We start from the raw sequence: 57003 nt of genomic DNA on the forward strand, positions 1-57003 counted from the left end.
AACGCGCTCGTCGCCTGCACGCTCTCCGAGATCATGCCGGACGGGGCCGTCGCCCGCATCAGCTATGGCGTGCTCAACCTGACCCATCGCGAGAGTCACGAGAAGCCGACGCCGCTCGAGCCCGGCAGGTTCTATTCGGTCGGCATCCAGCTCAACGAGCTGGGGCACCGTTTCGCCGCCGGCAACAAGCTGCGCCTCGCCATTTCGTCGTCCTACTGGATCACGGTCTGGCCGTCACCGGAGCCCGTCACCCTGAGCATCCGGACGGGCGCCAGCCGCATCGGCCTGCCCGTGCGTCCGAAGCGCGCCGAAGATGCCGCCCTGGCACCGTTCCCGCCCTCGGAAGGCTCGACCAAGCTGCGCAAGACGATCCTGGAGGAGGGCGCGCCCCATCGCACCATCAGCACCGACGTGGCGACGGGCCGCACGCTCTATCAGCGTGTCGACGATACCGGGCTGTTCCGCGTCGACGATATCGACCTGACGATCCGCATCGTGCGCGACCATAAATCCACGATCCTTCCCGACGATCCGACCTCGGCCAAGACCGTCACCCATTGGAAGCGCAGCTATGGAAGAGGGAAGTGGCAGGTGTCGGCCGAGAGCTGGATCACCCTCACCAGCGACCGCGAGAACTTCAAGGTCACCGCGACCCTGGATGCGTTCGAAGGCGACCGGCGCATCTTCTCGAAGAACTGGGACGAGACCATCAAGCGCGATCTCGTCTAGGCTTTTCGCATCCGCCCTCATGCGGTCGTCGCGTGGGGGTGGATGCAGTCGGCTCCGCGGGTACGAACGAGGGGGATATGGGCAAGACCGTTTCGACCTGGCTCAAGAATGGCCGCCTCTATGACGTGACGGCCGGCCGTTTCCAGGATGGCGATATCGAGATCCAGGGCGAGCGCATCGCCTCGGTCGGCGGCCGTGCGCCGAAGGACGCGGGCGCGATCGATCTCGAGGGCGCCTGGCTGCTGCCGGGATTCATCGATTGCCATGTCCATCTCTGCGTCAAGACCGAGACGGCCGATGTCAGCGGCCTCTGGAACAATTCCCTGCCGGGCGAGGTCGCGATCTATGCCGCCCGCGCCGCGCGGCGCACATTGATGGCGGGGATCACCACAGCGCGCGACGTGGGCGGCTGGGATTATCACGAGATCGCCGTGCGCGAGGCGATCGATGCCGGCTGGATCGAAGGGCCGAGGCTGTTCTGCTCCGGCCGCATTCTCACCATCACCTCGTCGAGCACGCCCTATTATCGCGGCATGTATGAGGAATGCGACGGGCCGGTCGCCGTCCAGCATGGCGCCCGGCTGCAGCTCGCCAAGGGTGCCAACTTCATCAAGCTGCTGGCGACCGGCGCCGTGACCTCGACGAAATATGAGCGCTCGGACGCCATCCAGTTCCGCCTCGAGGAGATCGAGGCCGCGGTCGCCATCGCCACGGACAACTTCACCTATGTGGCGGCCCATGCCCATGCCGACAGCGGCATCCGCAATTGCGTGCAAGCCGGCTGCCGCTCGATCGAGCATGGCAGCTTCGGCACACGCGAGACCTTCGAGCTGATGAAGGCCAAGGGCACCTGGCTGGTGCCAACCCTCTGCACCACGCCCGCCATGTTCCGTGACGAGAAGTTCGCGGCGAAGGTCCAGCCGCATATCCGCGCGCGTTACCAGGAGGTCAACGCGACGCGCGTCGCCAACATGAAGCTGGCGCGCGAGATCGGCGTGAACGTCGCTATGGGCACCGATTCCGGCACGCCCGGCAACCATGCCGGCGACAACATGCAGGAGGTCGAGGTGATGGTGCAGGCGGCGGGCTTCAGCCCCGCCGAGGCGATGCGCGCCGCGACCCTGGGCGCGGCCACCATGATGGGGCAGGAGGGACAGCTCGGCTCGCTCGAGACCGGTAAGCTCGCCGACATCATCGCATTGCGCGCCAACCCGCTCGAGGACATCTCGGCGCTGCGATCGGTCGATTTCGTGATGAAAGGCGGCCGGGTGTATAAGCAGGACGGGCAGCCGACGGTGTTTGTGTAGGGGGTCTCTTCTCTCTCGTGGCGTGTGAAAGAGGGTTGTGAAGAGTAGGCGAGGCGGAGAAGCCACTCCATTGTCATCCCGGCGAAGGCCGAGATCCATGAACACCCAACACGCATAGTGGGGCTCGGTCCGTGGTCATGGATTCCGGCCTTCGAGCGTGTGAAAGAATCCACGGCCCCTCCTGGCCGGCTTCGCCGGCATCATCAAAGCGAAGAGCGGGCAAGGCCCGCGGGCGGGAGGGGCGGCGAGCGTAGCGAGCGGGGAGGGGAATGCTTGGCGCAAGCAAAACACCGACCATGCTTGGTCGGTATCCGCGCGGCACCCCTCCCCCTACCCCCTCCCGCAAGGGGAGGGGGCTCGGAGTTTTTCACTCCCTTTGTCGAGCCGCTTGATTCTTTCGCAAGCTCGAAGGCCGGCATGACGAGGGATAGGTATCGCGATCGACATTTCGGTCGCCAATCCTTTTCCTGATTGACGCCCCAGGACCGTTTCCCTATCTTCCGCGCCCACTGCTCCATTGCCGATGAGGACGACTTTGCCGTCGCGCTGACCGATCTCAGTGACTCCCCGTTGCCCGGGTGAATCCGGCCGCAAGGCCTTTGGGATCCGTCCGGGCGCTGTCGTGCGGCAGGTGGGTGGGCTTGAGATCGGGAAGGCAGGATCCCCGGCTCCTTCGCCACCCGCCGAACGCCTCTCGCGATCGGCCTCTTCGGCGAAACCTCCCACCGGCCGTTTCATCTCCTCCACCGCCTGACCGTCGGTCCGCCATCACGCGGATCTATCTCCAGCATCCCGCCCTGCAGCACTTCCCGATCGGAAGGCTGTTATCGGTATGCAATCCCTCTTGCAGGTCCAGTGGCGGGTGACGCCGCTGAAGACTCCCCGCCCTTGGCTCCATTGTCCGCGCTGCGATGCCCGGACGCCCTTCGTCAGCAGCGACAAGTTCCGCGTCAACGCCCAGAAGAAGTGCCTCGATGCCTGGCTGGTTTATCGCTGCGCCCATTGCGAGCAGAGCTGGAACTTCCCGGTGCTGGAGCGATGCCCGGTCAACGGCATCGAGCCCGCGATCTTGCATGCGCTGACGGAGAACGACGCGGCGCTCGCGTGGCGCCACGCCTTCGACCTGACGCGGCTCGGCCGGCATAGCAGCCAGATCGAGAGCTTTGCGGAGTTATCGGTCGAGAAGCAGTTGCTGTCGCCGCGCGATGGCGTCGCAACGCATGCCGAGATCGCGATCGCCGCGCCCTACGATTGTGGAGTCCGGCTCGACAAGCTCCTCGCGAGCGAGTTGGGGCTGTCGCGAAGCGCGATCGAGCGCCTGGCTGATGGAAAAGCACTGAGCGTCTTGCCGGCGAACCGTCGCGCGCTGAAGCAGATGGTTCGCGACGGGCAGCGGATCACCATCGACGTGAGGGCGCTGCCTTTCGCCGATCCATCCCTGTTCACGAGGGTTTCGGCGGGCCCGGCGATACCGGAGGCGCCGCGGCCGTGACGTCCTCGTCCATCCAGGCCTGCAGCAGCGTGTAGCCGACGGCGAGCACTGTCGGCCCGATGAAGATCCCGATCAGGCCGAAGGCGATCAGGCCGCCGATCACGCCGGTGAGGACCAGCAGCAGCGGCAGGTCCGCGCCCATCTTGATGAGGATCGGGCGCAGCACATTGTCGAGGCTGATGGCGAGGACACTGAACACCAGCAGCACCGTGGCCCAGGTGTAGTCGCCCTCGACATACATCCAGATCACGGCGGGCGCCAGGACAAGGGTGGGGCCGATCTGCGCGATGCACATCATGAACATGAGCGCGGTCAGCACGGCGGCAAAGGGAACGCCGGCGATCGCCAGGCCGATGCCGCCGACGGCCGCCTGAACCAGTGCCGTCACCACCACGCCGAGGGCGACGCCCCGGATGGCCTGCGCGGCGAGCCTGACCGACTGGGCGCCGCGTTCTCCGGCCAGGCGATGCCCGAAGCGCAGGACCGCGGCCGCGGCGCGTTCGCCTTGCGCATACATGATCGCCGATATCGCGACCGTGAGCAGAAACTGGATCAGCACCATGCCGAAGCTGCCGACCGCGCCGATGAACCACTGCGTGACCATGGCGGCATAGGGCCTGACTCTTTGCAGCACGTCCTGAAGGCCGATGTCGGCGATCTTCTGCCAGGCGTCCACCGCCTTCGCGCCGATGAAGGGAAGATCGGCAAGCCAGGCCGGCGGCGGCGGCATGGTCATGGTCGCGATGGACTCCGCCCACTCGACGATGCGGTCGGAGTTTTTGACGATCGTGCCGATCGCGAGCCAGAAGGGCACGACGAAGACGAGCAACAGGGCGAGGGTCATGATGATCACGGCCAGGGCACGGCTGTTCCAGAGCCGGGCCTGGACCTGATGCATGATCGGCCAGGTGGCGATGACCAGCGTCGTTGCCCAGATCACCGCCGGCAGGAAGGGCCCGAGGATCCAGAGCGAAACGCCGATCAGGGCGGCAATGAAAAGAATGGCCAGCGTGATCCGAGTCAGATCATGCCTGACATCTGCCATCGTCGCTTCCCCCGCTCTTGCCGTCCCATAGGGACGGCGTTATCGCCGGGACGGATGATACCGAGGATTGGGGCGAAGCCTTAGAGGATTCGGTTTCCTTCCCTTGTGCCTCCCACAAAGGGAGGAGGTCGGAATGTCTTCCTGGGGATCGCGTTTACTCCAACCCCTTCTTGCCGATCTCTTCCTTCCGCCGGGCCATATAGGCCTGGAGCGCCTCGCGGCGGTCGGGGGCGAGCGGGGGTGGCTGGTAGCTCGCCAGCAGCGATTTCCAGATCTTGAGCGCTCGTTGCGTGGCGTCGAGGCTGCCGGCCTCGCGCCAGTTCTCGTAGCTGCGCCAGTCGGAGAGGAGCGGCTGATAGAAGGCCGTCTCGAACCGCTCCATCGTATGGGCGGCGCCGAAGAAATGGCCGCCGACGCCCACCTCGACCTGGGCCGAGAAGGCGATCTGGTCCTCGTCCACGACCACAGGCCGCAGGAACTCGCCCATCATCTGCAGCATCTCGGCGTCGAGCACCATCTTCTCGAAGGAGGCGCAGAGCCCGCCTTCCATCCAGCCGGCGGCGTGATGGATGAGATTGGCGCCGCCCATGATCGCCGACCAGATCGACATCTGGCTCTCATAGGCCGCTTGCGCATCGACGGTGTTGGAGGCGTTCACGTTCGAGGTGCGGTAGGGCAGGTTGTAGCGCCGCGCCATCTGGCCGCCGGCGAGGACCGCGCGCGCATATTCGGGCGTGCCGAAGGCGGGGGCGCCCGATTTCATGTCGACATTCGAGGTGAAGCCGCCATAGAGCGCGGGTGCGCCCGCCTGCACCATCTGGTGGAAGGCGATGCCGCCCAGGGCCTCAGCGTTCTGCTGCACCAGCGCGCCGGCGAAGGTGACCGGGCTCATGGCGCCCTGGAGGGTGAAGGGTGTCACGATCGCGGGCTGGCGCGAGCGGGCGAGTTGCATCAGCCCCGCCGCCATTTCCTTGTCCACCCGGCGTGGCGAGTTGATGTTCACGACCGACATGATGCCGGGTTCGGCCGCCAGCGCGTCGGGCTCGACGCCGCGCGCGATCGCCACCATCGCGATGGCATCGACCAGGCGCGTGCGCCCGATGGCGCGGCCGAAGAAGGGCCGGTCGGTCAGAGTCAGGAAAGCAAAGACCGTGTCGAGATGGCGTGAATCCGCCGGCAGATCCATCGCCTCGACTGGCGTGCCGCCGCAGCAATGGAGCACATTCAGGGACTGCTCGAGGCGGATCAGGTCGCACTGGTCCTGATAGGTGCCGGGACGCCGCCCCCGTTCCAGATCCGAACAGTTGGGCGGACCGCCGACGCCGCAGAAGATGATCTCGCCGTCGCCCACGCCGACGCGTCGCTCGGGATTCCAGCTATGGATCTCGGCCTTCGACGGGGCAAGGCCGATGAAATGCTCCACCACCTCGCGCGGGTAGCGGACCATGCCGCTGTCGAAATCGACCTTGGCGCCGTTGCGCGCCAGGATCTCGAGCGCCTCGCGGTTCTGGAACTCCATCCCGAGATCCCAGAGCAGCCGCAGGCTCGCCACATGGATCCGCTCGACCTGGTCTTCATCGAGGATCTCGACGGGGCGCATACGATTGACGATCCGCCGCCAGGAAAGCTGGTGCGGATGGCCCGTGCGCCGCTCGCGCATGCGCCGATCGCGTCCGGATTCGGTCACGAGGGGTTGTCCTTTCAGGCCTGCGCCGACGCGCTGGCGAACGCGTCGGCCTGGATCCAGCCCCGGTCCCGGCGCCAGTCCGGATCGAGATTGGCGAAACGATCGAGGCGGCAGGAGGTGAGGTCGGCGAAATCGCACTGGCCGCGCAGCACCAGCTCGGCGATGGCGCGGCCGCTCGCGGGCGAGAGTCCGAAGCCGATGCTCGACATGGTCGCGACCACCGTGTTGGGATAGGTCTTCAGGCGATCCAGGATCGGCCGCCCGTCGGGCGTGTTCTCGACGATGCCTGCCCAGCTGCGGATCATGCGCACATGCGCCGCCTTCGGAAAGAGCTCCAGCAGGCGCCCGGCCAGATTGCGCGTCAAGGGCGTCGTGGCGGCGCGGGCGCCCTGCGGCGCATCCTCGAGCCATTCATGCGGGCCGCCGCCGAAGACGAGATTGCCGCGCAAGGTCTGACGGCCATAGAGCGCGTTGCCGTCAGTACCGCCATACTTCATCAGCGGCAAGGGCTCGGTCACGATCATCTCGGCGCGGGCCGGTGCCACAGGAACCTCGGCCCCGAGCTGCGCGGCAATCGGCCCGAGTTGTGGTCCGGTCGCGATGACGAGGTTGTCGCAGCCGAACTCGCCGCGGTCGGTCGTGACGCCGGTGACGCGTCCGCTGCTGGTGAGAAATCCGGTCACGGCACAATGCTGCAGGATGCGGCCACCCAGATCCTGCAAGGCCCAGGCATAGGCCTGGACCGTGCGCTGCGGATTGGCATGGCCGCCATAGTGATAGAAGGCACCGCCGATGACATTGTCGCCGGCGAGCGGCACCAGCTCACGCACTTGGTCCGGCGTGAGCAGCTCGGCCTTGAAGCCCTGGCGCGCGGCGATTGCCATCTGGCGCTTGAACATCTCCATGTTCTCTTCGGTCAGGCCGATGCGCACGCGATAGGGCTGGAACTCGGTGGGATAGCCCAGGAGCTCGTCCATCTGCGGCCAAAGCCGCTGCTCCTCGAGGAAGAGTGGGCTGAAGGAATGGCTGGCGCCGCCGCCATTGCGGCCCGAGGCCTCCCAGCCGACGATGCCTTTCTCGAGCACCAGCACTTCAGCGCCCTGGCGTGCGAGCCACCAGCCAGCGCTCAAGCCCGTCACGCCGCCGCCGACGATCACCACCTGTGCGCCCTTCATGGCGGGCCTCACTTGATCGTCCAATAGGGATCGAACTGCCCCTCGATGCCGAACCACACATCCCAGCCCGAGCGCATCCCGGGATGCTCGTGGCCGTCCCGCAGCACCGAGAGCGGCAGCGGACGCAGCGGCGGGCGATAGCTCGGCAGCGGCACCGCTCCGGGCTCGATGCCCCCGGCGAGCGCCAGCAGCGCCGTCACCTGCTCGCGGCAGCGCCGGCCCTGGCAGGCTCCCATGCCGGCGCGGGTCAGGCGCTTGATCTGGTCCTGATTGACGGGGCCGTCCGCCAGCAGCGTCTGCAGGCTCCGCGCGCGAAGACCGGCGCCCTCGCGGTCGAGATAGCGCGGGGGCCTGACATCGAGCAGGTCGCGCCGCGTGACCTCCTCGCATTGGCAGACAGTCACATCGAGCCCGCCGGCGGCGAGAGCCGCCCGGGTCCAGCTTTGCAGCCGTCGCGAACCATCCTCCTCCGAGGCGATGCCGGCGCAATCGCCGATCGCGAAAATTCCTTCGAGCGATGTTTGCCCGTCCGCGCTGAGCAGCGGAACATGGCCGCCCTGATTCTCGCGATAGGTCAGTTTGCAGCCGAGCTGATCGAGCAGCTCGATATTGGGCACGGCACCCAGCGCGAGGCAGATCGTGTCGCAATCGATCATGCGCCCGCTGCCGGCGATGGGCGCGAGGGTGGCATCGAGAGCGACGATCTCCACACGCTCGACACCCGCGGCACTGCCCTCGGCGCGCGCGATCATCGAGGAAGCATGGAGCGCGATGCCGGCCGCCTTCACCGCTTCGATCACGTCGTTCGGCGCCGAGAAAACAGGAGCGGCCTCGACGATGGCGACGACGTCAATCCCGCTGTGCTTGGCATCCAATGCCGTTTCGAACCCGAGCCGACCGCCACCCAGCACGAGAATTCTTCGGCCGGCAAAGGCGCGGTAATGATGGGTGAGGGCGTGCAGGGCCGCCGCCCCCATGACGCCGGGCAGCTCCCAACCGGGGAAGGCGAAACCCAGATCGCGGCGGCCGGCCGCAACGATGAGCTTGTCGAAGCTCGTCAGCCAGGACCGGTTGACGTCGGCGAGCGCGACCACCGGTTTCGGCAGGCCATGCGCGGTCGGGCCATTGACGAACCCAGCCCAGGCGGTCACGCCGAGCCGCACATCGACACCGGCTTCAAAGGCCTCATCAAGGCGCGGGTGCGATTGAGCGATCTGGTCGAGCGCGCGGCCCTGGTTCTGCACCGAGCCGTCGGCGCGCTGGCCGAAATGGAACGGGACATCGAGGCCGAAGAGGGCGGAGTCGAGCGGATGCTCGTCGATCAGGACGGTTTGCGCGCCGGATCTCGCCGCCTCGATCGCGGCGGCCATGCCGGCCTCGCCGGCGCCGATCACCAGGACGGCGGCATGTTCCGCGATCTCGGGCGTCTTGCCGCCGATGGAAAAGGGATCGGTGAAGGCGCTCATGCGCGGCTCGAGACCGGGGCGAGGGGGCGACGAGGTTCCCGAAGGTCGTTCGTCGAAATCAGGCTATCGGCCACGGGCGCCTCGCGCAACGCATTCAAATTCCGAGTGTTTTCGGTGGATCCAACATTGGCCAGGCCGGCCCCGGCGCCACTTGTCCGGAGCCGACGATTTCGTGTCATGGTTCGTCAGATGAGCAGTTTTCGGCAGGCGCCATGAAGCCCTCCAGCGTTCGCCTCGATTATGGTCCGCTCGGTTCGGTCAAGGCCGGCCGGCAACAGCATCTTCTCAACAACATCTCGACGGTGGCCCAGGCCGGCGAGCATCTCTGGCTGGCCTCCGACGAAGGTTGCACAGTCGAGCGGCTCTCCTGGGACGGGCGAGGCTATGCCAGGGCCGTCTCCTACGACCTCTCGGCTTACTTCTCGCTGCCGAAGGGCGGCCCCGAGATCGATGTCGAGGCGCTCTCGATCGATCGCGATCGCCTCTGGATCGCGGGCTCCCACAGCCGGGTGCGGCAGGCGCCGCCCAGCCCCTCCGACAGCGAGTGTCGTCCGCGAAAATTCCTGGAGAGCCTGACGACGGTCAAACGGCGGCCACGCCGCTATCTGATCGGGCAACTCCATCTCTCGGCGCAGGGTGGCAAGATCGTCTCGGCCGCCGATGGAACCGCGCCCTGTGTCGCGTTCGATCGGACCGGAAACAGCCTGACGCGGGCGCTGCGTGAAGATCCGCACCTGGCCCCGTTTCTCGGCCTGCCCGACAAGGAGAACGGACTGGATATCGAAGGGCTCGGGGCGAAAGACTACAAAATTTTTCTCGGGCTCCGCGGGCCTGTCATCCGCGGCTATGCGGTGATCCTGCAGCTCTCGGTCGAAATCCAGGGATCGACGGTGAGGCTGGCCGGGATCGGCGCCGGCAGCCGGCGCTATCGGAAATTCTTCCTCGATCTCGGCGGGCTGGGCGTGCGCGACCTGACCGTCGTCGGCGAGGATCTCGTGATCGTCGCGGGGCCGACCATGGGTCTGGATGGACCCTGGTCGGTGCTGCGCTGGCGAAATGCCTTCGGTGCACGCCGCGAGGGATTGGTCGACAAGGATGCGCTGCGGCGCGAGCCCGGCTTGACGTTCGAAGGACCCGAGCGACCCGAAGGCATCACGCGGTTGTTGCATCCCGATGGGCGGCGCGGCTGGCTGGTCGTCTATGACCGGCCGGACCCCAAGCGTGTCACCAAGGACGGGAGCTACCGCGCCGATTTCTTTCGCTGAGCGGTCGGGTGCGATCCGCGGCCGAGCTTGGCTTTCAAATCTCCGGAATATTCTCGCGGAAGATGGCCTGGATCCGCACCGGCACGGCGCGCTGGCTGTGATCGTTGCGGGCGGCGCGGATCAGGCGGTCGACGGCCTCGCGCGCCTCGACGCGCGGATTCTGGTCGATCACCGCATCCATGATGCCGGAGAGGAGGAAGCGGCGGGTATATTCGGTCAGCTCATGGCCGATGAACACGACCTGACGCGCGCGGCCCGATTCCTCGAGTGCCTGGGCGATGCCGCGATTGCCGGCGCCGATATTGTAGATGCCGCCGAGATCGGCATAGGTCCGCAGCAGGGTCCGCGCCTCCTGATAGGCACGCTGGGAATCGTCGCGGATTTCGCGGAGCTCGACGATGGTGAGGGCGGGGAAGGCCTCGGCCAGCATATGGCGGAAGCCCATCTCGCGCTCTTCATGGCCGCGATAGCTGAGCGATCCGGCGAAGAGCGCGACCTTGCCGCGGCCCGCGCCCATGAAGCGCCCGAGCAGATGGCCGGCGAGGCGGCCCGCGGCGCGATTGTCGACGCCGACATAGCCGACGCGCGGCACGTTCGAGATGTCGGAGACCAGCGTCAGGACCGGCACGCCCTCGACCGAAAGATTGCGGATCGCTTCGCGCACGGTCGGATGATCGAGCGCGATCACGCCGACGCCCTGCGTCTGGCCGCGGATCGCGTGCAGACGCGCCGCCAGCGCATCGGGATTGAAGCCTTCGATCAAGTGGACACGGATATGCGCCTCCTTCTGGCGCAGCGCCGCCATCTCTTCGAGATGGCCGGCCAGCATCGTCATGAAGGTGTTGGAGCCGCCAGGCAGGACGAAATCGAGCTCGATCTCGCTCTGCTGGTCGGGCGCGACCGTGCCTTCCAGATAGCCCAGCCGCTCGGCGGCCGTGAGCACGCGGTCGCGGGTGCGGACTTTGACGCCTTCGCGCTTGTTCAGCACGCGATCCACCGTCGCCGTGGAGACGCCGGCTTCGCGTGCGATATCGGCAATCGTGGTTCGCATGAAGCTCTTTCGATCCTTCGGTTCGTTCAGCGCCGGCTGGCCGAGGCCGCGATGTCGCCCGGCAGACGGGGTCGATTCTTGAGGTAATCCATCATTTTCTGACCATCCGGGCGAAAGCACGACTCTATCTATGATGTAAAATGATGGTTTCTGTCAACAGCCTCGAAGGACGGAAGGCAAGAGCTTCATGAAGCAGGAGAAATACTCGGTCTCCCGCTGAACCCTTGGGGTGACCCGAAATAATCTCCGCTTTCTCAATCAATTAAGATCAATTTCCGGCGCCCAAAAATCAGGCAGTGCGTCTCGATTCCGATAGCAAAAGAACGCCCGCCTGCCAAGGTTTCCCGCGCGTGGCCCCATGAAATTGATGAAAGACTAGGCGCGTTGCATCTTTTTTGTTGACAGAGAATGCATCAAATAGCATCAATCTTTCCATCAAAACGGGGCGACCGAGACCCCAACACTGGGAGGACTGATCCATGGCCTTGAGTGCCAAGACACCCGGATTGCGTTCATCGATGAGCCGCCGCCGCGTTCTGAAGGCGGCGGGTTCGACGGCTGCCATTACGGCGGCGGTCGGTATTGCGCCTCGCTTTCTGTCGATCCGCTCGGCGCATGCCGATACCGGTCTGGCGAGCGGGATGACCGGCGGACCGACCGGATTTCCGGGTGCCGAGCGCTATCAATATGGCCCGGACTCACCTGAAGGCCGCGCGATCGACGCACTCAAGCAGATGGTCGGCGCGGGCAAGGCCCCGAAGAAGCTGGTCATGATGCTGTCGGACGGTTCGGTCGGCCAGCTGACCAAGGCGTTCCCGGAAGGCGCGCCGGCGGTGAAGGATCTGTTCGAGAAGGAAACGGGCATCGCGCTGGAGGTCGTCGGCGTGCCGACCGGCCAGGAATTCACCAAGACGATGCAGGACATCTCGACCAAGGGCGGGTCCTTCGACGTCTATGCGACGGAATGGAACCGGCTGGGCGATCTGGCCGAGACCAAGGGCCTCGTCCAGATGGATGAGTTTGTCGCGAAGTATAAGCCGCAGTGGGATGAGCCGGGCCGCGGCTATGTCGGCGGCAAGCAGGGCGTGGCGCTGCTCAACGAGTATCGCGGCCATACCTACGGCGTGTCGCTCGACGGCGACTTCCAGTGCTGGGTCTATCGCAAGGATCTGTTCGAGAGCGCCGACGAGCAGTCGGCGTTCAAGGCGAAATATGGCTACGACCTCGTCTTCCCGACCACCTGGAAGCAGATGGACGACGTGGCCACCTTCTTCCATCGCCCGGACAAGGGCCTGTTCGGCTGCACCGATCTGCGCAACCAGGGCTGGGGCTACACCAACTGGTATCAGCGCTTCTGCTCGACGGCTTCGCCCAACCAGTATCTCTTCAAGGATGACGGTACGCCGCTGATCAATTCCGAGCATGGCATCCTGGCGACGACGGAATATGTCGACAGCCTGAAATACCATTCGCCCGACGCCATCTCCTGGGGCTGGCCGGAGCAGTATGGCAACATGGCCGCCGGCGGCGCCGCGATGACCTGCGCCTTCTCCAACATGCCGAAGTTCCTCGACAACCCCGGCAATGACGGATCGAAGGTCACGGGCAAGCTCGCCTCCTCGAAGCCGCCGGGACGCGAGATCGACGGCAAAATCGTCAGCCGCTCGGTGCTGTGGCTCAACCTGACGGCCTCGATCTCGGCCCAGGGCAAGCATGCCGAAGTCTGCTACCTGCTGCTGCAATGGCTGGGCTCGAGCCGGATCTACAGCTGGATGACCGCCAATCCGGCCGGCTATTTCGATCCGTTCCAGCTCGCGAACTTCTCCGACCCGCTGGTGCAGGAGACCTATCACGCCTACCACGTGAAGACGATCCAGGAGACGATCGCCCGCGCGGTGCCGACCATCAACTATCCCGGTGCCACCGCCTACCACAATGCTCTCGACGAGAATCTCGTGGCTGCTCTCACCAAGGCGAAGACGCCGGAGCAGGCGATGAACGACACCGAGAAGGAGTGGAAGAAGATCACGCGGCGCATCGGCGAGGACAAGATCGTCGAGGCGATCAAGACCAACAAGGCCGCCTGGCCGACCATCCTGGACTGATTTGATCCGCGGGCCGGGCAGCGCTGGTCGCTGCCCGGCCCTTCTTTTTCTGGAACTTCGCGAAACCGGCCGGCTTCCCACCCATGAAGCGTTCCATTGTCTTCGAGCTCGTTCGCTACGCGCTGATCCTCGCCGCAGTCGCGATCACGCTCGTGCCGATCGTCTGGATGGCCACCATGGCCTTCAAGCCGATCCCCGAATGGACCGCGAGCGGCGCCAACCTGACCTGGTGGCCGCGCGAGCCCACCCTCGACAATTTCCGCTTCGTCTTCGGCGAGGAAACGTCGGAGCTGATCGTGGCGCTCGACAAAAGCGCGGTCCGGCCGATCGTCGCCTCCCTGCTGGCCGCGATCTTCGGCACGCTCATCGCCATGACCTGCGGTACGGCCGCGGCCTATGGCCTCTCACGCTTCAATGTCGGCGGCAACCTGCCGCTGGCCCTGATCCAGCTGCGGCTGTTCCCGCCGATGGCGGTGATGATTCCGATCATGATCATGTGGAGCTTCCTCGGCCTGGTCGATACCTGGTGGGGGCTGGCGCTGGTCTATGGCATCGTCACGCTGCCCTTCGCCTTCTGGCTGATGAAGACCTTCTTCGACGAGATGCCGCGCGAGATCGAGGAGGCGGCGCTGGTCGAAGGCTGTTCGCGCTTCCGCGTCTTCATGCGCATCACCCTGCCGGTGATGCGCGCACCGCTGGCGAGCTCGGCACTCTTCGTCTTCATCCTCAACTGGTCCGACTATCTGATCGGCCTGCTGCTCACCACCAAGGAGTGGGTGACGGTGCCGGTCTATATGGCCAGCTTGTCTTCCTCCATGACCGGTCAGCTCTATGGCGCCAAGGCGGCGCTGGGGTTGATCGCGGCCGTGCCGCCGGTGGTGCTGGGCATCGCGATTCAGAAATATCTGGTCCGCGGCCTGACCTTCGGCGCGCTCAAGCAATAGAGCCGGAGACCGACGTCCCGTGACCGCCACGACTTCAACCCCTGCGAACCTGCCGCGGCAACTGACCCTGGATGAGGAGGGCAAGCGCCTCGGCTTCCGCATGACGTTGCCGACGCAGATCCTGATCCTCTTCATCGCCGTCTTCCCGCTGCTGATGCAGATCTATATCAGCCTGACGGACTGGTCGCCGCTCGACGGGGTGAACTGGGTCTCGGCCTATGAAAGCTGGAACAATTTCGCCAATTTCGTCGACCTGATCCAGGACGACCGGCTCTGGGCAGCGCTGCGGCGCACCTTCCTGGTGATGGCGGTCTGCGTCCCGGCGCAGTTCTTCCTGGCGCTGGGACTGGCGGTGCTGTTCGTCGACAACTTCATCGGCAAGCGGCTGTTCTACTCGATCCTGCTGACGCCGATGATGGTGGTGCCCTCGGTCGCCGGCTACATGTTCTTCATGCTGTTCCAGTCGGGCGGGCCCATCAACGGGATCATCTCGGGCGTCACTGGCATGGACTTTGCGGTCGCCTGGCTCTCCGATCCGAAGCTGGCGCTGGTCGCGGTGATGATCGCCGATATCTGGCAATGGACGCCGCTCATGTTCCTGATCCTGCTGGCGGGCCTGATCGGCGTGCCGGAGGACCAGCTCCGTGCGGCGACCCTCCTGGGTGCCTCCTGGTGGCAGCGCTTCATCACCATCATGCTGCCGCGCATCAAGATCGTGATCGTGATCGCGCTGGCGATCCGGGTGGTCGAGATATTCAAGATCTTCGACACGCTCTATGTAATGACCGGCGGCGGACCCGGCGTCGCGACCGAGACGATCTCGGTCTATATCTACAAGATCACGACCCAGGACCTGACCTGGGCCTATGTCGCGGCCATCGCCCTCTTCATCCTGATCACGCTGTCGGTCGTGGCCAACATGGCGCTGCGCCGGATGGGGCGGAGGAGCTGACATGGCCGCCATCCATCTCGAGAACCTGGTCAAGCATTTCGGCGGCTTCTCGGCCATCAAGCAGATGGACCTGGAGATCCGCGACAAGGAATTCATGGCGCTGCTGGGCCCGTCGGGTTGCGGCAAATCAACCACCATGAACATCATCGCCGGCATGGAGAGCCCGAGCTCGGGCCGCGTGCTGTTCGACGGCGTCGATGTCTCGCAGACCCCGATGGGCAAGCGCGGCGTCGGTTTCGTGTTCCAGAACTACGCCATCTTCACCCATATGACCGTGCGCCAGAACCTGGCCTATGGCCTGAAGATGCGCCATCTGCCCAAGGCCGAGATCGACAAGGCCGTCGCCAAGGTCGCCGAGCTCCTGCAGCTCGAGCCCTATCTCGACCGGCCCGCGGCCAAGCTCTCGGTCAATATCCTGCAGCGCCTGGCGATCGGCCGCTCGGCCGCGGTCAATCCCTCGATCTTCCTGCTGGACGAGCCGTTGTCGAACGTCGATGCGGCCTTCCGCGCGGTGATGCGCACCGAGCTCAAGCATCTGCAGCGTGAGTTCGGCCAGACCATGGTCTATGTGACCCATGACCAGCTCGAAGCCATGACCATGGCCGACCGCATCGCCGTGATGGATCACGGACTCCTGCAGCAGGTCGGCAGCCCGCTCGATGTCTACAACAATCCTTGCAATACCTTCGTCGCCCGTTTCCTCGGCGCGCCCGGCATGAATCTCATCGCCGGCACGGTCATCGAAGAAAACGGACGGCTCTCGATCGACTGTGGACCCGCGGGACGCTCTGAAACGCTGGCAGCACCCCTGGCGGCCGGTGTTCGCAAGGCCGGTGCGAAGGACGTCCATTTTGGCATCCGCCCCGAGGATCTGGAATTCGCCGCGGAAGGCGGGGCTGGGATGGTCATGCAGGTCATCTTCGTCGAACGTATCGGGCCGCGCGCCATCCTGCATCTGGCGGCGGGCGACCGTGCCGCGAAGATCGTCACCGAGAACCTGGCCGCGGTGAAGACCGGCGAGCGCCTGCGCCTCACGCCGCGTGCGGGCCGGGTCCGGCTCTTCGAGGCCGGCAGCGGCCGCGCGATCCTGGAGGCGTGACCTCATGGCCGAGATCGAATTCGTCAATGTCTCGAAAAGCTTCGGCAAGACCGTCGCGGTCAAGGATCTGTCCTTCCGCGTCGCCGACAACGAGTTCTTCTGCTTCTTCGGGCCGCCCTCCTCGGGCAAGACCACGATCCTGCGGCTGATCCTGGGATTGGAGACGCCGGACCAGGGCGAAGTCCGGATCGGCGGCAAGAATGTGACGCTGCTGCCGCCGGCCGTGCGCAATGTCGCGATGGTGTTCCAGAATCTCGCGCTCTTCCCGCATATGACGGCACGCGACAATATCCGCTTCCCGCTGGTCGAGCGCAAAGTGGCGCCTTCCGTGGCCGAGACACGTCTCGCCGCGGTCGCCGAGAAGCTCCATATCGGCCATATCCTGCATAAGCTGCCGGCCCATCTCTCGGGTGGCGAGCGCCAGCGTGTGGCGATTGCCCGCGCGTTGGTGGTCGAGCCTAACGCCTATCTGATGGACGATCCGATTTCAGCACTCGATGCGCGGCTGCGCGAGGAGACCCGCGTCGAACTGAAGCGCATCCAGACCGAGCTGGGTCGCACCTTGGTTTATGTGACGCATGACCAGGAAGAGGCGATGTCGGTTGCCGATCGCATGGCCGTGCTCGAACATGGCGAGATCCGCCAGCTCGGCAGCCCGCGCGACATCTATATGACGCCCGCCAGCCGCTATGTCGCCCGGCTGGTGGGATCGCCGCCGATCAATCTCATTCCCGGCCGCATGGACCAGGCCCAGTCGCTGTTCCGCGCCGATGGCGGCGAGCTCAAGGTGCCGCTGGCCAACCGGTCGCAGGCGGGAGCGGGAGCGCTCGAGCTGGGCGTGCGACCGGAGGATGTCCGGATCGTCTCGCCCGACCGTGCCGATGCCGCCCCTGCCGAAGTCTATGAGCTGCAACCCTTGGGCGGTTACACGATCGTCGACGTGAAATATGGCGGGCTGATCCTGCGGGCCCTGGTCCAGGGCCAGACGGGCTTGAAGCTCGGCGAGCGCATCGGCCTGGCGCTCGATCCGGCGCGGATCCATCTGTTCTCGAGCGAGGACGGTCGCGCCTTCGCCCATGGATCCTCCGCCATCGCCGCCGCATAAGGAGAGAGGAAACCCGCCATGACGGACGCACTCGGTTTTTCTCCGGACCCTGAGGTCCGCTGCCGCGATTTCAAGATCGGCTGCATCGGCGCCGGCTTCATCATGGCGGACGTTCACCTGGCCTCCTATCACGAGGCGGGTTTCCCGGTGGTGGCGATCGCGTCGCGCACCAAGGCGAAGGCGACCGACGTCGCCAAGCGCTGGAATATCGGCACCGTCCACGACACGCCCGAGAAGCTGATCGAGGATCCGCGGGTCGAGATCCTCGACATCGCCTATCCGCCCCACCAGCAGCCGGACCTGATCCGGCACGCGCTGAAGCAGAAGCATATCAAGGCGATCCTGGCGCAGAAGCCGCTCGCCATGACCTTCGAGGAAGCCAAGCGCATCGCCGCCGAATGCAAGGCCGCGGGCAAGGTGCTCTCGGTCAACCAGAACATGCGCTTCGACCAGTCGATGCGCGTCCTGAAGCAGATCCTCGACAAGGGCTCGCTCGGCACGCCGGTGCTCGCCACGATCGAGATGCGGGCGATCCCGCATTGGCAGCCCTTCCTCCACGAATATGACCGCCTGACCCTGCTCAACATGTCGATCCATCATCTCGACGTGCTGCGCTTCCTGTTCGGCGATCCCAACGACATCTACACGGCCGTCCGGTCCGATCCGCGCACGACCTTTCCCCATCGCGACGGCATCACCGTCTCCACCATGACCTTCCCCTCGGGCCTCATGGCGGTGTCGATGGAAGATGTGTGGAGCGGTCCGCGCGAAGAGGGCTACGAGTCCGACATCTACATCAAATGGCGGGTCGAAGGCACCGAAGGCGTCGCCCAGGGCACCATCGGCTGGCCCGATTATCCGAAGGGGTCGCCCTCGACCCTGCGCTACTGCTCGAAGAAGGCGACTGGAGGCAAGTGGGTGCAGCCGACCTGGTCGACCATGTGGTTCCCCAATGCCTTCAAGGGCGTGATGGAGCAGCTGCAATATGCACTCAAGACCAACACCCGGCCGCTGCTCGAAGGCCAGGACAATGTGAAGACCATGGCCCTGATCGAAGCCGGCTATCGCTCGATGGCCGAGCGCCGCGCCGTGCGCCTCGACGAATTTCCCATCTGAACCGCACCATCATCGGAGGAGGATAACCCATGATCCAGGTCGGTATTTTCTCAGGATACTTCCCCTACACGTTGAAAGAGCAGGCCCAAAAGATCAGGGCGCACGGCTTCAACACGGTGCAGCTCGATCTGGCGTTCAAGGACATCGACTTCTCGACGCCCGAATCGATCACCAAGGAAAAGGCCAAGACCGTTCGCGAGACTTTCCGCGATCATGATCTGCCGGTCTGCTGCATTTCGGGTTACACCAACATCGTGCATCCCAATCCGGCCGAGCGGAAGAAGCGCCTCGACTATCTCAAGGCGATCATCCGCAATGCGCGCCATTTCGGCTCGCCCTATGTCATCTCCGAGACCGGTACCTTCAACACGGAATCCGACTGGGTCGCGCATCCGAAGAACAAGACCGAGGAAGGCTTCCAGGAATGCAAAGCCGTGGTCAAGGAGCTGTCGCAGATCGCCTATGACCATGGTGCGATGTTCCTGCTCGAGACCTATGTGAACAATGTGGTGGGCTCGGTCGAGGAGACGGTCCGCCTGTTCGCCGAGGTCGATCACCCGGGCCTTGGCTTGCTGATGGATCCGACCAACTACTTCGAGTCTCACAACATCGATAAGATGGACGGGGTCTTGAAGCAGATGTTCGACACGCTTGCCGACAAGATCCGCATCTCCCATGCCAAGGACGTGAAGCGCTCGGGCGGCGACAAGTCCGAGAAGCATGCCGACATCGACGCCTCGGAATCGCACACCTTCCGCGGCGTCGGCGAGATCGAGCTGCCGGCCCCGGGGCTAGGCTCGCTGAATTACGACTATTATCTCAAGCGCCTCAGCGAGAAGCATCCGAACATCCCGATCATCATCGAGCATCTCGACGAGACGGATGTGCCGCGGGCGAAGAAGTTCATCGACGGTCGCCTGCGCGCCAACGGCGTCTGATCGAGAGAAAGCGGCGGAGGCCGGCATCGCCGCGATGCCGGCCTCGCAGCCGTTTCGCGCGGCCAAAGACTGGAACAGGCTTTCGAGGTTTGATCATGGTGCAGCTTTTCGGCCGCTCCTATACCCGCCGCGAGGTGGCGGCCCATGCCGGTATGCTGTCGCAGTTCGCCGGCGTGCGGCTGATGACATTGGGCGACGGCGTCGAGCGCGGCATTCGCATGCTCGAGTTCCGCACCGGCTCGGGGCTGCGCTTCACCGTGCTGCTCGACCGCGCCTTCGACGTGGCCGATTGCGAATATAAGGGCCAGGCCATCGGCTGGAACTCGCCCAGCGGTTTTCGCCATCCGGGCCTCCATGAGTATGAAGGGGAGGGCGGGCTGGCCTGGCTGCGTTCCTTCTCGGGTCTGGTCGTGACCTGCGGGCTCGACCACATCCTCTTCATGCATGAGGACAAATCGGACCATTACCATTACGTCCATCGCAAGTCGGTCAGCAGCTCGATCCATGGCCGCATCTCGACCATTCCCGGCAAGCTGATCTCCTATGGCGAGCAATGGGACGGCGACGAATGCACCCTGTTCTGCGAGGGCGTGATCCAGCAATCGGCGGTGTTCGGCGAGGATCTCCATCTGATCCGCCGCATCGAGGCGAAGCTGGGCGCCAGCGAGTTCACGATCCAGGATCGGGTGGTCAATCACGGCTTCTACCGCACGCCGCATATGTTCTGCTACCACATCAATATCGGCCATCCGGTGCTGTCGGAGGGCTCGCGCTATCTGGCGCCGGTCGCCCATACGGTCTGGGCCGCCCATGCCGACGACTATAAGAAGCAGGAAGTCGGCTATCGCCGCTTGCCGGGACCGCGCGCCAATTTCCACGAGCAGGTCTGGCAGCATGCGATGGCGGCCGACGCCGCCGGTCAGATTCCGGTCGCCATCGTCAACGACGCGCTGGGGTTGGGCTTCCTGGTCGAGACCAACAAGAACGAGTTTCCCTGCCAGTTCCAATGGCAGAATTTCCAGGAAGGGCAATATGCGGTCGGCATCGAGCCCTCGACCAACCATGTCTATGGCAAGCCCTTCGCACAGGAGCGGGGCGAGCTGATCTGGCTCGAGCATGGCGAGGAGAAGCGCTACAGGACCCGCTTCGCCGTCCTCGACGGGGCACAGGCCATCGCAGCCACCGAGAAGCGCATCACGGCCATCGCCACGCAGCCCGACAGCGACTATCCGGCGCCGAGCAATCGCTGGGACCCGATCCCCGGTCGGGGCAAACCAGCGCGCCAGACGACGGGAGCCCGGGCATGACGCTCAAGGGCAAGACCGTTCTCTATACAGGAGCCGCGGGCGGCCTCGGCCACGACACCTCGCTCGCCATGGCGGCGGCGGGTGCCCGCGTCATTGCGATCGACAGCGATCCGGTCAAGGCCGAACGGCTTGCCAATTCGGCCAAGCATGTTAGCCCGGGCTCGATCGCCCTGGAAGCGATCGATCTCGGCGACCTCAAGGGCCTCGCGCGCCGGCTGGACGAGATCGCCAAGCGCGAGGGCGGCTTCGACGTCGTCATCAACAACGCCGCGATCTATCCCTCGAAGCCGTTCGAGGAGTTCACGGTCGAGGAGCATCAGGCGGTGCAGCGCGTCAATGTCGATGCCGGGATCGTCTGCGTGCAGGCGGCATTGCCCTACATGAAGCGCAAGGGCTGGGGCCGGATCGTCAATATCTCGAGCGTGACCTTCTATGGCGGCTGGGCGTTGCTCTCGCCCTATGTCGCCTCGAAGGCGGCGCTGGTGGGGCTGACCCGCGCCTGGGCGCGTGAGTTCGGGCCGCATGGCATCACCGTCAATGCGATCGCGCCCGGCGCCTTTCCGACCGACGCCGAGAAGATCCATCCCGACCCCGAGGGCTATACCCGCTTCGTGCTGGACCATCAGTCGCTCAAGCGCCGCGGTTCGGCGACCGACATCGCCAACGCGATCCTGTTCTTCATCTCCGACCAATCCAGCTTCGTCACCGGCCAGACGCTCAATGTCGATGGCGGCTGGGTGATGCACTAATCAAGCTCCACGAGGTTTCTTCGATCATGGGTATTCTGACCGGCTATCGCGTTCTCGACTGCTCGATCGCCATGGCGGGGCCGTTCGCGGCCCAGAGGCTGGGCGATCTGGGCGCCGATGTCGTGAAGGTCGAACCGGTGACGGGCGAATGGCAACGCCATGTCGCGGCGGGCGGCGCCAAGGGCAATCGCGTCAATGTCTCCTTCCTCTCGCTCAACCGCAACAAGCGCTCGATCGCGGTCGATCTGAAGTCCGAAGACGGCAAGGCCGTGCTGATGGATCTGGTGCGCACGGCCGACGTGTTCCTGCAGAATTATCGCCCGGGCGTCGCCAAGCGGCTGGGCGTCGATTACGAGAGCCTCTCCAAGATCAACCCGAAGCTCATCTATGTCTCGATGTCGGGCTATGGCGAGACCGGTCCCTATATCAACAAGCCGGGCCAGGATCTGGTGCTGCAGGGCATGTCGGGCGCGATGCTCTCGGCCGGCCGGGAAGGCGAGGCGCCGACACCAGCAGGCCAGTATCTGGTCGATGCCGTGACGGCCTACACAGCCTTCGAAGGTGCGCTGGCAGCGCTGCTGCATCGCGAGCGTACCGGCGAGGGGCAGTTGGTCACGGTCAACATGCTCGACGCCATCACGACCCTGCAGATGCAGGAGTTGTCGATCTTCACGGTAGCCGGCAAGCCGCAGTCGCGCTCGGCCGAGCCCCACGCCCATGTCTATATCCGGGCCCCCTATGGCGCCTTCGCCACCAAGGACGGGTCGATCATCGTCGCCTTTCCGAGCCTCAAGAAGCTCGGCGGGCTGATCGGCGAGGATTCCTTCCTGACGATGGAGGACGAGACCGATTCCTGGTCCCGCCGCGACGAGATCTTCGCCAAGACCCGCGAGCGGCTGAAGACCCGCACCAGCGCCGAATGGCTCGAGCTCTTCGCGGCCAACGATATCTGGGCGGGTCCGGTTTATGGCTATGAGGATCTGGTCAAGGATCCGCAGATCAAGCTCAACGGCACCTTCGTCGAATATGACCATCCGACCGAGGGCCATGTGAAGACGCCGGGCTTCCCGATCAAGTTCTCCAAGACGCCCTCGACGGTCGAGCGCGGGGCGCCGCTCGCGGGCGAGCATACGCGCGAGATCCTGAAGGCCGCCGGCTATGACGATGCGCGGATCGATGCGCTGATGAAGTCGGGCGCGCTCGCCGAAACCAAAATCTAGCCATGCCGGCCTATCGGGGACTGACCTGGGATCATCCGCGCGGCTACAAGGCGCTGCAGGCGGCGGCCGCGCGGTTGGACGAGGCGCGCGACGGGCTGACGATCCAGTGGGACCGCCAGCCGCTCGAGGGTTTCGAATCCCATCCGATCGACGATCTCTGCCGCCGCTACGACATCGTCGTGCTCGATCATCCCCATATCGGCGAGGCGGTCGCCAAGCGCTGCCTGCAGCCGCTGGAAGCCATCTTCGCGAGCGACGAGATCGCGGCTTGGGCGCGAGACACGATCGGGCCCTGTCTGACGAGCTATCGCTATGCCGGTTCGCATTGGGCGCTGCCGCTCGATGCGGCGACGCAGGTGATGGCGCTGCGCCCCGATCTCCTGGATCGCGATCCGCCGGCGAGCTGGGCCGAGGTGGCGGCGCTGCCGGCGAGCATTCCTCTCTGTCTCTCGCTGGCGGGACCGCATGCGATCCTGAGCCTCATGTCGATCGCAGTCTCGCTGGGCGAGGCCCCGGGTGCTCAAGATCCTCAGCGCTTCCTGTCGCCGCAGATGGTGGCAGCCGCGCTCGACATCCTGCGGCCCTTGAGCGCGCGCAGCCTGCCGGCCGCCCGCGATCTCAATCCGATCGGGATCCTGAACCGGATGGCCGCGGGCGACGACTTGGCGCTCTGCCCTCTGGTTTATGGCTATGTGAACTACGCGGCGCCGCGCGATCCCAAGGCCAAACGCGTCGCCTTTCACAACGCGCCTGCGGCCAAGCCCGCGGGCAGGCCCGGCTCGACCCTCGGCGGCACCGGAATCGCCATCAGCACGCGCTGCCAGGTTTTGCCGGTGCTGCTCGATCATCTCCGCTGGCTCATGGGCCCCGAGGCCCAGACCGGTTTCATCCCGGCCCACGAGGGACAACCCAGCCGGCGCGATTCCTGGCAGGATGCGGGCATCAACGCCGCCTGGGACGATTTCTACAAGAACTGTTTCCGGACGCTGGAACAGGCTTGGGTCCGGCCCCGCTTCGACGGCTATATCGCGTTCCAGACGCAGGCCTCGGCCCTCCTGCGGGAGGGCCTGAACGAACGGCAGCCTGCCGTCGGCATTGCCGGCAGGTTACAGAGTTGCTACGCCGCCTTGCGCCCGACAGGCGCCGAACTTTGAGGTTGGACGATGGACGAGAACATCCTCTGCACGGTCGAGAACCAGATCGCGACCATCACGCTGAACCGGCCGGCGAAGCTCAATGCCATGACGCCGGAGATGATCCAGTCGATCATCGAGGCGATCGAGCGCTGCAATCGCGACGACACTGTGCGCGTCGTGATCGTGACCGGAGCGGGGGAGAAATCCTTCTGCGCCGGATCCGACATCCGCGAGCTCGACACCTATCCGACGCCCTGGGCCTTCCGCTCGCGCCCCGATTATTGCGACGCCGTGCGCAAGCTGGTGAAGCCCTCGATCGCGGCGGTCAATGGCTATGCCTTTGGCGGCGGGCTCGAGACCGCGATGAGCTGCGACATCCGCATCTGCTCGCCCAATGCGCGGTTCGCGGCGCCCGAGATCAAGCTGGGCTGGATCGGCGGCGGCGGCATGGCGGTCAATCTCGCCCATGCGGTCGGGCCCTCGAACGCGGCCCTCATGATCATGACTGGCGATCCGATCGAGGCCGAGAAAGCGCTGGCCTGGGGCCTGGTGAGCGAGGTCGTGGCTTCGGACAAGCTGATGGACCGGGCGCGCGAGATCGCCGGCGCCATCGCGGCGCGGGCGCCGATCGCGGCCGAGACCGCCAAGCTCAATCTGCGCGCGGCCTTCTCGATGCCGCTCGACAAGGCGATCGAGTATGAGCGCGACCTCCAGACCGTCTGTTTCGCGACCGAGGACGCGATGGAAGGCCGCCAAGCCTTCAAGGAAAAGCGCGCGCCCGTCTTCAAGCGCCGCTGAGGACCGATCATGAGCCATCCCTTGCCCTTGGGCCTGTCGGTCGCGACCACCCTGCCGGAGGATGCCCAGTCGGCGACCCTGATCGGGCGCGTCTGGCGGCCCGAGCTCGAAGGGCCGTCGGTGGTGCGTCTCGAGGGCGAGGCGCTGGTCGATATCACCAAGGATTTCCCGACGGTCTCGCAGCTCTGCGAAGAGAATGATCCGGCCAAGGCCGCGAAGGCGGCCAAGGGCGAGGGGGTGGGAAGCCTCGCCGATATCCTGGCCAACACCCCGACCGACCGCCAGGACAAGAGCAAGCCCTCGCTGCTGGCGCCGATCGATCTACAGGCGGTCAAGGCCTCGGGTGTCACCTTCGTGACCTCGCTGATCGAGCGCGTGATCGAGGAACAGGCGCGGGGGGCGCCCGAGCGCGCGGCTTCGGTCCGGTCCGAGATCCTGGCCGCCATCGGCAGCGACCTTCGGTCCCTGAAGCCGGGATCGCCCGCCGCGGCGACGCTCAAGGCACTGCTCATCAAGAAGGGCATCTGGTCGCAATATCTGGAGGTCGGGATCGGGCCCGACGCCGAGATCTTCACCAAGGCCCAGCCGATGGCCTCGGTCGGCCATGGTGCCGAGATCGGCATCCATCCGGGCTCGACCTGGAACAATCCCGAGCCGGAAGTGGTGCTTGCGGTCTCCTCCGATGGCCGCATCGTCGGCGCCACGCTCGGCAACGACGTCAATCTGCGCGATTTCGAGGGGCGCTCGGCGCTGCTGCTGGGCAAGGCCAAGGACAACAACGCCTCCTCGGCGATCGGGCCGTTCCTGCGCCTGTTCGATGGCGGCTTCTCGCTCGACCATGTACGCAAGGCGCATATCGGGCTGCGGGTGGAAGGGCCCAACCAGTTCCGGCTCCAGGGCGGATCCTCGATCTCGGAGATCAGCCGCGATCCCGAGGAGCTCGTGGAGCAGTTGATCGGCGCCTATCACCAATATCCGGACGGCGTGGTGCTCTATCTCGGCACCATGTTCGCGCCGATCCAGGACCGGCGCGGGCCGGGGCAGGGCTTCACCCATGAGATCGGCGATATCGTCACGATCTCGACTCCGACCCTGGGCAGCCTGACCAATCGTGTCACCACCAGCGACAAGGCGCCGGCCTGGCGCTTCGGCACCACGCAGCTGATGCGCAACCTGGCGAAGCGCGGCCTGCTCTAAGCGGTCTCAGAGGATGCCGGAATTGAGGGTCAGCTGAGCCAGCCGGTCCAGGGCCTCCGTCAGGCGGGCCAGCAGGAGGGCATCGGGTGGCGCCAGCGGATCGATCCGGGCAAAGGCCTCGGCGGCGGTGCGGAAGCTGTCGATCATCGGGCCGAGCGCGACCCGATTGCACTCGTCCTGGAGCGCCATCATCGACGCCAGGGCGGTATTGAGCGCCTGCACGGCGCGGTCGCGTTGGGCGCAGAGCTGGTCGCGATAGAAACCCAGCAACCGGGTCCGACCGGCGTCCAAGGCCGGATGAGTGACGATGTTCGTCATGGCGACGATCCTGAGATGGCGATCCTGAGATGAAGGGCACGATGACAGTGCCGAGGGGCCGGAGCGGGTAGGGCCGGGGTTGTGCGGCCCAAGCCCGCTCCGTTTCCTTGGCGTCAGGCGGCGCGGATATTATCCAGGAACCTGCTGACCTCGCCGCGCAGCACTTCCGACTGCTTGGCAAGCTCGCCCGCCGTGGACAGAACCTGCGCCGAGGCGGCACCGGTCTGACCCGCGGCCTGGGTCACGCCGGTGATATTGGTCGAGACCTCGGAGGTTCCGGCCGCCGCCTGCTGCACATTGCGCGCGATCTCCTGGGTGGCGGCACCCTGTTCCTCGACGGCCGAGGCGATGGCCGTCGCGATCTCGCTGATCTTGGTGATGGTCGTGCCGATCCCTTCGATGGCGGTCACGGCCCCGTCGGTCGCTCCCTGCATCGCCTGGATCTGGCCGGCGATCTCCTCGGTCGCCTTCGAGGTCTGGGTGGCCAGCGATTTGACCTCGGAGGCCACCACCGCGAAGCCCTTGCCGGCTTCGCCGGCGCGGGCCGCCTCGATCGTGGCATTGAGCGCCAGGAGATTGGTCTGGCTGGCGATATCGTTGATGAGCTGCACGACATTGCCAATCTTCTGCGCGGCGTCGGCGAGGCCTTTCACGGCCCCGTTGGTGCGCGTCGCCTCGTCGACGGCGCGGCCGGCGATCTGGGTGGATTCCGAAACACGCCGCGTGATCTCGCTGATCGAGCTGGTCAACTCCTCGGCCGCGGCCGCCACCGTCTGGACATTGGTGGAAGCCTGTTCCGAGGCGGCCGCGACGGCGGTCGACTGGCGCGAGGTCTCTTCGGCGGTCGCCGACATGCTCTCGGCGGTCGAGCGCATCTCGGTCGCCGCGGAGGCGAGGATCCCGAGCAGGCCAGAGACCGATTCATCGAAGCTCTTGATGTAGCCTTCGATCGCCCGCTGGCGCGCTTCCTTGCGTTCCTGCTCCTTGGCCTGTTCGGTCGCGAGGCGATCCATCTCGATCGCGTTCTGCTTGAAGACCTCGACGGCATCGGCCATCTGGCCGATCTCGTCCTTGCGCCCCAGCGCCGGAACCGTGATCGCCTTGTCCCCGCCCGCGAGCTTGGTCATGGCGCCGGTCATGGCGACGATCGGGCGCGAGATCCCCCGGCCGATCAGCCAGGCGATAACGAGACCCAGCACCAGGCCGCCCACGCTGAGCAGCGTGGACAGGGTCTTGGTGCCCGCGATCACGCCGTCGGTGTCCGTGGCATCCTGTTCCTCGTCGGAGGCGGCATCCTTCTTGATCGCGTCGGCATCGCCCGTGATCGTCTTGACCTCGCCGGCAATGGTGACGGTGGTCAGCGATTCGAGGTTGTCGTCGAAGGTCTTGCTCTGCTGAAAGGCTTCCTCGTAGCTGGCGACCAGGGTCTTGATCTGGTCGACCTCGCTGCGAAGCGCGGGAGTCAGCGTCAGCTTGTCCAAATCCTCCAGGCTCTTCTTGACGCCCTGGAAGGCTTCCTCGGCCTGCTGGGCGTTGGACGATTCATGGCGGTCCAGCATCAGGTTCGCGTAGAGCCGGGCCTTCATCATCTCGAGCAACGCGTTGCTGGCGAGGATCGAGGCGGCGCCATTGCCGTCCTGGCTCGCCTGCCGGCCGACATCGACGAAATCCTCGGCCAGTTTCGGGCCGGTGACGTCGAGAACGTCGGTCGCGATGTGGGTCCGCTGCGTCTCGATATCGACGACCTTGTCGAAATCGGTCACCAGATCCTTGAGCGACGTGCCGATGCCCTGGATGTCCTGCTTCTGCGCGTCGTCGATCGCTTCGCTGCTGCCCGTCGCGATGTCGTCCTCGAGCTGCTTCTCGATCTCATGGGTGGCGTCGACGTCGGCGGCATCGCCGGTCTCGACGAACATCTCGACATGGCGGCGCAGATCGGTGAGGTTGCGCTCGATCGTCTGCGCGTCCGACGCGATGTTGACGACGTCGGTGTAGTTGGCGAACTCCGTCGCGACCTTGCTGAAGCCGAAGAATCCCACCAGCGCAATCGCGGCGAGGATCGCCAGCACGCAGAGAAACCCGAGGATCACCCGGGTGCGGATCTTCATGTTCGCAAGGAAATTGCCGCGGCCCTGATGGCTCGCAGCGGTGATGGCCGTCATTTTTCTTCTCCCTTGAGACCGCGGATGCGGCGGTCCTGTCGCCGTGATGAACTTCCATCGTTGCAGCGCGATTTGGGAACGACTACAACTTATGGATGAATTTCATAAAAATTGACTCGTATTGCGAGTCTCGGCGACAAAGATTGAGAAGTTGTGGATAAATCTTCTATCCTTTTGGATAGTTTTGCGGCCGTGATTTCGCGATGACCTAGATCGAAGGGTGTATTTTCGCTTAAAAGCTGCGGCTGCCAAGGCCCCTGACCGCCGGGGGAGGGTCAAGGGAAATTGTCCTGCTCCAGTTTTGCTCACTTATTGGGCAGCTTCCGACGGCCAGGATCGGCTGAGGGGCATAGGAATTTAAGCCGCCGAAGATCACGGCTTGGCTGCGATCGATGGCGCCCATGGTTCGGGAGGGCCGGCTGACCTCGTGCCGCGTTGGGCGGCTTCGGGAACTCCTCCCAGGCCGGTTTTGCGACCGGCAATAACCGCCAAAGTCCCAGCAATTTCAAGGCTCAAAAGCCTCTCGACTTTGACGGGTCGGCTGCACATGATGGGCGCCCATTGACTGGGCGGCCAGCGGGGCCGGTTGCAGGGAGGAATGAGGGATGCGGACAGTCGCCGCCGCGCGCGCGCAGGAGATCAACCCGGCTCGGCTGACGGGGCTCTACCGCAAGGAATTCCAGCTTTGCCAGGTAAAGGCCGGCGAAACCGTGGTGGTCCTGACCGATCTGGCGGCCCGGCGCGAATATGTCGAGGCCGCCTTCGCCGCGGCCGACGAACTGGGCGCCGATATCTATGAGATCTGCGTCAACGCCATTCCCTCCTGGACCAAGGTCGGGGTGCCGACGGTCGGCAAATGCAAGGGCACGCTCGACGCGATCCGCCAGGCCGACATCCTGGTCTGCCTCCATATCCCGCTCTTCACCGCCTGGCTCAAGGAAGTGATGAATGGCGGCACGCGGGTGCTGATGATCATCGATGCGCCGGACGACCTCGAGCAGCTCCTGGCGCCGAAGGGCCTCAAGGAAGCGGTCAAGCATGCCCATGGCCGCCTCGCCCAGGCGCGCGAGATGCGAATCCTCAGCGATGCCGGCACCGACCTCACGGTCAAATGCGGCGAATATCCGGTGATGAGCCAGTGGGGCTATGCCGACGAGCCCGGCCATTTCGATCATTGGGGCGGCGGCCATGTGCACACCTTCCCGAACGAAGGCACGGCCAACGGCACCGTCGTGGTGCAGCCGGGCGACATCATCGTGCTGCCCTATTGCCGCTATGTGCAGGACCCGATCCGGCTCGAGATCCGCGACGGCTTCATCCGCAAGATCGAAGGCGGGCTCGACGCCAAGCTGATGAATGACTGGCTCGACGACAACCGTGCGCATCCGGGCGACATGGACGGCCATGCCGTCTCGCATCTGGGCTGGGGCCTCAATCCGCAGGCGCGCTGGTACAACATCGCCCTCAATGGCGACGCGCCGGAACGCAGTCATGCCAGCGCCCGGACCTTCCCGGGAAACTTCCTGTTCTCGACCGGGCCCAACACGCAAGGCGGGGGCAAGCGCAAGACCAAGGGCCATTACGACGTGCCCATGCGCGACTGCACCGTGCTGCTCGACAATGCCACGGTCATCGAGCGCGGAAAGTTCGTCGATCCCGCCATGATCGTTCAGCGCGAAGCGCGCTGAACCGGGCTTCGCCGGGGTTGGGAGCGAGGCCGGCGACGGCGATCGAAGGGGTCGGGGTGGGCTAGCGTCATGAAGATCGAGGATGGGTTCACCGTGCGCGCGTCGCGCGAACGGGTCTGGGCCTTCATAACCGACCCCGAGCAGGTCGGCCCCTGCATTCCCGGCTGCACCGGCATCCAGGTGACGGGTCCGAACAGCTACAAGGCCGGCGTTCGCGTCGCCATCGGTCCGATCAAGGCCGAGTTCAAGCTCGACGTCCAGGTGGAGGAACAAGTTGCGCCGAACTATCTGCGCTCCCTGACGAAGGGCGAGGAGGGGAGCCGCGCCTCCATGCTCCAGGCCAAGACGCTGCTGGAGCTGCAGGAGCCGGAACCCGGCGTGACGGAAGTCCGCTACAGCACCGAGATTTCCATCGTGGGCAGGCTCGGCAAGTTCGGCCTGGGCGTGATGAAAAAGAAGGCCGAAGGCATCGGCGGCGATTTCGTGAAAACCATGCGTGAAAGGCTCGAGCCCGCCGCATGAGCGCTCCGCTGCTTCATATGCCGAACAGCCTGGAAGAGGCGGTCCGCCTGCTGGCGGAGGATCCCGAGGCGAAATGCCTCGCGGGCGGCGCCACCCTCGTCGCCATGATGAATGCCGGGCTGGTGCAGCCGAGCGCCCTTGTCAGCCTGCGCAAGATCGAGGGGCTGGCGGGCATCCAGCGTCATGCCGACGGCTCGGTTGGGGTCGGCGCCATGACGCGCCATCGCACCACGGCGAACTCGTCCGCGCTCGAAGCGGGCCAGACGGTCGTCAAACAGGCGGCGTCCGTGATCGCCAATCCGCCGGTGCGCAATATGGGCACGATGGGCGGTTCGATCGCCTTCGCAGATCCGGGCGCGGATTATCCGCCGGCCCTGGTCGCGGCCGATGCGGAGATCGAACTCATCGGCGGCGACGGCACACGCCGCCTCAAGGCCGTCGATTTCTTCACCGATTGGTATCAGACGGCGCTGGAGCCGGGCGAGCTGGTCGCGGCGATCCACCTGCCTGCGGGCGACGCGCGGGCCACCGGTCATTACGACAAGCTGGCACGGGTCGAGGGCGATTATGCGACGGCCTCGGTCGCCGTGGTCCTGACCCTGGCGGGCGACAGCTGCGCCGGGATCGCCATCGCGGTCGGCGCCTGCGGGCCCAAGCCGATACGGTTGGCCGAAGCCGAGCGCAAGCTGATCGGCGGCAAGCTCGACGATGCGTCGCTCGCCGCGGCAGGCGCGCTCCTGGCGGAGGCCGCCGATCCCGTGGACGATGTCCGCGCCAGCGCCGATTACCGGCGCCTGGTCATTCCGCGCCTGGTTCGCCGGGCAGTGCGCGCGGCGAGGGCCCAGGCCCGATGAGCGACATCGCCGTCACATTGAAGGTCAATGGCCGTGACCGGGCGCTGCATGTCCCATCGGACGAGACCCTGCTCGAAACCTTGCGCGTGCGGCTTGGGCTGACCGGCGCCAAGCGCGGCTGCAATCAGGGTGTCTGCGGCGCCTGCACCGTGCTGATCGAGGGCCAGCCCGTGCGCGGCTGCCTCTCGCTCTCGGCCAATTGCGACGGCAGTGCCGTCACCACCATCGAAGGTCTGGCCAAGGGCCAGGCCCTGGCGCCGATCCAGAAGGCCTTCGCCGAGGCTGGCGCCGTGCAATGCGGTTTCTGTTCCTCCGGCATGATGCTGGCCGCGACGGCGCTCGTCGCGGAGTGTCCCAACGCCACCGTCGACGAGATCAGGGCAGGGCTTGCCGGCAATCTCTGTCGCTGCTCGGGCTATCGCAAGACCGTCGAGGCGGTTCTGTCGGTCGTGACGGGAGGCACCCGGTGAGCGAGCCAGCCATGGCCGTAGGCTTGAGCCTGCCCAAGCTCGAGACGCTCGAGAAGGTGACGGGCCGCGCCCAATACATCGCCGACATGTCGCGGCCGAACATGCTGCATGGCGCCGTGCTGCAAAGCCCTTACCCTCATGCGCGAATTCTCCGTTACGACACCAGCGCGGCGCTGGCGCTGCCGGGTGTCCATGCGGTCGTGACCGGCGACGATTTCGGCGATCACCGCATGGGGGCCTTCGTCAAGGACGAGACTGCCATCGCCAAGGGCAAAGTCCGTTATGTCGGCGAGCCGGTCGCCGCCGTCGCAGCCGACGATGAGGCGACCGCGCGCCAGGCCTGCCAATTGATCGACGTCGAATATGAAGAGCTGCCCGCGATCCTCACGGTCGAGGAGGCGCTGGCGCCCGATGCGGCGATCATCCATGAGGGGCTCGCCGGCTATTTCAAGGTCTTCTCGGCCATCTCCAAGGGCAACTCGCTCTCCTATACCGAGATCAAGGAAGGCGATCTCGAGCAGGGCTGGCGCGAAAGCGATTTGATTTTCGAGAACACATTCGAGACGCCGGCCCAGGCCCATCTCGCGATCGAGCCCTGCGGCGCGCTGGCGGAGACCGACGCGCAAGGCCGCATCACCCTCTGGTCCGCGAACCAGTCGGTGTTCCGCGTCCAGGCCAATGTCTGCGAATCGCTGGGCCTGCCGATGTCGAAGCTCCGCTGCGTGACGCCGCGCATCGGCGGCGGCTTCGGCAACAAGATGGAAGCCCATATCCAGCCGATCGCGGTCAAACTCGCCATGGTCACCGGCCTGCCGGTCAAGATGATCCTCACGCGCGAGGAGGACTTCCAGATGGTGCGGGTGCGCCATCCGGCCAAGATCCGCGTCAAGACCGGCGTCAAGCGCGACGGCACGCTGGTTGCGCGCGAATGCGAGCTTTATCTCGATGGCGGTGCCTTCGGCGACGACAGCCCGGGCGTGCTGGGTTATGCCCTCCTCATGTCGCGCGGGCCCTATCGCATTCCGCATACGCGCTGCCATGGCCATGTCGTCTATACCAACAAGCTGCGCTCCGGCGCCTTCCGTGGCTTCGGCAATCCGCAAGTCTCGTTCGGCACCGAGACGCAGCTCGACGAGATCGCCGAAGCGCTGGGCATGGATCCGATCGAGCTGCGCCTCAAGAACATGATGCGGCCCGGCGACCACTGGCTGGGCGGGCAGCCGGTGGATTCCAATGGCCTCGCCGACTGCATCGAGGCCGTGCGCAAGGCCTCGGACTGGGACCAGCGCAAATCGCTGCCGACGCCGCCCGAGGGCAAGCGGCGCGGCTTCGGTTTCGCCGTGGCGGGCCATATCAGCGGACTTCTCGGCACCGGCGCCATCGTGCGCATGCTCGAGGACGGATCGGTCGTGCTCAATACCGGGGCCGTCGATATCGGCCAGGGTTCCGATACCGTGCTGACGCAGATGTGCGCCGAAGTGCTGAAGATCCCGATGGAGCAGGTCTCGACCGCGTCGCCCGACACCGATGGCTCACCCTATAACTGGGGCACGACCGCGAGCCGCGTCACCTACACCACGGGCCGGGCCGTGGTGGCGGCTTCGCGCGAGGTCGAGCGTCAGATCAAGGAACAGGCGGCCGACATCTTCGAATGCAGCGTGGATGATCTGGAGTTGCGTCCGGGCGGCCGCGTCGGCATCAAGGGCGTACAGGCCAAGGAGCTGCCCTTCCTGGTGGTCTCGGCGCGCGCCCATTGGCGCAAAGGCGGGCCCATCGTCGGCAGCAACACGCTGGTGTTCGAGACGCCGACCGTCGATCCCAAGCGGGCAATTGCCTTGGGGCTGCCCTTCCAGCAGATCGGCGTCTACAGCTTCGCCGCCCTCATCACCGAGGTGGAGATCGACGAGGCCACAGGCCAGACCGAGGTCAAGCGCCTCTGGACCGCGGTCGATGTCGGCAAGGCGATCAATCCGCGGCTGGTCGAAGGTCAGATCGAGGGCGGGGTGGTGCAGGGGATCGGCTTCGCGCTGATCGAGGAAGTGGTCTGGGACGGCGCGCGCCTCGCGAACCCCACGCTCATGGACTACAAGATCCCAGGCACGATGGACATTCCCTATGAGCTCCATTCGATCATCGTCGAGCATGCGCAGGCCGACGGACCGTTCGGCGCGAAGGGTGTCGGCGAGATCTCGCTGGTGCCGGTGCCCTGCGCCATCGCCAATGCGATCCACGACGCGGCGGGTGTGCGGTTGCGCCGCCTGCCGATGAATGCCGAGCGCGTGCTGCGCGCCTGCTTGGCAAAAGAAGACGGGGCGAAGGAGGGCGGCGTTGCGCATTGAGGATTACCCGCCGCAGGAGTCTTTCTCCGAGGTCGGCAAGCGCTACCATGACGAGGCCATGCGGCTGGGCGCCGGCGTCACCGGCGAGGATCATCGCTATGGCGACGATCCCTATCAGGGCGTCGCCCTCTACCGCCCGGCCAAGCCCAACGGCCGGGTGCTGGCCTTCCTCCATGGCGGCGGCTGGACCAACGGCTACAAGGAATGGATGGCGTTCATGGCGCCGGCCTTCACCTCGGCCGGCTATCTCTTCGCCTCGATCGGCTATCGTCTCGCGCCGCAGCATATCTTCCCCACCGGGGTCGAGGATGCCGCGGCGGGCCTCGCCTGGGTCTGGCGGGAAACCGGCCGGAAGCCGATCTTCATCGGCGGTCATTCCGCCGGCGGTCATTATACCAGCCTGCTGGCGGTGACCCGGGACTGGCAGGCTCGGGCCGGCATAGCGGGCGATGCGATCCGCGGCTGCCTGCCCATTTCGGGCGTCTACGATTTCGCGGCCGGGTCGGGCCTCTCCATGCGGCCCCGCTTCCTGGGGACCGGCGATACCGAACGGGCGGCCAGCCCGATCCACCGGATCGACGGGCGCCCGCGTCCCTTTTTCATGGCCCATGGCGAGCGCGACTTTCCGCATCTGATCCGGCAAGCTGAGGCCATGGAGGCCGCCTTGAAGGCAGCCGGGGGCGAGGTTTCGCGGATCGTGCTGCCGGGCCGTGACCATTTTACCGCCAGCTATGCGGGCGGCGAACCCGCCGGCCCGTGGGTGCCGGCGGCGATCGACTGGATGAACAAGCAAACATAAAGACAACAGGGGAGGCGAAGACGATGTTCAAGAAATGGATGGGAGCGGCCCTCGCGGTGGCGGGCCTCGCTCTCGCCGGTGCGGCGGCGGCCCAGGCGGCCGAGCCGGTCCGGATCGGATTCTCGATCGCGCAAACCGGATTGTTCGCGGCGGCAGCACCCTCGCAGCTCAATGCCTATGAGCTGTGGAAGGAACAGGTGAATGCGGCGGGCGGGCTCGATGTCGGCGGCACCAAGCGGCCGATCGAGTTCGTCATGTATGACGACCAGTCCAACCCCGACCAGACCGTGCGCATCTATGAGAAGCTGATCACCGAGGACAAGGTCGATCTGCTGCTGGCGCCCTGGGGTACGCCGATGCATTTCGCCATCGCGGGCGTGCTCGAGAAATACCAGTTCCCGGTCGTCGGCAACTCCGCCGCCTCCGTGCAGCTGCGCGACTTGAAGCCCGGCAATATCTGGTTCCCGACCTCGGCCATTCCGGATCGGATGGCGGAAGAGCTGGCCAAGATGCTGACGGCGAACGGTGCCAAGACGGCCGCTGTCATCACCAACCAGCTGCCCTTCTCGCTGGAGATCAAGCAGTTCCTGATCCCGGCGCTGGACAAGGCCGGCATCAAGGTCGCCGTCAATGACGAGTATCCGCCCGATGTGAAGGACATGACGGCGCTGCTCGGCAAGGTGAAAGCCGCCAATCCCGACGCCGTGCTGGCGCTCTCCTATCCGAACGATTCGATCCTCTATATGAACCAGGCCAAGGAAGTCGGCATCAAGGCGCCATTCCAGTTCGTGCTGGTGGGGCCCACCATCGACTTCTTCGGCAAGATGTTCGGCAAGGATCTCGACGGCATCGTCACCATCGGCCATTGGACTCCGGCCAAGGCCGCCTGGCCGAAGGCGAAGCCCTTCTTCGACGCCTATGTCGCGAAATTCAACGCCAATCCGGACTATCTCGATTCCGCGCTGGCCTACATGTCCTGTGAAATCCTGCAGCAGGCGGTGGCGACAGCCGGTCTCGACAAGGCCAAGATCCGCGAAGCGATCTCGACCATGACCTTCGACACGATCAATGGCCCGGTGAAGTTCGAGGGCGTCCAGAACGTCACCACGCCGACCTCGTTCCTGCAGTTCCAGGACGGCAAGGCGCAGCTGGTATGGCCGCCGGAAGCGGCGACCGCACCCTACAAGCCGCGCGGCTGATCGCCTGAGAGTCGAAGGGCGCGGGAGGAGCGGGCGACCGCCTCTCCCGCGCCGCTTCTTTTTCAACCCTCCACGCCGGCGAGATCTCGAGCCTTGGATCTGCTGCTTTCTCCCCAGCTTCTGGCAGCCGCACTGATCGCGGGTGCGCTCTATGCGCTGGTGGCGCTGGGGCTGAATCTGATCTACGGCACCATGCGGCTGCTGAACGTGGCCCATGGCGAGCTGGTGATGGTCGGAAGCTATGTCGCCTCCTGGTCCTTCAGTCTCCTGGGACTGGGCCCTTGGCCGGCGCTGATCCTTTCGCCGGTGGCGGCGGGGATCCTGGGTTATGGGCTCTATCGCGGTCTCTTCCGCCGGCTCCTCGCGAACCCTGCCTTGACCCAGCGCATCGAAGCCAACTCGCTGCTGCTGTTCTTCGGCATCTCGATCATCCTGCAGAACCTGGTGTCGCTGCTCTTCACCGCGACGCCGCGGGGCTATCAACCCTTCGGCGGCGCCGTGATCGATCTGGGCGTCGCCTCGGTCACCGGCGGGCGGCTGCTAGTGCTGATCGTCGCCGGCATCGTGACCGTCGCCGCCATGCTGTTGCTGCACTTCAACACGGTGGGTCTCGCGGTGAAGGCGCTGATCCAGAACCGCGAGGCGGCCAGCCTCGCCGGAATCGACACGGAGAAGCTCGAGCGCTGGAGCTTCATCGCGGGCTTCGCGGTCGCCGGCCTCGCCGGCGCTCTCGTCAGCATGGTGGAGCAGGTGTCGCCTTTCATGGGCTTCCCTTACATGATCGCGGCCTTCGTCATCATCATTCTGGGCGGACTCGGCAATCTCACCGGCAGCCTGATCGGCGGGCTGATCCTGGGGCTGCTCGAGACCTATGGCGTGGCTCTGACCTCGCCCAATTACCGCTCCATCCTGGTCTATGGCGTCTTCATCGCCGTGCTGCTGATCCGACCCCAAGGTCTCCTGGGCCGGGCGCGGATCGTGCGATGAAGCCGCTCTCCAACCTGCTGCCGATCATCTTCTTCGCAGCCATGACCGCCCTGCCGTTCCTGGGCGGCGATTATGATCTGGGCGTCGGCTTCCAGCTGATGATGTGGATCGCGCTCACCCAGAGCTGGGTGCTGCTCTCCGGTTTCACCGGCTATATCTCCCTCGGCCATGCCGTGTTCTATGGGCTGGGCGGCTATCTCACCGTGCTGACCTGGCACATCGTCCCGCTGCCGCTTGCGATCCCGCTCTCCGGTCTCGTGGCCGCGCTGTTCGCGGGCCTGATCGGCTATCCGGTCATGCGCGTGCGCGGGCCCTATTTCGTGATCCTGACCTTCGGCCTCGCGGAGCTGGTCAAATACATCGTCATCAATGTCGAGGCGGCGCTCGGCAAGTTCGGGCGGCTGATGATGGGCGCGCCGGGTCTGTCGACACTCTATTGGGCGATGCTGGCGTTGGCGGTCGCGGCGACGCTGCTGGTGGTGCTGGTCGGCCGCTCGCGCTTCGGTGCGGGCCTGCGGGCGATCCGCGAGGATGAGCCCGCCGCCGAGACCGTGGGCGTTCCGACCGCGCGCTACAAGCTCGCGGCTTATGCGCTTTCCGCCGCCATTCCCGGCATGGTGGGCGGGCTGGCGGCGCTGCGGACCAGCTATTTCGAGCCCCAGCAGATCTTCAGCCCGACGATTTCCTTTACCGTCGTGACCATGGCGATGATCGGCGGCAGCGATCGCGCGCGCGGACCCATCATGGGCGCCTTGTTCCTGGTGCTGCTGTCGGAGCTGCTCTGGGCCAATCTGGCCGAGCTCTACATGATCATCCTGGGGCTGCTGCTGATCGGCTTCGTGCTGTTCGCACCCTCGGGCATCGACGGGCTGTTGCGCCGGAGGTTCGGGCGATGAGCCTGCTCGAGCTTCAGGGCGTCGGAAAACGCTTCGGCGGCCTCAAGGCGCTCGACGATGTGAGCTTCTCGATCGAAAGCGGGGAGATGGTCGGTCTCATGGGCGCCAACGGTGCCGGCAAGACCACGCTCTTCAGTCTCGTCGCCGGCAATGAGCGGCCCAGCGCCGGCGATATCCGGCTCGATGGACTGTCTCTCGTCGGCCGCCGCGCCGATCAGGTGGCGGCCAGGGGTGTCGCGCGCACCTTCCAGATCGTGCGGCCCTTCCGCGGCCTGACCGTTCGCGAGAACGCCCGGATCGGCGCCCTGTTCGGCTCGGCCGAGCGGCGGCCGGACGCGGCGGCGGAATTCGCGCAATCGGTCCTGGCCGATGTCGGCCTGGCGGATCGTGCCGACGTGCTGGCGGGCAGTCTCACGCTGGCGGGCCAGAAGCGGCTCGAGATCGCCCGCGCGCTCGCGCAGCGTCCGCGTCTGCTGCTGCTGGACGAAGTGATGGCGGGCCTGACCCCGACCGAGATCGCCGATGCGATGGCCATGATCCGCCGCATCAAGGAGAAGCATGGGCTGACCGTGCTGGTGATCGAGCATGTGATGTCGGCCCTGATGGATCTCTGCCAGCGCATCATCGTGCTGCATCACGGGATGAAGATCGCCGAGGGCGCGCCGGCGGCGATCGCGCGCGATCCTCGCGTGCTCGATGCCTATCTCGGGGTGGAGGCGTGAGCGCCGTGGCCGAGAATCTCGTGGCGCCTGCGCCCTTGCTCGAGGCGCGCGACCTGGTCGCCGGTTATGGCGCGATCGAGGTGCTGCATGGTGTCTCGCTGTCGGTCCTGCCGGGATCGATCACCGTTCTCCTGGGCAGCAACGGCGCCGGCAAGACCAGCCTGATGCGCACGCTGGCAGGGCTGATGACGCCGCGGCGCGGTTCGATCCGGTTCGACGGCTCGAGCCTCGACCGTCTCGCCGCCCACGAGCGGGTCGGGCGGGGGATCGCCCTCGTGCCGGAAGGCCGGATGATCTTCCCGCATCTCACGGTCGAGGAGACGCTGCGGGTCGGCGCCTATGGCGCCTGGGCGCGGCCGCATTTTGCCGAAAGCCTGGCACGGGCCTATGCGTTGTTTCCGAAGCTTGCAGAACGCAAACGCCAATCGGCGGGGGCTCTCTCGGGCGGCGAGCAGCAGATGCTAGCGATCGCCCGCGCGCTCATGGCGCGGCCCCGCCTGATTCTGCTCGATGAGCCGACCTTGGGGCTGGCGCCCAAGATGGCGCGCTTCGTGTTCGATCTGACCCGGGAGCTCAGGGACGCCGGGTTGACGCTGCTCCTCGCGGAACAGGATGTCCGGATGAGCCTCGCCATTGCCGACCAGGGCTATGTGCTGGAGAACGGCCGGGTCGTCATGGCCGGGGCGGCTTCCGAACTCGCCGCCGATCCCCGGATCCGCACCAGCTATCTCGGTCTCTAGGCCGAAACCAGCCGCCGGGGCATCTGCAACACAAAAGAAAACGGCAGACCTCGACGAGGCCTGCCGCTTCTCAGCAGACGGAGTCTATCGGTGAAACGAAGCGGTCTTAGTGCTCGTTGACCGGCAGGCCCAAACTCTTGACAGCGCCCGTAATGGTCGCGATGCCTTCGTCATACTTGCCGTGGGCGCACTCGTCCTGGCCCTGGGCCAGAGACGCGCTGGCCGCATCCGCACCGGGGTTCCCCTTCATCAGCATGATGTCCCAGTCCAGATCCTGCGCATAAAGAGTGCAGCGGTTGTTCGGCGTCACGTTCGAGATCACGGCGGCCATCGCGCCCGTGGAGAGAGCCATGCCGAGAGCGGCGGACGCGATCAGGAATTTTATCTTCATTTTTGAACTCCTCTTTTTTTCTGGGCGCGGATCTCAAGATTGGATCCGTAACAAATCGGCAGGATGATAAGCTCTGCCGGCAGTCCCGTCTCGCCCGAGTCCGAACGATACACTGTTTTTCGTTCCGAGTCAGAGGCCTCTGCAACGAGGCCGGTATCCAGCTTTATCGTTAACCATTCTGGCCCCCGACCGGAAGGCCGAAAAGACGGGCCCCATAAAAGTCCCGGCCTCCCAAGGGACAGCCGGCTCGAAGGTTAACGGGCCGAGGCCGTCGACGGTTCCTGGATCGGTGCTCCTCGTTCCTTTCATCCCTCGCGCCCGCCGAGATCACGGCGCCTTGTCCTTAGGCGCCAGGGGTGGGCCCGAAGGCTTTAGGATCGGTGACCGAGGAAGCATGTAAATAATTGCTATATCATGATAATTTTCAGCCTGCTCAATTGCGGGCTGGGCGGCGGCGGCGAGACGCGTCATGCTGGATAGGATCGAGATCCGGGCCGGGATGGCTCAAGCCGTTCGCGGGGGATCTCGGGGGAGAAATCGGGAAGCCGGGCAGGGGGCAATTCGTTGCGGCCCGGCATTGCCGTTCGCGCAAATCGACAGGGAAATGGAGCCGCAAAATGGTGGCGTACGGACGATCGCTTCGAGTGCTTGCTGTCGCCTTGGGCCTGGCTTTCGCCGTTTCGACGGCGGCGGGGGCGGGAACGCTCGATGATCTGAAGAAGAACGGTACGATCAGACTGGGCGTCCGCGAAGACACCAAGCCCTTTTCCTATATCGACACCGACGGGACCGCGAAGGGTTACGTCGTCGATCTCTGTCTGGCGGTCGTGGAGAAGCTCAAGGCCGCCTATAGCCTCCCGGACCTCAAGACGGAATATGTGAAGGTGACGACCGAGACGCGCTTCGACGCCATCAGCCAGGGCAAAGTCGATCTGCTTTGCGGCCCCGACACCGTCACGCTGAAGCGCCGCGAGCAGGTAAGCTTCTCGGTCCCGGTCTTCATCACCGGTGCCGCGGTGCTTTATCGCACCGACGGTCCGAGCTCGCTCTACGATCTCAAGGACAAGAAGGTCGGCGTCAAATCGGGCACCACGACCGAGACGGTGTTGAACGGCGTCTTGAAGAAGCTGGATATCGCCGCGCAGGTCGTCACCTACGACAGCTATGAAGCCGGTGCCAAGGCGCTTGGCAACAACGAGATCTCGGTCTTCTTCGGCGATCGCGGCATCCTCGTGGATCTGTTGAAATCTTCGGGCAATGACCAGCTCAAGCTCGGCGATTTGATGCTGAGTGCCGAGACTTACGCCCTCGGCCTGCGACGTGATGACGAGGATTTCCGCCTTGCGGTGGACCGTGCCCTCAGTCAGATCTATGTCTCGAAGGACCTGACCCATATTCTGCGCACCAATTTCGGCGATCGCCCCCCGGGACCGATCCTCGAATCGCTGTTCCTCGCGAGTGCGCTGCCCGACTAGCGGTCGGCAGGTTTCACATCACGATGGCATGAGGTTCTGATGACGAAGATTGCGAACGCGGAAAGGGCCGGCGCCTCGCGGGTCCTTTCCCGTCGTCTCTTGCTGGGTTCGATGGTGGTGGCGGGAGCGGTGGCCGTCGGCCCCCGCTTCGCCGCGGCCGATGCGCAGATGGATGCCGACGCGATGGCGGCGCTCAAGAAGCTCTATGCCTCGAACGAAGGCGCCCGCGTGCTGGGCGAGAAAGCGAAGGGCATCCTGGTCTTCCCGACGATCGCGAAGGGAGGCTTCATGATTGGCGCCGCCTATGGCGAAGGCACCTTGCTGGTCAACGGCAAGGCGGCTGGCTATTACAGCTCAGCCGCGGCTTCCTATGGCCTCCAGATCGGCATTCAACGGTTCAGCTATGTGCTGTTCCTGATGACCGACAACGCGATTCAGTATCTCAACAAATCCGATGGCTGGGAGATCGGTGTCGGTCCGTCGATCGTCGTTGCCGACGAAGGGTTCGCGACGAAAGCGACGACCACGACGCTGCAGGCGGAAATCTATGCCTTCATTTTCGGTCAGCAAGGCCTCATGGCCGGTCTTGGGATCGAGGGGACGAAGGTCACGCGCATAAACCGCTGAACCAGGCAATCCCGGCAGGGCCATGGATATCAAGAAGATCGTCAAGCTTTCGCAAGGCTATTCGCGGGACTATCGCATCACCAAGGGCAAGAAGTTCCGGTTGAAGGACTTCGACCCCGACGATACGGGCGATCTGAAGGCGGAGGACAAGCCGAGGGCCAAGGAGGCGCTGCAGATCGGCGTCCAGGCCCTGTCGGAGTTCCAGGAGAAGCTCTATGCGCAGCAGCGCTGGGGCTTGTTGCTGATCTTCCAGGCGATGGATGCCGCCGGCAAGGATGGCGCGATCAAGCATGTCCTCTCCGGCATCAATCCGCAGGGTTGCTCGGTGTCGAGCTTCAAGGCGCCCTCGACCGAGGATCTCAACCACGATTTCCTGTGGCGCTGCCAGAAGCGGCTTCCCGAGCGCGGGATGTTCGGCATCTTCAATCGCTCCTACTACGAAGAGGTGCTGGTGGTCCGGGTCCATCCGGAATTCCTGCACCGCCAGAAGCTGCCGCCCAAACTCGTCACCAAGTCGATCTGGCAGGAGCGCTACAGGGACATCCGCAACTTCGAGAGCTTCCAGTCGCGCAACGGTTTCGTGATCCGCAAATTCTTTCTCTATGTCTCGAAGGATGAGCAGAAGCGGCGCTTCATGTCGCGCCTCGACGAACCCTCGAAGAACTGGAAGTTCTCCGCAGCCGATGCGACCGAGCGCGAGCATTGGGATGAATACATGTCGGCCTACCAGGACATGATTCGGGAGACCGCGACCGAGGAAGCACCCTGGTACGTCGTTCCGGCCGACAACAAATGGTACACCCACGTCATCGTCGCCGCCGCGATCATCGATGCGCTGGATTCGCTGGGCCTGGCCTATCCGGAAATCGACGCCGACATGCGCAAGCAGCTGCAGCAGGCGCGCACGGCCCTGGAATCCTCCTAGACGCCGTGCCGCCGCCCGTCCGGCTCAGGCCGCGGTGACGGATCCCGAATTGCTCTTGGCGATGTCGGCCAGCTCCGCGATCAGCTGGTCGGCGGTGCGCTGCCGGCAATAGCCCTTGATCGCGCGCTCGGAGAAATCCTGCCGTTCCTGGCTGTAGGTCGCGCAGCAATCGGTCACCAGCGTCACCAGGTAACCCAGGTCGCCGCCGACCCGGACCGTGTTCTCGACGCACTGGTCGCTGAGCACGCCGAACACGATGATCTGGTCGAAGCCCATATTGCGCAGCAGGTAGTCGAGGTTGGTGGTGCCGAACGGACCGGATGCGGTCTTGCGGACGATGATATCGTCCTCTTCCGGCGCCACCTCGTCGATCACCGCTGCGTCCCACGAGCCGCGCGGGTAATGCATCTGCGAGGCCTTGTGATCGATGCCGCGGTCGCGACCGTCCTTGGTCAGGCTCTCGATCACGATATAGATGTTCTCGATGCCCATCTTGCGGGTCGCGGCCTGGAGCCGCCGCTGGTTCGGGATGACCATCTTCTCCAGCCGGTCATAAAAATAGCGATAGCCATTGTTCTCCGGCGTGGGATCCAGCTTCCGGTGGCGGACCTTCGCCGCGCAATCGGCGTTCTGCATGTCGACGGTCAGGAGCGCGGTGCGGGCCGGAACGACGGCGCGCTCGCGATAGCGAGGACCCATGGCTTCAGGGCTGTCGGGGCGGATCACATAAGTCATCGGTTCGGTCCTTCGGTCCTTTCTCGGGCGCTGCTCGTCTCGGTGGCGCCAGGATTATAGGCGAGCTTCCGGCGTTGCGGGAGGCCCACCTGACGGATCGGTCAGGGCGGTGGCGGGATTCTGGACGATGGGCAGCGATGATCCGCCCGCGCTATGCTCGAAAGCGCGACCCCGTCATTTCGAGGGAAGGGACCGTCGATGAGCAGCCGGGATCTGGCGATCTTCCTGACCAACGATCTCGCGGGCATGACCCGGGGTCGCGGGTTTCCGGCGCGCGACCTGGGTCACCGCATGGATGCGGGCGTGGGCTGGGTCCCCGCCAATCTTGCCCTCACCCCGTTCGGCGATATCGGCGAGAATCCGTTCGGACCGCTGGGCGATCTGCGGCTCCAGCCCGAGCCGGAGAGCTCTGGGTTCAGGCTGACGGGGTTCGGCGAGGAGCATGGGCTGCTCGCCTTTCTGTGCGACATCGTCGAGACCGACGGGCGTCCCTGGGGCGGATGCCCCCGTCAATTCGCCAAGCAGGCGCTGGCGGATCTGGAACGCGAGACGGGTCTGACGTTGCGGGCCTCGTTCGAGCAGGAGTTCTTCCTGCTGGGGATCGATCTCGCCATCAACAGCGCCTTCACCTTGATCGATTTCCGCGGGGTCCAGGGCTTTCTCGGCGCGCTCACCGAGGCGTTGTCGGCAGCCGGGGTCGAGCCCGAGACGATCTTGCGGGAGTATGGACCGCAGCAGTTCGAGCTCACCATGAAGCCGTCGCGTGGGCTGGTGGCGGCCGACCGCGCCATCATGCTGCGCGAGATCACCCGCGACGTGGCCCGTCAGTTCGGCGGCCGCGCCTCATTCGCGCCGATCATCGACCCGGCTTCGGTCGGCAGCGGCGTCCATCTTCATTTCAGCCTGGAGACGATCGATGGGCGGGCGGCGACCCACGATCCCGCGGGCCCGGGCGGCATCAGCGCCAGGGCTGGCAGCTTCGTGGCGGGCGTGCTGCGCCACATGCCGGCCCTCTGCGCGCTGTCGGCGCCGAGCTTGATCTCCTATCTGCGGCTGACGCCGCATCGCTGGAGCGCCGCCTTCAACTGCTTCGCCTATCGCAACCGCGAGGCCGGCGTCAGGATCGCGCCGGTCGACGACACCCCCGGTCGCGAGATCGCGCGCCAGACGCATCTCGAATTCCGTGCCGGCGACGCAACGGCCAGCCCCTATATGCAGCTGGGTGCGCTGGTTCGTGCCGGGCTCGAGGGCCTGCGCGAGAAGCTGCCGGCGCCACCGCTGGTCGAAGGCGACCCCGCCGATCTTTCTGCCGCGCAGTTGAAGAAGCTGGGGATCCGCCGCCTCCCCGAGAGCCTGCCCGCGGCGCTCGCCGAACTGGAGAAGGACGCGACCGTCATGGGCTGGCTGCCCGACCCGATGCAGAAATCCTTCTTCGCGATGAAGCGGACCGAGATGGCCAAGCTCAAGGACCTCGATCCCGCGGCCCAATGCGCCCGTTACGCTGCGGTCTATTGAGCGCAATCCGCGCTTGGGCTAAAGCGTCGCTCCCGATCTTCTGGAAATCGAATCGATGGGACGGCCGGTCACGATCAGGGGCGATGGGCTGGGCAGGCTTTGCCTGGCGCAAGGGATTCAACTGGCGGCCAGGGCCATTGCCCCCAGCCTGGGTCCCAAGGGACGCACCGTTCTGCTGCATCGGCCGCCGGCGCCGCCTGTCCTGCTGACTCACGGCTACGATATTGCTCGCGAAGTGGCGGCGAGCTGTCATGGGCCGGAAGCCCATGGTGCTCGTATTTTGAAAGAGACGCTGTTCGAGGTCGATCGCGACTTTGGCGACGGCACCTCCGCAGTCGCGCTCATGATGGCCTCGATCGTCTCGGCCGCAGTGCCCTTGGCTCAGGCCGGCCTCGATATGGGCGATGTCGCCGATGCATTGCTGGAACTGGCGCCTGATCTGCAAAATAAGATCCAATCCTATCGGATCGATGCGCGTTTGGACGAGATCGCTCTGGCCGTTGCCAGGACCGCCGCCCGTGACGAGGAGATCGCCAATCGCATTGGTGCATTGTTTCTGGAACTCGGCGGCGAGACGGTGATTCAGGTTCAGGAAGGCGAGGGCAGGGATATCGAAAGCGACATCCGGCCGGGCACGACGATCGAAGCAGCCCTGGTGTCGCGCCACCTCTCGGATGATTCCGACCGGATCCAGGTCCGGCTCAAGGATCCCTATATCCTGATCGCCGACGAAGAGATCAGCGATTTCGGCAGCCTGCTGCCTGTTCTCGAAGGGTTTGCCACGAAGCAGAAATCCCTGCTCATCGTCGCCCGCGATATGACGGGCGTCGCGTTGCAGGCGCTCGTCCGCAACAAGACCGAGGCGGGATTGCGGGTTGCGGCGCTCAAGATCGGGAGCGTCGCCGAACGCGGCTATGACGCGCTCGAGGATCTGGCGATCGCGACCGGGGCGGAGCTGCTGTCGGATCGGTTCGGGACGGATCTGCGAAAGATGCGCCCGCAGATGCTGGGCCGGGCCGAGGAGGTGAAGGTCGAGCAGAATTTCACGACGGTGCTCGGAGGTGCCGCACGAGGCAACGCCCTGGAAACCAGACGCAAGGAGATCCGGCAGCGGATCGCCGGCGAACGCTATCTGAGCTATGACCGCGAGCAGCTCGAATTGCGCTTGGCGCGTCTCAGCCGGGGCTTTGCCCGGCTCCATATCGGCGGCATCACATCGGCAGACCGGTCCATCCGCTTGATGGCTGCGCGAAAGGCGGTCGCCGGTCTGCAGGCGGCGCAGGGCGGCGTGGTGCCCGGTGGCGGGACCGTTTTCCTGCATCTCGCGGCCAGCCTTGCATCGGGACCAAGCGATGACGGCGCCCGCCAGGCCGCACGGCGTTTGGCGCGCAATGCCCTGCGGCAGATCCCTGCCACGATGATCGGCAATGCCGGTGAGGACCCTCCCGTCTGGCTCGGCCGTCTCGAGGGCGCGAAGAAGCCAGCCGACGGCCTCGATCTGGAGACCATGATCTTCGGCGATCTGCGGCGGGCCGGCATCCTCGATCCCGCATCCGTGCTCGGCGTCACCATCGAGCGGGCCTTCTCGGCCGCCGCCACGGTGCTCCGCGCCGACCTCCTCATCACCAGCTGAACCGGTCTTCATCCCCGGATTCGCTCGACAAATTGAGAGTCGCCACGTTGATGTTATATGATATATCGTGTGTCAGGAGACGATGATCGAAACCGAGGGCCGATGCGGGTTTCACGCTACTCTCTCATGACGTTTCGCGGAGCCGGCGGGCGGGTTCGCCGGCTGTTTCCGGCCGGGGAATCGTGGTGAAGGAAACCCAGACGGGCGCGATCGCGCGGCCGCCGCGTGCCCGTCCGCGGCCCGGGCGCGAGGGGGCTGTCGCCGAGGCCGGTGACAGCCGTCCGATGCTGGAAGTGGTCGGGGCCACCCATGCCTATGGACCGGTGGTGGCGCTCGATAACGTCTCGCTGACAGCGGAGCGCGGCGAGTTCCTGACCATCCTCGGCGCCAGCGGTTCCGGCAAGACGACCATGCTTCGGGTCATCTCGGGCCTGGAGCGCCCGAGCCGGATCGAGCGCCTGGCGATCGATGGCCAGGATGTCTCCGACAAGCCGGCATCGATGCGCAACTGCACGACCGTCTTCCAGAACTACGCGCTCTTCCCCCACATGTCGGTCGGCGAGAATGTCGGCTATGGGCTGAAGGTTCGCGGCGTTCCCAAATCGGAGATCCTGTCGCGAGCGCTCGATGCGTTGCGGCTGGTCCAGCTGGCGGACAAAGCCGATCGCCGCATTCACCAACTGAGCGGCGGCGAGCGCCAGCGCGTGGCCCTGGCGCGCGCTCTGGTGACGCGGCCGGCGATCCTGCTGCTCGACGAACCGCTGGGCGCGCTCGACGAGAAGCTGCGCCAGGAGATGCAGTCGGAGCTGGTCGAGCTGCATCGCACGCTGGGCATGACCTTCGTCTATATCACCCATAGTCAGGAAGAAGCCCTGACCATGAGCGACCGTGTCATCCTCATGCGCAAGGGTCGGATCGAGCAGAGCGGCTCGCCCGAGGCGCTGTTCGACCGGCCGGTCAGCCGCTTCGCAGCCGAGTTCATGGGATTCGAGAACATCATTCCGGCCGTGGTGCGCGAGATCAGCTCGGGCCGTGTGATCGTCGAGATCGGGACCCATGTCATCAGCGGCATCTGGACCGCGCCGGCCGAGCCGCGCCAAGGGGACCGCGTTCTGATCGCCGTCCGGGCCGAGCGGCTCATGCCGGTGCGCCAGGGTCAGTCCGGCGCCAAGGAAAATCTGATCGAGGCTGCCCCAGGTCCGCGGACCTATCGCGGGAAGTATGTGGATCAGGCGGCTACCACGTCGATCGGAACGATACGCCTGCGCGTCTGGGATCGCTCGACCCCGGTCGAGGATTTCGACGCCGTGACCTGGAGCATGACGGACTGCGTGATCATACCGGCATAGGGCAAACCGGATCCAAAACAAAGCCCATGGACAGGAGGAGACCATGAGTAAGACCAAGGGGACGTTCACCCAGCTTGAATTGCTGCGACGCGATTTCCTGAAGGCGATGGCGGCGGCCGGCGTCGGCGCCGTTGCGACGCGTGTCGCAGCGCCCGGCGAGGCCATGGCGGCCAACCCGGTGGTCCATGGCTATGGCGTCACGACCGCCCAGCTCAAGGACTGGTCGATCATGTCCAAGTCGATCGGCATCGATATGGATTTCACCGGCACGAACAACTCGGTCGGCGTCTATCTGCGCGATGTCGTCGCCTCGCAGCTCGGCGACAAAGTCGACATCTTCATCTTCGAATCCGGCACCGAGGACATCCTCGGGCCCCAGGGCATCTATCTCGTGATCGACGAGAAGAACCCCGAGCTGACCCTCTGGGACCGCACGCCGGACGAATGGAAACACTCCGAAGTCGTGATGGGGAAGGACGGGAAGCAATATGGCGTGCCAGTCATCGGCAATGCCGACAGCTTCGGCTATTTCCCCGACAAGATCGGCGCCGAGGCGAGCGGCGAGCAGGACATCTCCTGGGAGATGTTCTTCGAGAGCGACAAGACCCGTGGCCGCGTCGCCTACGACCAGACCTGGACCTACTCCATGCCAGAAGCGGCCCTCTATCTGCAGCAGTCGGGCAAGACGCAGATCAAGGACGTGGCCGACATGACGAAGGAGGAGGCGAGGGCCGTCGTCGATTATCTCGTGGCGCGGAAGAAGGCGGGTCAGTTCCGCACGCTTCATTCCGCCTTCGAGGAGCAGGTTCAGCTTCTGACCAACCGCGAAGTGGACATGATCAATTGCTGGGAGCCGGCGACGCGCGAGGCCAACAACAAGCTGGGTGCCGGCACGGTGCGCTACGCCTACACCAAGGAAGGCTACTTCAAGTGGGGGCACGGCGCCTATGTCGCCAAGCAGGTCGCCGATCGCGGCAACATCAACGACGTCTATAAGGTTCTGAACTACTTCCTCGGCGGCGAGTACCGCGCGCTTCAGGCCCGGGATCGCGGCTATGCCGGCCCGAACATGGATCTGGGCGTCGAGTACGCGCAGAAGCAGGGATGGGCGCAGGACCAGATCGACGCCCTGAAGGCGACCGAGGCCAAGGTCAAGCGCAAGTTCCAGAAGCCCTTCGTCAGCACCACGACGCCGACGAACGCGGATGCGATGGAAGAGGAGTGGCAGCGCTTCCTCAATGCCTGAGAAGGGCTGAGGCAAAGCGGGATCGGGTTTCCCTGTTTCCCGATCCCGCATCTGTTTCACATGAGGGACTTAGAGAACCGCATGAGCCTTGCGTTACCTGGGCAACATTCCTTCGCTCAGCGCTATTCGGCGTTGTCTGGCGCCCGAATCGTGACGGCCTTGTTCCTTGTGGTCTGGATCGGCCTGGTCATTCTTCCGCTGCTGGTGTTGTTCGCTTATAGCTTCTTCGAGACCAGGACCTTCGTCACCGTCTATGACCCGTCGCTCAAGACCTGGATGACCCTCTTCGAATCCGGGCGGTGGGAAGTGGCCATTCGCACCGTGCGCATTGCATTGACGGTGACCCTGATCGAACTGGTCTGCGGCTTTCCCTTCGCGCTCTGGCTTGCCAAGGGGTGCCGCTACAAATCGGTGCAGGCGGCGGTTCTGACGCTGCTCACCATTCCCTTCTTCCTCGACATGTCGTCGCGGACCATCGTCTGGCGCGCCATTCTGGGCCGTGAAGGCTTGATCAACAGCCTGCTGATGGGGTTGGGGATCACCGATCAGCCGATGGAATGGATGCTCTATAGCGAGTTCTCGGTCCATTTCGGCATGATCGCGCCCTACTTCCCGACCATGGTACTGCCGATCTATCTCGCCATGACCTTCATCGACGACGATCTGATCAAGGCGAGCAACGATCTGGGCGGCAGCCCCTTACAGACGCTGCTGAACGTCATCATCCCGCTGTCCCTGCCGGGAATCATCGCCGGTGTCGTCTTCACGCTGGGACCGGCGCTGGCGGCCTGGGTGGAGCCGGGGATGCTGGGCGGTGGCTTCGTCAATCTCCTCAGCAATTCGGTCGAGAGCGCCTATACCGCGCTCAAATATCCCGTGGTCGCCGCGCTTTCGACCTTCGTGATCCTGATCCTGGCGGTTCTGTTGGGGCTTCTCCTTCTGCTCTCGCGCCGGGTGGCCGATCTCGGCGCTTCCTTCAAAGTGATGCGGAGCTGACGCGATGGCGGCGGATGTCGGCATGGCCTTGACCTTCCCGGCGGCGCCTGTCGTGCAGCGGGGCCCCAGCTACTGGCGCGGCTGGCCGAAGCTTGCCAAATGGGGCGGCTATGCCGTTCTCACCCTGACTTACTTTCCGTTGATCTGGCTCGCCCTGATGTCGATCAGCGAACGGCCGCTCTCCGGCATTCCCTTTCCGCTGTCCCTGGAAAACTATGCCGCCTTGTTCGAGGACCGGCGCTGGGCCGAACCCTTCGGTGTCAGCCTCCTGCTGGCGCTCGCTGTCGGGCTGATCTGCATGATCGTGGCGACCGCAGTAGGGCGGGCGATTCCCCAGCTCCGGCGGCCAGGCGGCGTGGTGCTGCTGGCAGTCCTGCCGCTTTTCGTGCCGGGCATGACGATGGGGGCGGCGCTCTTCATCTTCCTGCGCTCGTTCCTGGGGCTGAAGCTGGGATTCTGGGCGATCTTCCTGGGCCATATCGTCTGGGCCCTCCCGTTCTCGCTCCTGACGGTGCTGGTGCTGGCGACGAAGTTCGATCACCGCCTGCTGGAGGCGGCCGAGGACCTCGGCGCTTCGAAATGGGAGCGATTCTGGGATATCGAGTTCCCGATCCTGCGGCCGGGGATCGTCGGGGCCGGCCTGTTCGGCTTTCTGCTGTCGTTCAACGAAGTGCTGCGCTCGGTCTTCCTGCGCGGCACCGATACCACCATGCCGATCTGGAACTGGCTGATGGCGGCGTCGCAGCAGTCCCAGGTGCCGATCATCTTCGCGCTGTCGAGCCTTGTCCTGACGGTGACCTTGCCGCTGCTGGCCGGTTTTTTCTGGGTACTGTTTGTGAAGCTGGACCGTTCTTGAGTGCCGCCTCTGCCTCCATTTCCCGCAGGCGCCCCATCAGACTCTCTGCCGCTTCGGAGATGTCCCAGACGACGCTGTCGCGCACCGCTGCCGGGTTGCCACTGCTGATCGCGGTGACGATCTTGCGATGACCGTCATTGGCCTCGCGCAGATAGTCCGTGTCTTCGAACAAGCAGTAGAGGAAAGGCCCCACCTGGGTCCAGAGATCCTGGATGATTTGAAGCGTGTGGGGCGACTGTGCCCGCTCATAGATGACGAAATGGAACTTCTCGTTCCGCTTCAGATAGCCGGCGGCATTCTTGTCTTTGATGTCGCGGTCGATCTCGACGATGGTGCTTTCCAGGCGCGCGATATCGCTGTCGCGAAAATTGGGCGTGGCGAGCTCGGCTGCCAGTCCTTCGAGCAGACAACGAATCCGGCGGAGCTCGACGAACTTGTCGAGCGTGAGGATGGGCACCGCGATCGACCGATTGCGCAACAAATCGAGCGAATGCTCGGCGACAAGCCGCTGCAAGGCCTCGCGGACCGGCGTGGCGGAGATGCCGTAATCATGGGCAAGCTGGCGGATCGTCAACACCTCGCCTGGCTTGAACTGCCCCGACATCAGTCCCTTCTTGATGGCCGCGTAGGCGCGGTCGTTGAGCGTTTGATGTTCGATCTTGGCCATGATTCCCACTCTCGCCGCGACCCGCATTGGCCGGGGCCGGGACTCGCTATTGAACCCAGAATAGACCGAAATCGGGTATCCGGGCGGAAATCACTTTGCGATAGTGATATATCATATAACATGAATCTAGGTTGGCGCCCAGCATGCCGACATGATCGAGGACGCCCCCAGGCCGCTGCCGGCGAGCGCCGCCGGAAGCTTGCACGTCACGAGGCAGCTTGCACGTCACGAGGCAGATGGAAAATGACCGTTACGATCAATTGCGATATGGGCGAAGCCTACGGCATCTACCGGTTGGGCGATGACGAAGCCTGCATGCCCTATGTCACGCATGTGAACATTGCCTGCGGCTTTCACGCCTCGGACCCCATGGTGATGTGGAAAACGGTCGCGGCGGCGAAGCGCCACGGCCTCAAGATCGGCGCGCATCCCGGGCTGGCCGACCGGGAAGGGTTCGGCCGGCGCGAGATCAAGCTGTCGCGAAAGGAGGTCGCTGCCCTGGTCCTCTACCAAGTCGGTGCGCTGCAGGCCTTTCTCGATGCCGAGGATATACCGATGTCGCATATCAAGCCGCATGGCGCGCTCTTCGGCATGGCGCAGAAGAATGAGGCCGTTGCCAACGGTATTGCCGATGCGGCCCTGGCCTTGAAGCTGCCGGTAATCGGCTATGCCAATTGCGTCATGTCCGATGTCTTCACGCAGCGCGGTGTGGAGTTCAGCTGTGAATTCTATGCCGACCTCGACTATGACGGCGAGGGCCGGCAGGTGATCACCATGACGCATGATCCGGTTGCACCCGAAGCCGCCGCGCAGAAAGTCATGCGCGCGATTCGCGAAGGGAAGACACGGGCGCTCGATGGCAAGGATGTTTCCGTCGTCGCCGACACGATCTGTGTCCATAGCGACACGCCGGGTGCCGTGGCCGTGGCCAAGGCGGTTCATGCGGCCGTGAAGGATCAACTCGCGCACTGAGTTCGCGCGGGTCAAAGGGGATGCCGCTGAGCGAGGCCGTCCGATGATCTATGACCGGCCCAGATTTGCACCTGGGGGCGACCGCATCATCGAGTTTGAGCTCGGTGACGAGATGAGCTTCGAGCTGAATTTTCTGGTCCATACGCTGGCGAACCGGATCCGCGAGAGCCGCGTCAGGGGCGTGGTCGAACTCATTCCCGAGATGGCCTCGATCCAGGTCTCCTATGACCCGGATTTGATCTCGTATCGCGATCTGACGGAAGAGCTGCTGATGCTGCGCGCCTCGATCGGCGATCTCAGCTCGCTTGAGCTGACGAGCCGTCTCTACTATGTGCCGATCCTCTATTTCGACCCCTGGACCCGCGAGTGCACCGAGGATTATCGCACCAAGCTCGCGGACAAGGAGCCGGACCCGGATCTGCTGGTGCGGATGAACGGCCTCAAGGATCGCGCCCATCTCAAGCAGGTGCATTCCGGCACGGAATATTGGGTGGCAGCGCTGGGCTTCTGGCCTGGACTCTGCTCGCTCATGCCGCTCGATCCCCGCTGCCGCCTGACGGCGCCCAAATACAATCCACCGCGGACCTGGACGCCCAAGGGCACCATCGGGCTCGGTGGCGCGCTGACTTGCATCTATCCGGACCAGACGCCCGGCGGCTACCAGATCTTCGCGCGCACGCCGATGCCGATCTGGGACCGGTTGCAGCGGCTGAAGGCCTTCAAATCGAGCCTGGCCTTGTTCAAGGCGGGTGATCGCGTGCGCTTCGTTCCAGTCGATCGCGCGGAATATGACGAGATCGCCGCGCGTGTCGACGATGGCAGCTACGAGCATCAGTTCGCCGACTACCAGAAATTCTCCATCCGCGGCTACCAGTCCTGGCTGGCCGAAATCGCGCCGCCGCAGCGGGAAGCCGCGCAATGATCGGCGTCGTTGCCCCTGGCCTGGAGACCTCGGTGCAGGATCTGCCCGGTCGGATCGGTTATTGGGAGCAGGGGTTCCCACCTTCGGGGCCGATGGATTCCTGGTCATTCCGATTGGCCAATCTCCTGGTGGGCAATGAGGCGGAATCGGCGGCGCTGGAATGCCAGTTCATCGGGCCCTCGCTGCGTTTCGACAGGGCCACGGTGATCGCTGTGACCGGCGCCGATATGAAGCCGAAGCTCGACGGCGAGCCGATCGAGAACTGGACCAGCGTCCCCGTCCAGCCGGGGCAGGTGCTGACATTGGGATCGGCTGCGGTGGGGGCCCGCGCCTATATCGCGATTGCCGGTGGGATCGACACGCCGCCGGTGCTGGGCTCGCGGTCGACCTTCCACATGGCCGGCGTGGGTGGGGTGGAGGGCTACGCGGTCAAGGCCGGCCAGTCGCTGCCGGTGGGCAAGGGCAGAGCCGTGCCGCGGCGCAAGGTCCGTCCGGATCACCGGCCTGACATCCGGGCGCGGCGCGATTGGCAGATCGAGGTCGTCCGCGGGCCCAATGACGACTGGATCGACGAGGAGGGCCATCACCGGTTCTTTGCCAGCGACTGGAAGCTGCAGGCCAAGAGTAACAGGACAGGCCTGCGCCTGACCGGGCCGGAGTTCACCTTCGCACCGCGCGCCTACGACAAGCGCCCGGAACATGGGCAGCACCCTTCGAATATACTGGATCACGGCTATCCCCTGGGGGCCATCAACCTGGCTGGCCAGACGCCGATCATCCTGGTGAACGATGCCCCCAGCACCGGGGGGTTCATCAATCCTTACACCGTGCCAACGGCGACATTTTGGAAACTGGCCCAATCGCGGCCTGGCGATATATACAGGTTCACCGAAATCGACATCGAGGCGGCCCAGGCCCTGCGCCGGCGGCTCGATCGTCTCTGCAGCCTTGATAGCCTGGAACCGATGTGACGAGGTCCCGCCGGGCCCTCGGAAACCCAGACCCTACTCAAACCCTCGAACTGGACCCACCCGATGGATACCATTCCGAATTCCCCCGCCGCCCGCGACATCGCCTATTTCTTCCATCCGGTGACGAATGCGCGCCGGCATGAGCAGGTCGGCCCGCGCATCATCGAGCGCGGCAAGGGCATCTATGTCTATGACGACCAGGGCAACGAATATATCGAGGCGCTGGCCGGGCTTTGGAGCGTCGCGATCGGGTTCGGCGAGCCGCGGCTGGCGAAGGCGGCGGCGGCGCAGATGGAGAAGCTGCCCTATTACCACTCCTTCAGCCACAAATCGCATATGCCGGGCATCGAGCTCTCGGAGCGCCTCGTCAAGATGGCGCCCGTCAAGATGTCGAAGGTCTTCTATACCAACTCCGGCTCCGAGGCGAACGACACCGCCATCAAGCTGGTCTGGTACTACAACAACGCGATCGGCCGCCCGAAAAAGAAGAAGATCATCTCGCGCATCAAGGCCTATCACGGGATCACGATCGCCTCGGGCAGCCTGACGGGCCTGCCGCTCAATCACCGCGATTTCGACCTGCCGATCGCCAACATCCTGCACACCTCCTGCCCGCACTATTACCGCTTCGGGCGCGACGGAGAGAGCGAGGAGGATTTCGCGACGCGCATGGCCCAGGACCTCGAGGATCTGATCCTGCGCGAGGGCCCCGACACGGTGGCGGCCTTCATCGGCGAGCCGCTGATGGGGGCGGGCGGCGTGATCGTGCCGCCCAAGACCTATTGGGAGAAGATCCAGAAGGTCTGCCGCAAATACGACCTGCTGATCATCGCCGACGAGGTCATCAACGGCTTCGGGCGCACCGGCAAGACCTTTGCCTGCGAAACCTTCAACATCAAGCCGGACATGATGGTGCTGTCGAAGGCGATCACCTCCTCCTATCAGCCGCTGGCGGCGATCCTGTTCACCGACGCCATCTATCAGGCGGTGGCCGACAACAGCAACAAGATCGGATCCTTCGGCCATGGCTTCACCGCCAGCGCACACCCGGTCGTGCTCGCGGTGGCGATGGAGAATCTCAACATCATCGAGGAGCGCAAGCTGATCCAGAATGCGGCGGCGATGGCGCCGGTGCTGCAGAACGGCTTGCGGCGCCTCAGCGATCATCCGCTGGTGGGCGAGGTGCGCGGCATGGGGCTCATCGCCGCGGTCGAGCTGGTGGCGGACAAGGCGACCAAGAAGCCGTTCGATCCGATCGGCAAGGTGGGAAGCTGGGTCTTCGAGCGCGCCCATGACCACGGGCTCATCATCCGCGCCATCGGCGACAGCATCGCCTTCTGCCCGCCGCTCATCATCGATGCGGCGCAGATCGAGGAGATGATCAGCCGCTTCCGCAAGACGCTCGACGACGCGCAAGCCTGGCTCCGTCAGCAGGGATGACAGCCCGACATCGCATCGCCGTCATCCCAGGCGACGGCATCGGCAAGGAGGTCGTGCCGGAAGGGATCCGCGTGCTCGATGCGGCGGGGCGCCGTTTCGGGATCGAATTCCGGTGGGATCACTTCGACTGGTCTTGCGAGACCTACCGCAAGACCGGCCGCATGATGCCGGAGGACGGGCTCCAGCAGATCGCGAAGCATGACGCGATCTTCCTGGGCGCCGTCGGCTTCCCCGGCGTTCCCGACCATGTCTCGCTCTGGGGCCTGCTGATCCCGATCCGCCGGACCTTCCAGCAATATGTGAATCTGCGCCCGGTGAAGCTGCTGCAGGGCGTGCGCTCGCCGCTGGCCGATGTGAAGCCCGGCGATGTCGATTTCTGGATCGTGCGCGAGAACAACGAGGGCGAATATTCCGAGATCGGCGGCCGCCTCTTCGCCGGCACCGACCGCGAGATGGCGATGCAGGAAAGCGTCTTCACCCGCCATGGCGTGGACCGGATCCTGCGCTACGCCTTCGAGCTCGCCAAAACCCGTCCGGCCAAGCATGTGACCTCGGCCACCAAGTCCAACGGCATCATCCATACCATGCCGTTCTGGGACGAGCGCTTCGCGGCGATGGCCAAGAGCTATCCGGCGGTCCGCGCCGACCAGTACCATGTCGATATCCTGACCGCGCATTTCGTGCGCAATCCGCAGCGCTTCGAC

At 64.9% G+C, this 57003-nt stretch carries 52 protein-coding genes (1 of these 52 only partly in view); 42 read left to right on the forward strand and 10 right to left on the reverse strand.

Going from position 1 to position 57003, the window contains the following annotated elements; all coding sequences use genetic code 11:
• From ACREE8_RS20885 to ACREE8_RS20895, 3 genes are all read left to right on the forward strand, one after another.
• On the forward strand, positions 1 to 729 hold a 729-nt coding region (locus ACREE8_RS20885), incomplete at its 5' end, for a CocE/NonD family hydrolase C-terminal non-catalytic domain-containing protein (RefSeq protein WP_431574946.1).
• Positions 730 to 806: 77 nt separating this feature from the next.
• The gene (locus ACREE8_RS20890; RefSeq protein ID WP_431574947.1) at positions 807 to 2036 is read left to right on the forward strand and encodes an amidohydrolase family protein; all 1230 of its coding nucleotides are present in this window, start codon (positions 807 to 809) and stop codon (positions 2034 to 2036) included.
• Positions 2037 to 2868: 832 nt separating this feature from the next.
• Positions 2869 to 3528, forward strand: a complete 660-nt coding sequence (locus tag ACREE8_RS20895) for a DUF1062 domain-containing protein (RefSeq protein ID WP_431574948.1) — start codon at positions 2869 to 2871, stop codon at positions 3526 to 3528.
• Here the strand turns inward: ACREE8_RS20895 and ydiK are convergent.
• From ydiK to ACREE8_RS20915, 4 genes are all read right to left on the reverse strand, one after another.
• Entirely contained in the window at positions 3479 to 4573 is a 1095-nt protein-coding gene (gene ydiK, locus ACREE8_RS20900) for an AI-2E family transporter YdiK (RefSeq protein WP_431574949.1), read from the reverse strand. The genes ACREE8_RS20895 and ydiK overlap by 50 nt on opposite strands.
• A 154-nt stretch (positions 4574 to 4727) precedes the next feature.
• Positions 4728 to 6260, reverse strand: coding sequence for a trimethylamine methyltransferase family protein (locus ACREE8_RS20905; RefSeq protein WP_431574950.1), 1533 nt, complete (start codon positions 6258 to 6260; stop codon positions 4728 to 4730).
• Between the two features lie 14 nt (positions 6261 to 6274).
• Complete coding sequence (locus ACREE8_RS20910; protein WP_431574951.1) at positions 6275 to 7435, reverse strand: NAD(P)/FAD-dependent oxidoreductase; 1161 nt, start codon at positions 7433 to 7435, stop codon at positions 6275 to 6277.
• A gap of 8 nt (positions 7436 to 7443) precedes the next feature.
• The gene (locus ACREE8_RS20915) at positions 7444 to 8901 is read right to left on the reverse strand and encodes an NAD(P)/FAD-dependent oxidoreductase (RefSeq protein WP_431574952.1); all 1458 of its coding nucleotides are present in this window, start codon (positions 8899 to 8901) and stop codon (positions 7444 to 7446) included.
• Positions 8902 to 9113: 212 nt separating this feature from the next.
• On the opposite strand from ACREE8_RS20915, the gene ACREE8_RS20920 reads away from it, so the two are divergent.
• On the forward strand, positions 9114 to 10166 hold the full coding sequence (locus tag ACREE8_RS20920; RefSeq protein ID WP_431574953.1) for a DUF3616 domain-containing protein: 1053 nt from the start codon (positions 9114 to 9116) through the stop codon (positions 10164 to 10166).
• A 34-nt stretch (positions 10167 to 10200) separates the two neighbouring features.
• Here the strand turns inward: ACREE8_RS20920 and ACREE8_RS20925 are convergent, their stop codons facing one another.
• Positions 10201 to 11217 (reverse strand): LacI family DNA-binding transcriptional regulator, encoded by a 1017-nt coding sequence (locus tag ACREE8_RS20925; protein WP_431574954.1) that lies wholly within the window; start codon positions 11215 to 11217, stop codon positions 10201 to 10203.
• A 479-nt stretch (positions 11218 to 11696) separates the two neighbouring features.
• On the opposite strand from ACREE8_RS20925, the gene ACREE8_RS20930 reads away from it, so the two are divergent.
• The 13 genes from ACREE8_RS20930 to ACREE8_RS20990 all read left to right on the forward strand — a co-directional run bounded on the left by ACREE8_RS20930 (position 11697) and on the right by ACREE8_RS20990 (position 25883).
• On the forward strand, positions 11697 to 13322 hold the full coding sequence (locus ACREE8_RS20930) for an extracellular solute-binding protein (protein WP_431574955.1): 1626 nt from the start codon (positions 11697 to 11699) through the stop codon (positions 13320 to 13322).
• A gap of 83 nt (positions 13323 to 13405) precedes the next feature.
• A complete protein-coding gene (locus tag ACREE8_RS20935) occupies positions 13406 to 14266 on the forward strand; it encodes a carbohydrate ABC transporter permease (protein WP_431574956.1) in 861 nt (286 codons plus the stop codon).
• A 19-nt stretch (positions 14267 to 14285) separates the two neighbouring features.
• Positions 14286 to 15218 carry a carbohydrate ABC transporter permease gene (locus tag ACREE8_RS20940; RefSeq protein WP_431574957.1) on the forward strand — a complete coding sequence of 311 codons (933 nt, stop codon included), beginning with the start codon at positions 14286 to 14288 and terminating at the stop codon, positions 15216 to 15218.
• 1 nt (position 15219) lies between these two features.
• A complete protein-coding gene (locus tag ACREE8_RS20945) occupies positions 15220 to 16317 on the forward strand; it encodes an ABC transporter ATP-binding protein (protein WP_431574958.1) in 1098 nt (365 codons plus the stop codon).
• Positions 16318 to 16321: 4 nt separating this feature from the next.
• Complete coding sequence (locus ACREE8_RS20950; protein ID WP_431574959.1) at positions 16322 to 17422, forward strand: ABC transporter ATP-binding protein; 1101 nt, start codon at positions 16322 to 16324, stop codon at positions 17420 to 17422.
• Between the two features lie 18 nt (positions 17423 to 17440).
• Entirely contained in the window at positions 17441 to 18538 is a 1098-nt protein-coding gene (locus ACREE8_RS20955; RefSeq protein WP_431574960.1) for a Gfo/Idh/MocA family protein, read from the forward strand.
• A 29-nt stretch (positions 18539 to 18567) separates the two neighbouring features.
• A complete protein-coding gene (locus ACREE8_RS20960; protein WP_431574961.1) occupies positions 18568 to 19476 on the forward strand; it encodes a sugar phosphate isomerase/epimerase family protein in 909 nt (302 codons plus the stop codon).
• A 95-nt stretch (positions 19477 to 19571) separates the two neighbouring features.
• Positions 19572 to 20783: an aldose 1-epimerase family protein gene (locus tag ACREE8_RS20965; RefSeq protein ID WP_431574962.1), complete on the forward strand. Its 1212-nt coding sequence runs from the start codon at positions 19572 to 19574 to the stop codon at positions 20781 to 20783.
• Positions 20780 to 21532 carry an SDR family NAD(P)-dependent oxidoreductase gene (locus ACREE8_RS20970; protein ID WP_431574963.1) on the forward strand — a complete coding sequence of 251 codons (753 nt, stop codon included), beginning with the start codon at positions 20780 to 20782 and terminating at the stop codon, positions 21530 to 21532. Before ACREE8_RS20965 ends, ACREE8_RS20970 begins: the two co-directional genes overlap by 4 nt.
• A 26-nt stretch (positions 21533 to 21558) precedes the next feature.
• On the forward strand, positions 21559 to 22752 hold the full coding sequence (locus tag ACREE8_RS20975; protein ID WP_431574964.1) for a CaiB/BaiF CoA transferase family protein: 1194 nt from the start codon (positions 21559 to 21561) through the stop codon (positions 22750 to 22752).
• A 2-nt stretch (positions 22753 to 22754) separates the two neighbouring features.
• Positions 22755 to 23906 (forward strand): extracellular solute-binding protein, encoded by a 1152-nt coding sequence (locus ACREE8_RS20980; RefSeq protein WP_431574965.1) that lies wholly within the window; start codon positions 22755 to 22757, stop codon positions 23904 to 23906.
• 9 nt (positions 23907 to 23915) lie between these two features.
• Positions 23916 to 24686, forward strand: a complete 771-nt coding sequence (locus ACREE8_RS20985; RefSeq protein WP_431574966.1) for an enoyl-CoA hydratase/isomerase family protein — start codon at positions 23916 to 23918, stop codon at positions 24684 to 24686.
• 9 nt (positions 24687 to 24695) lie between these two features.
• Positions 24696 to 25883, forward strand: coding sequence for a fumarylacetoacetate hydrolase family protein (locus tag ACREE8_RS20990; RefSeq protein ID WP_431574967.1), 1188 nt, complete (start codon positions 24696 to 24698; stop codon positions 25881 to 25883).
• Positions 25884 to 25889: 6 nt separating this feature from the next.
• On the opposite strand, the gene ACREE8_RS20995 is transcribed toward ACREE8_RS20990, so the two are convergent.
• Together ACREE8_RS20995 and ACREE8_RS21000 are read right to left on the reverse strand one after the other, a co-directional pair.
• Positions 25890 to 26201 carry a hypothetical protein gene (locus tag ACREE8_RS20995; RefSeq protein ID WP_431574968.1) on the reverse strand — a complete coding sequence of 104 codons (312 nt, stop codon included), beginning with the start codon at positions 26199 to 26201 and terminating at the stop codon, positions 25890 to 25892.
• 113 nt (positions 26202 to 26314) lie between these two features.
• The gene (locus ACREE8_RS21000; RefSeq protein ID WP_431574969.1) at positions 26315 to 28363 is read right to left on the reverse strand and encodes a HAMP domain-containing methyl-accepting chemotaxis protein; all 2049 of its coding nucleotides are present in this window, start codon (positions 28361 to 28363) and stop codon (positions 26315 to 26317) included.
• A gap of 605 nt (positions 28364 to 28968) precedes the next feature.
• Between ACREE8_RS21000 and ACREE8_RS21005 the strand changes: the two genes are divergently transcribed.
• The 11 genes from ACREE8_RS21005 to ACREE8_RS21055 all read left to right on the forward strand — a co-directional run bounded on the left by ACREE8_RS21005 (position 28969) and on the right by ACREE8_RS21055 (position 39579).
• The gene (locus tag ACREE8_RS21005) at positions 28969 to 30051 is read left to right on the forward strand and encodes a hypothetical protein (protein WP_431574970.1); all 1083 of its coding nucleotides are present in this window, start codon (positions 28969 to 28971) and stop codon (positions 30049 to 30051) included.
• 69 nt (positions 30052 to 30120) lie between these two features.
• Positions 30121 to 30573 (forward strand): CoxG family protein, encoded by a 453-nt coding sequence (locus ACREE8_RS21010; RefSeq protein WP_431574971.1) that lies wholly within the window; start codon positions 30121 to 30123, stop codon positions 30571 to 30573.
• Positions 30570 to 31427, forward strand: a complete 858-nt coding sequence (locus ACREE8_RS21015; RefSeq protein ID WP_431574972.1) for an FAD binding domain-containing protein — start codon at positions 30570 to 30572, stop codon at positions 31425 to 31427. The genes ACREE8_RS21010 and ACREE8_RS21015 overlap by 4 nt, the downstream gene beginning before the upstream one ends.
• Positions 31424 to 31897, forward strand: coding sequence for a (2Fe-2S)-binding protein (locus tag ACREE8_RS21020; RefSeq protein ID WP_431574973.1), 474 nt, complete (start codon positions 31424 to 31426; stop codon positions 31895 to 31897). The genes ACREE8_RS21015 and ACREE8_RS21020 overlap by 4 nt, the downstream gene beginning before the upstream one ends.
• Positions 31898 to 31908: 11 nt before the next feature.
• Positions 31909 to 34236 (forward strand): xanthine dehydrogenase family protein molybdopterin-binding subunit, encoded by a 2328-nt coding sequence (locus ACREE8_RS21025; RefSeq protein WP_431574974.1) that lies wholly within the window; start codon positions 31909 to 31911, stop codon positions 34234 to 34236.
• A complete protein-coding gene (locus ACREE8_RS21030; RefSeq protein WP_431574975.1) occupies positions 34226 to 35035 on the forward strand; it encodes an alpha/beta hydrolase in 810 nt (269 codons plus the stop codon). The genes ACREE8_RS21025 and ACREE8_RS21030 overlap by 11 nt, the downstream gene beginning before the upstream one ends.
• Before the next feature lie 23 nt (positions 35036 to 35058).
• Positions 35059 to 36234: an amino acid ABC transporter substrate-binding protein gene (locus ACREE8_RS21035; RefSeq protein WP_431574976.1), complete on the forward strand. Its 1176-nt coding sequence runs from the start codon at positions 35059 to 35061 to the stop codon at positions 36232 to 36234.
• Positions 36235 to 36327: 93 nt separating this feature from the next.
• Complete coding sequence (locus ACREE8_RS21040; RefSeq protein ID WP_431574977.1) at positions 36328 to 37221, forward strand: branched-chain amino acid ABC transporter permease; 894 nt, start codon at positions 36328 to 36330, stop codon at positions 37219 to 37221.
• On the forward strand, positions 37218 to 38117 hold the full coding sequence (locus ACREE8_RS21045) for a branched-chain amino acid ABC transporter permease (RefSeq protein ID WP_431574978.1): 900 nt from the start codon (positions 37218 to 37220) through the stop codon (positions 38115 to 38117). The genes ACREE8_RS21040 and ACREE8_RS21045 overlap by 4 nt, the downstream gene beginning before the upstream one ends.
• Entirely contained in the window at positions 38114 to 38839 is a 726-nt protein-coding gene (locus ACREE8_RS21050) for an ABC transporter ATP-binding protein (RefSeq protein ID WP_431574979.1), read from the forward strand. Before ACREE8_RS21045 ends, ACREE8_RS21050 begins: the two co-directional genes overlap by 4 nt.
• A complete protein-coding gene (locus ACREE8_RS21055) occupies positions 38836 to 39579 on the forward strand; it encodes an ABC transporter ATP-binding protein (protein ID WP_431574980.1) in 744 nt (247 codons plus the stop codon). Before ACREE8_RS21050 ends, ACREE8_RS21055 begins: the two co-directional genes overlap by 4 nt.
• 106 nt (positions 39580 to 39685) lie before the next feature.
• Here the strand turns inward: ACREE8_RS21055 and ACREE8_RS21060 are convergent, their stop codons facing one another.
• Complete coding sequence (locus tag ACREE8_RS21060; protein WP_431574981.1) at positions 39686 to 39970, reverse strand: hypothetical protein; 285 nt, start codon at positions 39968 to 39970, stop codon at positions 39686 to 39688.
• A 644-nt stretch (positions 39971 to 40614) separates the two neighbouring features.
• On the opposite strand from ACREE8_RS21060, the gene ACREE8_RS21065 reads away from it, so the two are divergent.
• From ACREE8_RS21065 to ACREE8_RS21075, 3 genes are read left to right on the forward strand one after another with little or no spacing between them, the layout of a single operon-like run.
• Positions 40615 to 41445: an amino acid ABC transporter substrate-binding protein gene (locus ACREE8_RS21065; protein ID WP_431574982.1), complete on the forward strand. Its 831-nt coding sequence runs from the start codon at positions 40615 to 40617 to the stop codon at positions 41443 to 41445.
• Between the two features lie 39 nt (positions 41446 to 41484).
• Positions 41485 to 42072 (forward strand): YSC84-related protein, encoded by a 588-nt coding sequence (locus ACREE8_RS21070; protein WP_431574983.1) that lies wholly within the window; start codon positions 41485 to 41487, stop codon positions 42070 to 42072.
• Positions 42073 to 42094: 22 nt separating this feature from the next.
• Positions 42095 to 42997, forward strand: a complete 903-nt coding sequence (locus ACREE8_RS21075) for a polyphosphate kinase 2 family protein (RefSeq protein WP_431574984.1) — start codon at positions 42095 to 42097, stop codon at positions 42995 to 42997.
• A 24-nt stretch (positions 42998 to 43021) separates the two neighbouring features.
• Here the strand turns inward: ACREE8_RS21075 and ACREE8_RS21080 are convergent, their stop codons facing one another.
• Positions 43022 to 43732, reverse strand: coding sequence for an isochorismatase family cysteine hydrolase (locus ACREE8_RS21080; RefSeq protein ID WP_431574985.1), 711 nt, complete (start codon positions 43730 to 43732; stop codon positions 43022 to 43024).
• Positions 43733 to 43930: 198 nt separating this feature from the next.
• Between ACREE8_RS21080 and ACREE8_RS21085 the strand changes: the two genes are divergently transcribed.
• The 6 genes from ACREE8_RS21085 (at position 43931) to ACREE8_RS21110 (ending at position 51327) form a co-directional block, all read left to right on the forward strand.
• On the forward strand, positions 43931 to 45247 hold the full coding sequence (locus ACREE8_RS21085) for a glutamine synthetase family protein (protein WP_431574986.1): 1317 nt from the start codon (positions 43931 to 43933) through the stop codon (positions 45245 to 45247).
• Positions 45248 to 45302: 55 nt separating this feature from the next.
• Positions 45303 to 46880 (forward strand): TCP-1/cpn60 chaperonin family protein, encoded by a 1578-nt coding sequence (locus ACREE8_RS21090; RefSeq protein WP_431574987.1) that lies wholly within the window; start codon positions 45303 to 45305, stop codon positions 46878 to 46880.
• Between the two features lie 185 nt (positions 46881 to 47065).
• Positions 47066 to 48229, forward strand: a complete 1164-nt coding sequence (locus ACREE8_RS21095; protein ID WP_431574988.1) for an ABC transporter ATP-binding protein — start codon at positions 47066 to 47068, stop codon at positions 48227 to 48229.
• A gap of 43 nt (positions 48230 to 48272) precedes the next feature.
• A complete protein-coding gene (locus ACREE8_RS21100; protein ID WP_431574989.1) occupies positions 48273 to 49475 on the forward strand; it encodes a hypothetical protein in 1203 nt (400 codons plus the stop codon).
• Between the two features lie 150 nt (positions 49476 to 49625).
• Entirely contained in the window at positions 49626 to 50471 is an 846-nt protein-coding gene (locus ACREE8_RS21105; RefSeq protein WP_431574990.1) for an ABC transporter permease, read from the forward strand.
• A gap of 4 nt (positions 50472 to 50475) precedes the next feature.
• Complete coding sequence (locus ACREE8_RS21110) at positions 50476 to 51327, forward strand: ABC transporter permease (protein WP_431574991.1); 852 nt, start codon at positions 50476 to 50478, stop codon at positions 51325 to 51327.
• On the opposite strand, the gene ACREE8_RS21115 is transcribed toward ACREE8_RS21110, so the two are convergent.
• On the reverse strand, positions 51233 to 52021 hold the full coding sequence (locus tag ACREE8_RS21115; protein ID WP_431574992.1) for a GntR family transcriptional regulator: 789 nt from the start codon (positions 52019 to 52021) through the stop codon (positions 51233 to 51235). The two genes, ACREE8_RS21110 and ACREE8_RS21115, sit on opposite strands and share 95 nt — an antisense overlap.
• Before the next feature lie 216 nt (positions 52022 to 52237).
• On the opposite strand from ACREE8_RS21115, the gene pxpA reads away from it, so the two are divergent.
• The 5 genes from pxpA to ACREE8_RS21140 form a co-directional block, all read left to right on the forward strand.
• Positions 52238 to 52966, forward strand: coding sequence for a 5-oxoprolinase subunit PxpA (gene pxpA / locus ACREE8_RS21120; RefSeq protein WP_431574993.1), 729 nt, complete (start codon positions 52238 to 52240; stop codon positions 52964 to 52966).
• A gap of 43 nt (positions 52967 to 53009) precedes the next feature.
• The gene (locus ACREE8_RS21125) at positions 53010 to 53888 is read left to right on the forward strand and encodes a 5-oxoprolinase subunit B family protein (RefSeq protein ID WP_431574994.1); all 879 of its coding nucleotides are present in this window, start codon (positions 53010 to 53012) and stop codon (positions 53886 to 53888) included.
• Positions 53885 to 54859 carry a biotin-dependent carboxyltransferase family protein gene (locus ACREE8_RS21130; protein WP_431574995.1) on the forward strand — a complete coding sequence of 325 codons (975 nt, stop codon included), beginning with the start codon at positions 53885 to 53887 and terminating at the stop codon, positions 54857 to 54859. The genes ACREE8_RS21125 and ACREE8_RS21130 overlap by 4 nt, the downstream gene beginning before the upstream one ends.
• A 63-nt stretch (positions 54860 to 54922) precedes the next feature.
• Positions 54923 to 56299, forward strand: coding sequence for an aspartate aminotransferase family protein (locus ACREE8_RS21135; RefSeq protein ID WP_431574996.1), 1377 nt, complete (start codon positions 54923 to 54925; stop codon positions 56297 to 56299).
• Positions 56296 to 57003, forward strand: the 5' portion of a protein-coding gene (locus ACREE8_RS21140; protein WP_431574997.1) for a tartrate dehydrogenase. Its footprint extends 363 nt past the window's final position; only the first 708 of its 1071 coding nucleotides appear in the window; it begins with the start codon at positions 56296 to 56298; its stop codon lies beyond the right edge, outside the window. Before ACREE8_RS21135 ends, ACREE8_RS21140 begins: the two co-directional genes overlap by 4 nt.

Origin of the sequence: Hypericibacter sp. (genome assembly GCF_050729195.1) — a bacterium.
Lineage (GTDB): Bacteria > Pseudomonadota > Alphaproteobacteria > Dongiales > Dongiaceae > Hypericibacter.

Coding starts and splice junctions, on each gene's coding strand:
- ACREE8_RS20890 (WP_431574947.1), top strand. CDS start 807: ATGGGCAAGACCGTTTCGACCTGGCTCAAGAATGGCCGCCTCTATGAC.
- ACREE8_RS20895 (WP_431574948.1), top strand. CDS start 2,869: ATGCAATCCCTCTTGCAGGTCCAGTGGCGGGTGACGCCGCTGAAGACT.
- ydiK (WP_431574949.1), bottom strand. CDS start 4,573: ATGGCAGATGTCAGGCATGATCTGACTCGGATCACGCTGGCCATTCTT.
- ACREE8_RS20910 (WP_431574951.1), bottom strand. CDS start 7,435: ATGAAGGGCGCACAGGTGGTGATCGTCGGCGGCGGCGTGACGGGCTTG.
- ACREE8_RS20915 (WP_431574952.1), bottom strand. CDS start 8,901: ATGAGCGCCTTCACCGATCCCTTTTCCATCGGCGGCAAGACGCCCGAG.
- ACREE8_RS20920 (WP_431574953.1), top strand. CDS start 9,114: ATGAAGCCCTCCAGCGTTCGCCTCGATTATGGTCCGCTCGGTTCGGTC.
- ACREE8_RS20925 (WP_431574954.1), bottom strand. CDS start 11,217: ATGCGAACCACGATTGCCGATATCGCACGCGAAGCCGGCGTCTCCACG.
- ACREE8_RS20930 (WP_431574955.1), top strand. CDS start 11,697: ATGGCCTTGAGTGCCAAGACACCCGGATTGCGTTCATCGATGAGCCGC.
- ACREE8_RS20935 (WP_431574956.1), top strand. CDS start 13,406: ATGAAGCGTTCCATTGTCTTCGAGCTCGTTCGCTACGCGCTGATCCTC.
- ACREE8_RS20945 (WP_431574958.1), top strand. CDS start 15,220: ATGGCCGCCATCCATCTCGAGAACCTGGTCAAGCATTTCGGCGGCTTC.
- ACREE8_RS20950 (WP_431574959.1), top strand. CDS start 16,322: ATGGCCGAGATCGAATTCGTCAATGTCTCGAAAAGCTTCGGCAAGACC.
- ACREE8_RS20955 (WP_431574960.1), top strand. CDS start 17,441: ATGACGGACGCACTCGGTTTTTCTCCGGACCCTGAGGTCCGCTGCCGC.
- ACREE8_RS20960 (WP_431574961.1), top strand. CDS start 18,568: ATGATCCAGGTCGGTATTTTCTCAGGATACTTCCCCTACACGTTGAAA.
- ACREE8_RS20965 (WP_431574962.1), top strand. CDS start 19,572: ATGGTGCAGCTTTTCGGCCGCTCCTATACCCGCCGCGAGGTGGCGGCC.
- ACREE8_RS20970 (WP_431574963.1), top strand. CDS start 20,780: ATGACGCTCAAGGGCAAGACCGTTCTCTATACAGGAGCCGCGGGCGGC.
- ACREE8_RS20975 (WP_431574964.1), top strand. CDS start 21,559: ATGGGTATTCTGACCGGCTATCGCGTTCTCGACTGCTCGATCGCCATG.
- ACREE8_RS20980 (WP_431574965.1), top strand. CDS start 22,755: ATGCCGGCCTATCGGGGACTGACCTGGGATCATCCGCGCGGCTACAAG.
- ACREE8_RS20985 (WP_431574966.1), top strand. CDS start 23,916: ATGGACGAGAACATCCTCTGCACGGTCGAGAACCAGATCGCGACCATC.
- ACREE8_RS20990 (WP_431574967.1), top strand. CDS start 24,696: ATGAGCCATCCCTTGCCCTTGGGCCTGTCGGTCGCGACCACCCTGCCG.
- ACREE8_RS20995 (WP_431574968.1), bottom strand. CDS start 26,201: ATGACGAACATCGTCACTCATCCGGCCTTGGACGCCGGTCGGACCCGG.
- ACREE8_RS21000 (WP_431574969.1), bottom strand. CDS start 28,363: ATGACGGCCATCACCGCTGCGAGCCATCAGGGCCGCGGCAATTTCCTT.
- ACREE8_RS21005 (WP_431574970.1), top strand. CDS start 28,969: ATGCGGACAGTCGCCGCCGCGCGCGCGCAGGAGATCAACCCGGCTCGG.
- ACREE8_RS21010 (WP_431574971.1), top strand. CDS start 30,121: ATGAAGATCGAGGATGGGTTCACCGTGCGCGCGTCGCGCGAACGGGTC.
- ACREE8_RS21015 (WP_431574972.1), top strand. CDS start 30,570: ATGAGCGCTCCGCTGCTTCATATGCCGAACAGCCTGGAAGAGGCGGTC.
- ACREE8_RS21020 (WP_431574973.1), top strand. CDS start 31,424: ATGAGCGACATCGCCGTCACATTGAAGGTCAATGGCCGTGACCGGGCG.
- ACREE8_RS21025 (WP_431574974.1), top strand. CDS start 31,909: ATGGCCGTAGGCTTGAGCCTGCCCAAGCTCGAGACGCTCGAGAAGGTG.
- ACREE8_RS21035 (WP_431574976.1), top strand. CDS start 35,059: ATGTTCAAGAAATGGATGGGAGCGGCCCTCGCGGTGGCGGGCCTCGCT.
- ACREE8_RS21045 (WP_431574978.1), top strand. CDS start 37,218: ATGAAGCCGCTCTCCAACCTGCTGCCGATCATCTTCTTCGCAGCCATG.
- ACREE8_RS21050 (WP_431574979.1), top strand. CDS start 38,114: ATGAGCCTGCTCGAGCTTCAGGGCGTCGGAAAACGCTTCGGCGGCCTC.
- ACREE8_RS21060 (WP_431574981.1), bottom strand. CDS start 39,970: ATGAAGATAAAATTCCTGATCGCGTCCGCCGCTCTCGGCATGGCTCTC.
- ACREE8_RS21070 (WP_431574983.1), top strand. CDS start 41,485: ATGACGAAGATTGCGAACGCGGAAAGGGCCGGCGCCTCGCGGGTCCTT.
- ACREE8_RS21075 (WP_431574984.1), top strand. CDS start 42,095: ATGGATATCAAGAAGATCGTCAAGCTTTCGCAAGGCTATTCGCGGGAC.
- ACREE8_RS21080 (WP_431574985.1), bottom strand. CDS start 43,732: ATGACTTATGTGATCCGCCCCGACAGCCCTGAAGCCATGGGTCCTCGC.
- ACREE8_RS21085 (WP_431574986.1), top strand. CDS start 43,931: ATGAGCAGCCGGGATCTGGCGATCTTCCTGACCAACGATCTCGCGGGC.
- ACREE8_RS21090 (WP_431574987.1), top strand. CDS start 45,303: ATGGGACGGCCGGTCACGATCAGGGGCGATGGGCTGGGCAGGCTTTGC.
- ACREE8_RS21100 (WP_431574989.1), top strand. CDS start 48,273: ATGAGTAAGACCAAGGGGACGTTCACCCAGCTTGAATTGCTGCGACGC.
- ACREE8_RS21110 (WP_431574991.1), top strand. CDS start 50,476: ATGGCGGCGGATGTCGGCATGGCCTTGACCTTCCCGGCGGCGCCTGTC.
- ACREE8_RS21115 (WP_431574992.1), bottom strand. CDS start 52,021: ATGCGGGTCGCGGCGAGAGTGGGAATCATGGCCAAGATCGAACATCAA.
- pxpA (WP_431574993.1), top strand. CDS start 52,238: ATGACCGTTACGATCAATTGCGATATGGGCGAAGCCTACGGCATCTAC.
- ACREE8_RS21125 (WP_431574994.1), top strand. CDS start 53,010: ATGATCTATGACCGGCCCAGATTTGCACCTGGGGGCGACCGCATCATC.
- ACREE8_RS21130 (WP_431574995.1), top strand. CDS start 53,885: ATGATCGGCGTCGTTGCCCCTGGCCTGGAGACCTCGGTGCAGGATCTG.
- ACREE8_RS21135 (WP_431574996.1), top strand. CDS start 54,923: ATGGATACCATTCCGAATTCCCCCGCCGCCCGCGACATCGCCTATTTC.